Source organism: Actinomadura sp. NPDC000600, assembly GCF_040492135.1.
GTDB lineage: Bacteria > Actinomycetota > Actinomycetes > Streptosporangiales > Streptosporangiaceae > Spirillospora.
On sequence record NZ_JBEUPD010000015.1, the window covers coordinates 1 to 56,760 of the forward strand.

The 56,760-nt window shown below is 73.8% G+C and carries 50 protein-coding genes (1 of these 50 only partly in view); 20 read left to right on the top strand and 30 right to left on the bottom strand.

The features are described 5' to 3' along the window. Nucleotides 1-604: 604 nt before the first annotated feature. From kal to kamD, 3 genes are read right to left on the bottom strand one after another with little or no spacing between them, the layout of a single operon-like run. A complete protein-coding gene (gene kal, locus ABWI07_RS21925; protein WP_149258311.1) occupies nt 605-1,000 on the bottom strand; it encodes a 3-aminobutyryl-CoA ammonia lyase in 396 nt (131 codons plus the stop codon). Further along, a complete protein-coding gene (gene kamE, locus ABWI07_RS21930; protein WP_149258310.1) occupies nt 997-1,836 on the bottom strand; it encodes a lysine 5,6-aminomutase subunit beta in 840 nt (279 codons plus the stop codon). The genes kal and kamE overlap by 4 nt, the downstream gene beginning before the upstream one ends. Continuing rightward, nucleotides 1,833-3,452: a lysine 5,6-aminomutase subunit alpha gene (gene kamD, locus ABWI07_RS21935; protein WP_353819676.1), complete on the bottom strand. Its 1,620-nt coding sequence runs from the start codon at nt 3,450-3,452 to the stop codon at nt 1,833-1,835. Before kamD ends, kamE begins: the two co-directional genes overlap by 4 nt. A 273-nt stretch (nt 3,453-3,725) precedes the next feature. On the opposite strand from kamD, the gene ABWI07_RS21940 reads away from it, so the two are divergent. Together ABWI07_RS21940 and ABWI07_RS21945 are read left to right on the top strand one after the other, a co-directional pair. Then, the gene (locus ABWI07_RS21940) at nt 3,726-4,493 is read left to right on the top strand and encodes a bestrophin-like domain (protein WP_149258308.1); all 768 of its coding nucleotides are present in this window, start codon (nt 3,726-3,728) and stop codon (nt 4,491-4,493) included. Beyond that, nucleotides 4,493-5,167 carry a hypothetical protein gene (locus ABWI07_RS21945; protein ID WP_149258307.1) on the top strand — a complete coding sequence of 225 codons (675 nt, stop codon included), beginning with the start codon at nt 4,493-4,495 and terminating at the stop codon, nt 5,165-5,167. The genes ABWI07_RS21940 and ABWI07_RS21945 overlap by 1 nt, the downstream gene beginning before the upstream one ends. Before the next feature lie 66 nt (nt 5,168-5,233). On the opposite strand, the gene ABWI07_RS21950 is transcribed toward ABWI07_RS21945, so the two are convergent. Both ABWI07_RS21950 and kdd read right to left on the bottom strand, forming a co-directional pair. After that, nucleotides 5,234-6,565 (bottom strand): DUF2252 domain-containing protein, encoded by a 1,332-nt coding sequence (locus tag ABWI07_RS21950; protein ID WP_149258306.1) that lies wholly within the window; start codon nt 6,563-6,565, stop codon nt 5,234-5,236. A 52-nt stretch (nt 6,566-6,617) separates the two neighbouring features. Beyond that, nucleotides 6,618-7,670, bottom strand: coding sequence for an L-erythro-3,5-diaminohexanoate dehydrogenase (gene kdd, locus ABWI07_RS21955; protein ID WP_235036659.1), 1,053 nt, complete (start codon nt 7,668-7,670; stop codon nt 6,618-6,620). A 136-nt stretch (nt 7,671-7,806) separates the two neighbouring features. Here kdd and ABWI07_RS21960 point away from each other — a divergent pair, with 136 nt between their 5' ends. The 12 genes from ABWI07_RS21960 (at nt 7,807) to ABWI07_RS22015 (ending at nt 21,297) form a co-directional block, all read left to right on the top strand. Next, on the top strand, nt 7,807-9,183 hold the full coding sequence (locus tag ABWI07_RS21960; RefSeq protein ID WP_149258305.1) for a KamA family radical SAM protein: 1,377 nt from the start codon (nt 7,807-7,809) through the stop codon (nt 9,181-9,183). 61 nt (nt 9,184-9,244) lie between these two features. After that, the gene (locus ABWI07_RS21965; RefSeq protein WP_353819677.1) at nt 9,245-10,423 is read left to right on the top strand and encodes a cytochrome P450; all 1,179 of its coding nucleotides are present in this window, start codon (nt 9,245-9,247) and stop codon (nt 10,421-10,423) included. 63 nt (nt 10,424-10,486) lie between these two features. Next, nucleotides 10,487-11,554 carry a DUF3616 domain-containing protein gene (locus ABWI07_RS21970; protein ID WP_149258303.1) on the top strand — a complete coding sequence of 356 codons (1,068 nt, stop codon included), beginning with the start codon at nt 10,487-10,489 and terminating at the stop codon, nt 11,552-11,554. A gap of 83 nt (nt 11,555-11,637) precedes the next feature. Next, nucleotides 11,638-12,846, top strand: coding sequence for an acyl-CoA dehydrogenase family protein (locus ABWI07_RS21975; protein WP_149258302.1), 1,209 nt, complete (start codon nt 11,638-11,640; stop codon nt 12,844-12,846). Between the two features lie 191 nt (nt 12,847-13,037). Then, nucleotides 13,038-13,553: an FHA domain-containing protein gene (locus ABWI07_RS21980; RefSeq protein ID WP_308800786.1), complete on the top strand. Its 516-nt coding sequence runs from the start codon at nt 13,038-13,040 to the stop codon at nt 13,551-13,553. Nucleotides 13,554-13,698: 145 nt separating this feature from the next. Then, the gene (locus ABWI07_RS21985; protein WP_149258300.1) at nt 13,699-14,916 is read left to right on the top strand and encodes an ROK family transcriptional regulator; all 1,218 of its coding nucleotides are present in this window, start codon (nt 13,699-13,701) and stop codon (nt 14,914-14,916) included. A gap of 63 nt (nt 14,917-14,979) precedes the next feature. Next, on the top strand, nt 14,980-16,305 hold the full coding sequence (locus ABWI07_RS21990; RefSeq protein WP_149258299.1) for an ABC transporter substrate-binding protein: 1,326 nt from the start codon (nt 14,980-14,982) through the stop codon (nt 16,303-16,305). Nucleotides 16,306-16,307: 2 nt separating this feature from the next. After that, a complete protein-coding gene (locus tag ABWI07_RS21995) occupies nt 16,308-17,282 on the top strand; it encodes a carbohydrate ABC transporter permease (protein ID WP_200841750.1) in 975 nt (324 codons plus the stop codon). Continuing rightward, on the top strand, nt 17,279-18,109 hold the full coding sequence (locus ABWI07_RS22000; protein WP_353819678.1) for a carbohydrate ABC transporter permease: 831 nt from the start codon (nt 17,279-17,281) through the stop codon (nt 18,107-18,109). The genes ABWI07_RS21995 and ABWI07_RS22000 overlap by 4 nt, the downstream gene beginning before the upstream one ends. After that, a complete protein-coding gene (locus tag ABWI07_RS22005; protein WP_353819679.1) occupies nt 18,106-19,362 on the top strand; it encodes a 6-phospho-beta-glucosidase in 1,257 nt (418 codons plus the stop codon). Before ABWI07_RS22000 ends, ABWI07_RS22005 begins: the two co-directional genes overlap by 4 nt. After that, on the top strand, nt 19,362-20,342 hold the full coding sequence (locus ABWI07_RS22010) for an N-acetylglucosamine kinase (RefSeq protein WP_353819680.1): 981 nt from the start codon (nt 19,362-19,364) through the stop codon (nt 20,340-20,342). The genes ABWI07_RS22005 and ABWI07_RS22010 overlap by 1 nt, the downstream gene beginning before the upstream one ends. A 37-nt stretch (nt 20,343-20,379) precedes the next feature. Further along, a complete protein-coding gene (locus ABWI07_RS22015; RefSeq protein WP_353819681.1) occupies nt 20,380-21,297 on the top strand; it encodes a TIGR03619 family F420-dependent LLM class oxidoreductase in 918 nt (305 codons plus the stop codon). Here ABWI07_RS22015 and ABWI07_RS22020 read toward each other — a convergent pair whose 3' ends face one another. Both ABWI07_RS22020 and ABWI07_RS22025 read right to left on the bottom strand, forming a co-directional pair. Next, entirely contained in the window at nt 21,298-21,738 is a 441-nt protein-coding gene (locus tag ABWI07_RS22020; protein WP_149258295.1) for an Lrp/AsnC family transcriptional regulator, read from the bottom strand. Nucleotides 21,739-21,845: 107 nt separating this feature from the next. Then, entirely contained in the window at nt 21,846-22,901 is a 1,056-nt protein-coding gene (locus ABWI07_RS22025; protein WP_353819682.1) for a LacI family DNA-binding transcriptional regulator, read from the bottom strand. Nucleotides 22,902-23,013: 112 nt separating this feature from the next. Here ABWI07_RS22025 and ABWI07_RS22030 point away from each other — a divergent pair, with 112 nt between their 5' ends. Further along, nucleotides 23,014-24,261: an ABC transporter ATP-binding protein gene (locus ABWI07_RS22030; protein ID WP_149258294.1), complete on the top strand. Its 1,248-nt coding sequence runs from the start codon at nt 23,014-23,016 to the stop codon at nt 24,259-24,261. 135 nt (nt 24,262-24,396) lie between these two features. On the opposite strand, the gene ABWI07_RS22035 is transcribed toward ABWI07_RS22030, so the two are convergent. The 5 genes from ABWI07_RS22035 to ABWI07_RS22055 all read right to left on the bottom strand — a co-directional run bounded on the left by ABWI07_RS22035 (nt 24,397) and on the right by ABWI07_RS22055 (nt 30,713). Then, complete coding sequence (locus tag ABWI07_RS22035; RefSeq protein ID WP_149258293.1) at nt 24,397-25,335, bottom strand: carbohydrate ABC transporter permease; 939 nt, start codon at nt 25,333-25,335, stop codon at nt 24,397-24,399. After that, entirely contained in the window at nt 25,332-26,717 is a 1,386-nt protein-coding gene (locus ABWI07_RS22040; protein ID WP_149258292.1) for a carbohydrate ABC transporter permease, read from the bottom strand. Before ABWI07_RS22040 ends, ABWI07_RS22035 begins: the two co-directional genes overlap by 4 nt. Before the next feature lie 24 nt (nt 26,718-26,741). Beyond that, nucleotides 26,742-28,109 (bottom strand): ABC transporter substrate-binding protein, encoded by a 1,368-nt coding sequence (locus ABWI07_RS22045; RefSeq protein WP_149258291.1) that lies wholly within the window; start codon nt 28,107-28,109, stop codon nt 26,742-26,744. Next, nucleotides 28,106-29,335 (bottom strand): ABC transporter ATP-binding protein, encoded by a 1,230-nt coding sequence (locus ABWI07_RS22050; RefSeq protein WP_149258290.1) that lies wholly within the window; start codon nt 29,333-29,335, stop codon nt 28,106-28,108. Before ABWI07_RS22050 ends, ABWI07_RS22045 begins: the two co-directional genes overlap by 4 nt. 256 nt (nt 29,336-29,591) lie before the next feature. Then, nucleotides 29,592-30,713 carry a M24 family metallopeptidase gene (locus tag ABWI07_RS22055; RefSeq protein WP_353819683.1) on the bottom strand — a complete coding sequence of 374 codons (1,122 nt, stop codon included), beginning with the start codon at nt 30,711-30,713 and terminating at the stop codon, nt 29,592-29,594. 86 nt (nt 30,714-30,799) lie between these two features. Here ABWI07_RS22055 and ABWI07_RS22060 point away from each other — a divergent pair, with 86 nt between their 5' ends. From ABWI07_RS22060 to ABWI07_RS22070, 3 genes are all read left to right on the top strand, one after another. Next, the gene (locus ABWI07_RS22060; RefSeq protein ID WP_149258288.1) at nt 30,800-31,720 is read left to right on the top strand and encodes a 5'-3' exonuclease; all 921 of its coding nucleotides are present in this window, start codon (nt 30,800-30,802) and stop codon (nt 31,718-31,720) included. A gap of 208 nt (nt 31,721-31,928) precedes the next feature. Next, nucleotides 31,929-32,654, top strand: a complete 726-nt coding sequence (locus ABWI07_RS22065; RefSeq protein ID WP_149258287.1) for a Crp/Fnr family transcriptional regulator — start codon at nt 31,929-31,931, stop codon at nt 32,652-32,654. 93 nt (nt 32,655-32,747) lie between these two features. Beyond that, entirely contained in the window at nt 32,748-34,166 is a 1,419-nt protein-coding gene (locus tag ABWI07_RS22070) for an RNB domain-containing ribonuclease (protein WP_149258286.1), read from the top strand. Between the two features lie 14 nt (nt 34,167-34,180). Here the strand turns inward: ABWI07_RS22070 and ABWI07_RS22075 are convergent, their stop codons facing one another. The 5 genes from ABWI07_RS22075 to nirB all read right to left on the bottom strand — a co-directional run bounded on the left by ABWI07_RS22075 (nt 34,181) and on the right by nirB (nt 39,788). Next, nucleotides 34,181-34,369 carry a hypothetical protein gene (locus ABWI07_RS22075; RefSeq protein ID WP_149258285.1) on the bottom strand — a complete coding sequence of 63 codons (189 nt, stop codon included), beginning with the start codon at nt 34,367-34,369 and terminating at the stop codon, nt 34,181-34,183. A 219-nt stretch (nt 34,370-34,588) separates the two neighbouring features. Beyond that, nucleotides 34,589-34,906 carry a DUF2470 domain-containing protein gene (locus ABWI07_RS22080; RefSeq protein ID WP_149258284.1) on the bottom strand — a complete coding sequence of 106 codons (318 nt, stop codon included), beginning with the start codon at nt 34,904-34,906 and terminating at the stop codon, nt 34,589-34,591. Next, complete coding sequence (locus ABWI07_RS22085) at nt 34,903-35,793, bottom strand: amidohydrolase family protein (RefSeq protein WP_149258283.1); 891 nt, start codon at nt 35,791-35,793, stop codon at nt 34,903-34,905. The genes ABWI07_RS22080 and ABWI07_RS22085 overlap by 4 nt, the downstream gene beginning before the upstream one ends. Nucleotides 35,794-35,817: 24 nt before the next feature. Next, a complete protein-coding gene (locus ABWI07_RS22090; protein WP_353819684.1) occupies nt 35,818-37,290 on the bottom strand; it encodes an FAD-dependent oxidoreductase in 1,473 nt (490 codons plus the stop codon). Next, nucleotides 37,287-39,788: a nitrite reductase large subunit NirB gene (gene nirB / locus ABWI07_RS22095; RefSeq protein ID WP_353819685.1), complete on the bottom strand. Its 2,502-nt coding sequence runs from the start codon at nt 39,786-39,788 to the stop codon at nt 37,287-37,289. The genes ABWI07_RS22090 and nirB overlap by 4 nt, the downstream gene beginning before the upstream one ends. 226 nt (nt 39,789-40,014) lie before the next feature. On the opposite strand from nirB, the gene ABWI07_RS22100 reads away from it, so the two are divergent. Continuing rightward, the gene (locus ABWI07_RS22100; RefSeq protein ID WP_149258817.1) at nt 40,015-40,821 is read left to right on the top strand and encodes an NAD-dependent protein deacetylase; all 807 of its coding nucleotides are present in this window, start codon (nt 40,015-40,017) and stop codon (nt 40,819-40,821) included. A gap of 34 nt (nt 40,822-40,855) precedes the next feature. Here ABWI07_RS22100 and ABWI07_RS22105 read toward each other — a convergent pair whose 3' ends face one another. From ABWI07_RS22105 to ABWI07_RS22135, 7 genes are all read right to left on the bottom strand, one after another. Beyond that, complete coding sequence (locus tag ABWI07_RS22105) at nt 40,856-41,566, bottom strand: DUF4142 domain-containing protein (RefSeq protein ID WP_353819686.1); 711 nt, start codon at nt 41,564-41,566, stop codon at nt 40,856-40,858. 110 nt (nt 41,567-41,676) lie between these two features. Beyond that, a complete protein-coding gene (locus ABWI07_RS22110; RefSeq protein ID WP_353819687.1) occupies nt 41,677-42,156 on the bottom strand; it encodes a MarR family winged helix-turn-helix transcriptional regulator in 480 nt (159 codons plus the stop codon). Nucleotides 42,157-42,220: 64 nt separating this feature from the next. Next, nucleotides 42,221-45,250, bottom strand: coding sequence for an FAD-binding and (Fe-S)-binding domain-containing protein (locus tag ABWI07_RS22115; RefSeq protein WP_353819688.1), 3,030 nt, complete (start codon nt 45,248-45,250; stop codon nt 42,221-42,223). A gap of 71 nt (nt 45,251-45,321) precedes the next feature. Then, nucleotides 45,322-47,088: a glycoside hydrolase family 15 protein gene (locus ABWI07_RS22120; protein ID WP_149258278.1), complete on the bottom strand. Its 1,767-nt coding sequence runs from the start codon at nt 47,086-47,088 to the stop codon at nt 45,322-45,324. Between the two features lie 67 nt (nt 47,089-47,155). After that, nucleotides 47,156-47,986, bottom strand: coding sequence for an ABC transporter permease subunit (locus tag ABWI07_RS22125; RefSeq protein WP_353819689.1), 831 nt, complete (start codon nt 47,984-47,986; stop codon nt 47,156-47,158). After that, nucleotides 47,983-48,939: an ABC transporter ATP-binding protein gene (locus ABWI07_RS22130; protein WP_149258276.1), complete on the bottom strand. Its 957-nt coding sequence runs from the start codon at nt 48,937-48,939 to the stop codon at nt 47,983-47,985. Before ABWI07_RS22130 ends, ABWI07_RS22125 begins: the two co-directional genes overlap by 4 nt. A 180-nt stretch (nt 48,940-49,119) precedes the next feature. Then, a complete protein-coding gene (locus ABWI07_RS22135; RefSeq protein ID WP_149258275.1) occupies nt 49,120-49,479 on the bottom strand; it encodes a hypothetical protein in 360 nt (119 codons plus the stop codon). A 205-nt stretch (nt 49,480-49,684) separates the two neighbouring features. On the opposite strand from ABWI07_RS22135, the gene ABWI07_RS22140 reads away from it, so the two are divergent. Beyond that, nucleotides 49,685-50,521, top strand: a complete 837-nt coding sequence (locus ABWI07_RS22140) for an oxygenase MpaB family protein (protein WP_353819690.1) — start codon at nt 49,685-49,687, stop codon at nt 50,519-50,521. On the opposite strand, the gene ABWI07_RS22145 is transcribed toward ABWI07_RS22140, so the two are convergent. The 6 genes in view from ABWI07_RS22145 to ABWI07_RS22170 are tightly spaced (at most 48 nt apart) and all read right to left on the bottom strand, a layout consistent with a single transcriptional unit that may run on beyond the window. Continuing rightward, nucleotides 50,518-53,286, bottom strand: a complete 2,769-nt coding sequence (locus tag ABWI07_RS22145; protein WP_149258274.1) for a DEAD/DEAH box helicase — start codon at nt 53,284-53,286, stop codon at nt 50,518-50,520. The genes ABWI07_RS22140 and ABWI07_RS22145 overlap by 4 nt on opposite strands. 38 nt (nt 53,287-53,324) lie before the next feature. Beyond that, on the bottom strand, nt 53,325-54,188 hold the full coding sequence (tatC, locus tag ABWI07_RS22150; RefSeq protein ID WP_308800785.1) for a twin-arginine translocase subunit TatC: 864 nt from the start codon (nt 54,186-54,188) through the stop codon (nt 53,325-53,327). Nucleotides 54,189-54,236: 48 nt separating this feature from the next. Further along, complete coding sequence (gene tatA / locus ABWI07_RS22155) at nt 54,237-54,602, bottom strand: Sec-independent protein translocase subunit TatA (RefSeq protein ID WP_149258272.1); 366 nt, start codon at nt 54,600-54,602, stop codon at nt 54,237-54,239. A 26-nt stretch (nt 54,603-54,628) separates the two neighbouring features. Then, nucleotides 54,629-54,850, bottom strand: coding sequence for a hypothetical protein (locus tag ABWI07_RS22160; protein ID WP_235036653.1), 222 nt, complete (start codon nt 54,848-54,850; stop codon nt 54,629-54,631). 22 nt (nt 54,851-54,872) lie between these two features. Continuing rightward, nucleotides 54,873-55,889, bottom strand: coding sequence for a helix-turn-helix transcriptional regulator (locus ABWI07_RS22165; protein ID WP_353819691.1), 1,017 nt, complete (start codon nt 55,887-55,889; stop codon nt 54,873-54,875). Then, on the bottom strand, nt 55,886-56,760 hold the 3' portion of the coding sequence (locus ABWI07_RS22170) for a helix-turn-helix transcriptional regulator (RefSeq protein WP_149258269.1). It continues 154 nt past the right edge of the window; the window shows 875 of its 1,029 coding nt (coding positions 155-1,029); the start codon falls outside the window, past its right edge — the gene reads right to left on this strand; it ends in the stop codon at nt 55,886-55,888. Before ABWI07_RS22170 ends, ABWI07_RS22165 begins: the two co-directional genes overlap by 4 nt.

Here is a 56,760-nt window from a genome sequence, read left to right on the forward strand (position 1 = left end):
CGGCGCCCCGCCACCGGGCTCGCCGCCCGGGCCGCCGTCCGGCCCCGCGGCCGGCGACCGGTCCGGGAGGGTCTCCTGGGCCACGTCCCACCTCGTTCACTCGGGTCCTTGCCGGAACGCTACCGGCACCGGGCGCCCGCGGCGACCGCGGGCACAGGTCAGAACGAAAGCGGACGGTTCACCGGGTGCCGGACACGGAAGAGGGCCCGCGACATCCATCGGGCCGGAGTCGTCCCACAGGCGGTGAGAACGAGGCTCCGTTTTCTACTGGATGTCCGGGCCCTTCCCGGGTCCAACCCCCCGCGCGATCGGGCGGCTCCGCCCGGCACGGCCCCGGATCACCGCGCTGGCTCGGGCGGGCACGATGCCGACCACTCGCGTGATCCCCGTCCCCGTCGCGGCGCGGCGCCCGGCGGCCCCTCGGGCGGCCGATCGGTGAGTCCCGTGCTGGACTGCAGCAAAACTACCGGCTTCCGCCACCTTGTCAACCGCCGCATGTTCTGCGGCGACTCCATGTTATCCCAGCTCAACACCATGATCAGGGCGTTCGGCGATTTCACCGGACGCCCTTTGCGATCACGGCCTGGATCGGCCGGGGGCGGGATCAGCCTCCCGGCGCGGCTACCACGACCGTGCCGGACGCGGTGACCGCGACGACCGGCTCCGGCAGCACCTCGGCCGACGACTCGCCCTTGTCGGGACGTCCCCGGCACACCACGCGGGCCTCGAAGTCCATCACGCGGCTGCGGGTGCCCGCGCGGGTCAGCACGGCGGTGGTCTCCAGGACGTCCCCGGCCCGGACGGGCGCGCGGAACTGCACGTCGGAGTAGGAGGCGAACAGGCCCTCGTCGCCGTCGGTGCGGATGCACAGCTCCGTGGCCACGTCCCCGAACAGGCCCAGCACGTAGGCGCCGTCGACCAGGTCGCCCGCGTAGTGCGCGTGCGAGTAGGGGATGTAGCGGCGGTGGGTGACGGTCAGTCCCTCGCGGGGGTCGCTCACTCTTCCTCCATCGTCGTGGGCCGGTGCTCGCCGGGAAGCAGGGCGTGCACGAGATAGCTGGCGACCTCGGCGGGCGTGGTGCCCTTGCCGAAGATGCGGTCGACGCCGAGGTCGGCCTCGGTGACGGTGTCGAAGCGGGGGCCGCCGACGACCAGCAGCGGCCGCCCCATGCCCCCCGCCACCGCGGTCGGGTACTCGGCGTGGAACGCGGCGGCCATCTGCTTGGTGTTGTGCAGGTGGGCGTTGCGCTGGGTGACGACCTGGGACACCAGCACCGCGTCGGCGTCCTCGGCCTTGGCGCGCTCGACCAGCTCCTCGACCGTGACCTGGGCGCCCATGTTCACGACCTGGATCTCCCGGTAGTACTCCAGGCCCTTCTCCCCCGCGAAGCCCTTGACGTTGAGGATCGCGTCGATCCCGACGGTGTGGGCGTCGGTGCCGATGCAGGCCCCGACGACCACCAGCCGCCGGTTAAGCGCCTCGCGGATCGCCAGGTTCACCTCCTGGGCGGTCAGCAGCGGGTAGGCGCGCTCCTCCGGGACGGGGATGGAGGCGTAGTCGATGAGGTGCCGCACCTTCCCGTACACGATGAAGAAGGTGAAGTCGGGGCCCATCGGCTTGGCGTGGACGACGCTGGCCGGGTCCAGGCCCATCTTCCCGGCGAGCTGCAGGGCGGCCGCCTCGGCGCGCTTCCCGGCCGGGACGGGCAGGGTGAACGACATCTGCACCATGCCGTCGCCGGTGGTGTCGCCGTAGGGGCGGATCACCTGCCGGGTGTCGGCGGGCTCGGCGGGGGCCTGGGTCCCGGTACCGGTTCCGGGGCTCTCGACCGTCATGCGGGCACCTCCTGGTCGGCGGCGGGGCGGGCGGCGTGCGGGTCCTCGGTGTCGAGGATCTCGATCGCGGGGTTGAAGTACCCGTCGGCGCGCGGGACGACGCCGTCCAGGCCCTTGCCCCCGTCGGGCGGGCGGCGGGTGACGCCGAACGTGCCCTCGGCGATGGCCTCCAGGAGCCCGTCGTCGGCGACGCGCTCCAGCAGCTCCACCGACTCCGACAGCACCTGCTTGGCGCGCTGGACGAGCATCCCGTCCGGGCGGGGCATGAAGTCCTCGGCGAGGTTCCCGCAGGCGTCGCGGACGTAGCGGACGTTCTCCAGCGCCAGGTCGCGGTCCGACAGCCAGGGGGTGTGGATGCCCTCGGTCATCATCCCGATCAGGATGATCGACTGCCCGGTCATCACGCCGGCGAGGTTGAAGAACGCGTCCAGCAGGTAGCCGGCGAAGATGTTGCCGGTCATGTGCTTGGTCGGCGGCATGTACTTCAGCGGCGCGCCGGGGAACAGCTCCCGGACGAGCTGGGCGTGCGCCAGCTCCAGCCGGAACGACTCCGGGATCGCCGGGTTGATCTCGAAGGCGTGGCCGAGGCCGAGCTGGTCGTCGCCGAGCCCCGCCTCGTGCCCGAACCGCTCGTTCAGCAGCTGGCTGACGACCACGGTGTGCGCGGCGTCCACGGCGTCGGCGGTGGTGAGGTAGTTGTCCTCGCCGGTGTTGATGACGATGCCGGCGCGGGCGTGGATCTGCCGCGAGAAGCGCTGGTCGATGAACGTTCGGCGCGGGTTGATGTCGCGGAAGATGATCCCGTACATGCAGTCGTTCAGCATCATGTCCAGGCGCTCGAGCCCGGCGAGCGTCGCGATCTCCGGCATGCACAGCCCGGAGGCGTAGTTCGTCAGCCGCACGTACCGGCCGAGCTCGCGGGACACGTCGTCCAGCGCCGAGCGCATCAGCCGGAAGTTCTCCCGGGTGGCGTAGGTGCCGGCGTAGCCCTCCCGGGTGGCGCCCTCGGGCACGAAGTCCAGCAGCGACTGCCCGGTGGAGCGGATCACCGCCACGACGTCGGCGCCCTCGCGCGCGGCGGCCTGCGCCTGCGGGATGTCCTCGTAGATGTCGCCCGTCGCCACGATCAGGTAGACCAGCGGCCTCGGCGTGCCGGCCCGGTCGGGGGTGGGCAGCTCGGCCAGCAGCCGGTCTCGCTCGGCGCAGCGCCGGTCGACGCGCGCCATGCCGCCGCGGGCCGCCTCGCCCGCGGCCTTGCGGGCGTGCTCGGCGTCGGTGCCCGCCGGCAGCCGGAACGACACCCGTCCGCGGGCGGCGGCCCGTGCCAGGTCGTCGAGGGAGCCGTACGGCCCGGTCAGCAGCGCGTCCCAGACCGGCAGGGCGAGCCCGTGCTCCAGCCCGACCTGGTCGCGGACGGCGTCGGCGAGGTGGTTGACCCAGGGGCGCCCCTCATCGTCGGCGCCGGTCAGGCCCGCCAGCCTCAGCAGCGCCCGCTCGACGGAGACGGTGGTGTGGGAGCGGGCCATGTCGATGATGGGTTCGGCGGCCCGGGCGGCCAGGCGCCGGGCGGTGCGCACCACCTCCGGGTCGAGGTCCAGCTTTCCCTGCGGCGCCATTGCCGTCTCCCCTCACGCAGCCGCCCCTCTCAGGCCGGTCCTAACAATCATCCTTCATACCGAGTTCTCTACGGGAGATCTTCCGGTACGGACACCGTATTCCACAAGAACTACCACCACATCTCCCGCACCTTCCGGTGGCGCACAGCCCCGCCTTCCCTCTGCGGACGACCATCTCACCCCCAGGTGACGGTCGGCGACAAACACCCCATGGCGACTCTAAGTAAAGCTATGCTCACCCCCGGTCATGGACAGGACGATTTCGGGAGGGGCATGATCATCTACTTCGCGGCCGCGGCCTGCGCCGTCGGCGTGGTCATCGTGGCGAGCCGGCTGGTGCGGCGGGCGCGCGGGACCGTGGACGACGGCGCTCCCGACGGCCCCACCTCCTCCCACACCGGCGCCATGCTCTCGGCGCTGTTCCTGCTGGCGTTCGCCATCGCCATCGTCGTGCCGTGGACCACGGCGGACGCCGCCCGCTCCAACACCTACACCGAGAGCCAGGCGATCACCGAGGCCTACTGGGCCGCCGAGCGCCTCCCCGCCGCGGACGCCCGGCGCGTCCAGGACGGGCTCATCACCTATGTCGAACTCGTCCGCGGCCCCGAGTGGCGGCTGATGGAGCACGGGCGCCTCAGCGCCCGGGCCTGGGCCGAACTGGACCGGCTGCGCCACGACGTCATCGCGATCCAGCCCGGCACCGACGAGGCCTCGGACGCCCGCGGCGCCGTCCTCGACCACCTCGGCGAGATCTCGGCCGCGCGCCGGCAGCGCGCCGCCGACGCCCGGACGACGCCGCCCGCCGGCCTGCTCGCCGTCACCGTCCTCACCGGCGCGGTGGTCCTGCTGCTGCCCTTCCTCGTGGGCGCCCGCCCCCGCGGCATGGCGCTGGTGCCGCTGGCGCTGATGGCGGCGCTGCTCGCCGCCGGCACCTACCTCACCGTCGACATCTCGCACGTGTTCACCGGCGCCCTCGCCGTCGGACCGGAGGCGTTCTCCGGTCTGCACGCCGACCTGCAGCGCATCGCGGGAGGCGGCTGATGCGCCGCCGCCCCACCCCGCCCGCCGCGCCCCGGTGGGCCCGCACCCTGCCGACGTGCACGCGGCGGTCCCGGCCCCTGAGGGCCCGCACCCTGCCGGCCTTCGCGCTGCCGGCCCTGGCCCTGCCCGCCGTCATGCTCGGCTTCCCGGCCACCGCGCAGGCCGACCCGCCGCCCACGCCCGGCATCGAGATCGGGGTCGACGTGTGCATCGACATCGAGATCGGCACCGGCTCCGCGGACGGCTGCGGCCTGCCGGACACCTCCGAACCCCCGCCCCCGGAGGAACCGCCTCCCGCCGAGCCTCCGCCGCCGGAAGAACCGCCCTCCGACACTCCGGAGGTCCCGGAACCGCCCCCGCCACCACCCCCGGAGGCACCGGAGCCGCCTCCGCAGCCCGGGCACCCCGCACCGGCTCCACCGCCCGCCGCCGCGCCGAAGCCACGACCCGTGGCGCTCGCCCCGCACGCGCCCAGCCCGTCCCCGCGGACGCGCCCCGAACCGGCGCCGCCCACGCACAAACCGCCCGAAAAGCGCCCACCGGTGCGACTGCACGCGGCGCCGCGCGCACAGAAGGCGCTGCCCAAGCGCCGCAACCCACTGCGCTCCTCGCTCGTACTGGTCGCCATCGCCGTCGTCGTCAGCGCCGGCACCGCCATCGCCTTCGCCCACTGAACCGAGCACCGAACGTCAGAACGCCCCGACCGCGGCGGGTCGGGGCGTTCGGGGGGGCGGACGCGGCTACAGGCCGGGGATCTCGTGGTTGCGGAAGGCGTCCACGAAGTAGGTGTGGTCCTGCCGGACGATCTCGGCGTACTCGGTGCCGAAGGCCACCATCGCCTCGACGAAGTCCGACTCGTCCGGGCCGATCACCGCGTCGATGGCGTCCTCGACCTGGAAACCGACGAGGGTGTGGTCGGAGTCGGTGTCGGACACGCAGTGCACCTTGGCGGTGGCGCGGCCCAGGTCGTCCAGCACCGACAGCATGTCCTCGGGCTCGGTGAGGCCGCTCCAGTCCAGGTCGGCCTCGTAGGGCGACAGCTCCTGCACGACGTAGCCGACGCCGTCGATCTGGGTGTGGCCGAGCCACGGGTCGCTGTTGGCCTGCAGCGCGCGCCGCGAGACGGCCGTGCGGTGGCCGTGGTGCTGGAAGTACTCGCGGATGCGGGGGTCGTCGACGACACGGCTGGCCGCGGCGACGTTGCCCTGCTTCATCGACAGGATGACGTCGTTCTCCAGCGCCTGGGTGTTGCCCTCCACGAGGATGTTGTAGGCCGACAGCCCGGCCGAGCCGATGCCGAACCCGGACGCGCCCACGATGTCCTTGATCACGTAGGTGAGGCTGCCGAAGCGCTTCTCCTTCGGGATGGTCTTCAGGTACTCCTCGTAGGCGGCCTCGACCTTGGCGCGCTCGGCGTCGTCCAGGCGCCGGACGCCGGGGCGGTCGAGGAAGCGCCGATCGGGCCCCGACACGACGGTCATGCCGTCCAGCAGCCCGGTGCGGGTGCCGCCCATCGCGTCGACCAGCACGTCGCGGACGTAGCCGTCGGTGGTGTCGAGCGTCAGCGCGAACTTCTCGTCGCCCTCGTGCGCGGCGAACTTGCGGACCTGGTCGACGTAGGCGCGCACGTAGGCCTCGATGAGCCGGCGGATGTCGGCGTCGGAGATCGCCTTCTGCCACGCCAGCAGCGCCAGGCTGGCCACCAGGCGCTTGACGTCCCAGGTGAAGTGGCCGACGTAGGCCTCGTCGTAGTCGTTGACGTCGAAGACGAAGACGCCGTCGTCGTTCATGTAGGTGCCGAAGTTCTGCGCGTGCAGGTCGCCCTGGATCCACACGCGGGACGTGCGATCGTCGGCCCACGGGTCGTCGTCGTGGGCGATGTCGGCGTAGAACAGGCACGCGCTGCCCCGGTAGAACGCGAACGGGTCCGAGGCCATCTTGCGGAAGCGGCGGCGGAACTCGGCGGGGCTGCGCTCCATCAGGTCCGAGAACGCGTCGACCAGGACGTCGACGATCTGCGCCTGCCGCTCCTTCGGGTCCCGCCCGCGCAGCTCCTCGGTGATGCTCGCCATGCTCTCTCCCTCGATGATCGGACGGTCCCCGCCACGGCCGGGACGTTTCCGGTCATTCTGCCGAATCCGCACCGGTCCGGGAGGTGAACAGCGCACGCACGGCGGGTTCCGACCGCACCAGGTCAAGGGCGGTCTCGGCGTGCCCGGGGACGTAGCCGTTCCCGATGAGCATCGTGACGTCGGCGGCCAGCCCCTCGGCGCCGAGCGCGGCGGCCGGGAACGAGGTCGCCATCGAGAAGAACACCACGGTGCCGCCGGGGGCGGTGGCGAGGATCGCGCCGTGCTCGCAGCCCGGCACGTCGACGCACACGACGGTGACGTCGACCGGCTCGCCGACGGCGGCCGCGACGGCCACCGGGTCGCGGGCGTCGGCGCGCACGACGGCGTCGGCCAGGCCGGACGCAACGAGCCGCTCCTCCTCCTCAGCGGTGGGGACGAGCCCGATCACGCGGGACGCGCCGGCGCGGCGGGCGGCGGCCAGCGACAGGCACCCGCTCTTGCCGGCGGCGCCCAGCACGGCCACGGTGGGGCCGCCGCCGCGGGCCGCGACGACGCGGTGCGTGAGCGCGGGCGCGCCGCACACGTCCATGACGGCGAGAGCCAGCGGCACCGGCATGTCGTCGGGGAGGACGGCGGCGATGGAGCGGCCGAACAGGATCGCGTGGCCGCGCGCCGGGACCTGCTCCGACCGCCCGTCCCACCCGGCGAGCCCGTCGGTGATCGCGAGCGGGGTGAGGGTGAGCGACACCAGGGTGGCGACGCGGTCGCCGGGCTTCAGGCCGAGCGGCGAGTCCGGCCCGGCCTCCTCGACCACCCCGACGAGCATGCCGCCCGACCCGGTCACCGGGTTGTGCATCTTGCCGCGCTCCCCGATGATCCGCAGCACCTCGGCGCGGATCGCGTCCGGGTCGCCGCCGTGCGCGGTGTGCAGCTGGCGGAAGGACGCGGCGTCCAGGTTGAGGCGCTCGACGCCGATCCGCACCTCGTCCGGCCGGATCCGCGGGTCGGGATCCAGCCGGAGCGCGGCCTGCGGCAGCACGCCCGCGGGCTCCAGCACGCGGTGCAGCCCGACCGCCGTCCCGGTCCCGCCTCCGGTCATCGCCATGCCGTCCTTCTCCTAACATCGGGTGGTGTTACGCAAGATATCCAGGGCACCCCTGGTTTCATCGAAAGTCTTCCCGTAACGTCGGCGGCATACAAGACTTTTATGCGATCAATGTGAGGCGAGGAGGCGGTCGACGATGACCACTGCCCTGCACCCGGACGCCCTCCAGTCCGAGGAGGCCGCGCGCCAGCCGTACGCCTACCGGCGCCGGCCGCTGGTGGAGCCCGACTGGCGGCGCCTGCCGGGATGGCGGGACGTCACGGAGGCCGAGTGGGAGTCCGCGCAGTGGCAGCGTGCCCACTGCGTGAAGAACGTGCGGCAACTGCGCCGCGTCATGGGCGACCTGCTGGACGAGCGCTTCTACGCCGACCTGGAGCGCGACCAGGCCGAGCGCGCCACCATGTCGATGCTGCTGCCGCCGCAGATGCTCAACACGATGGACGCCTCCTCGACGGAGGCCTTCTACGCCGACCCCGTGCGCCGCTACATGCTCCCGGTGTTCAGCGACCGGCGCACCGACTGGCCGTCCCACCCGCACGCCTCCCGCGACTCGCTGCACGAGGCCGAGATGTGGGCGGTGGAGGGGCTCACCCACCGCTACCCCACCAAGGTCCTGGCCGAGCTCCTGCCGACCTGCCCGCAGTACTGCGGCCACTGCACCCGCATGGACCTGGTCGGCAACTCCACGCCGACCGTCGACAAGCACAAGTTCACCATCAAGCCGCCGGACCGGCTCGGCGCCATGCTGGACTACCTGCGCCGCTCCCCCGGCGTCCGGGACGTGGTCGTCTCCGGCGGCGACGTCGCCAACATGCCGTGGGCGCGGCTGGAGTCGTTCGTCGACTCGCTGCTGGACATCGAGAACATCCGCGACATCCGGCTGGCCAGCAAGGCGCTCATGGGGCTGCCGCAGCACTGGCTGCAGGACGACGTCCGCGCCGGCATGGAGCGCCTGGCGACCAAGGCGAACGCGCGCGGCGTGCAGATCGCCATCCACACCCACGTCAACGCCGCCCAGTCGGTGACGCCGATGGTCGCCAAGGCCGCCCGCGCGATGCTCGACACCGGCATCCGCGACGTGCGCAACCAGGGCGTGCTGCTGCGCGGCGTCAACGACACGCCCGAGGCGCTGCTCGACCTGTCGTTCGCGCTGCTGGACGAGGCCGGGATCCTGCCGTACTACCTGTACATGTGCGACATGATCCCCAGCAGCGAGCACTGGCGGCTCGCGGTCTGGGAGGCGCAGGAGCTGCAGCACGCGATCATGGGCTACCTGCCCGGCTTCGCCACCCCGCGGATCGTCTGCGACGTCCCCTACGTCGGCAAGCGGTGGGTGCACCAGCTCGCCGAGTACGACCGCGAGCGCGGCATCTCCTACTGGACGAAGAACTACCGCACCGGCCTGGAGCTGTCCGACCCCGACGCGCTGACCCGGCGCTACGAGTACCACGACCCGATCTACACGCTGCCCGAAGAGGGGCAGGCGTGGTGGCGGCAGCGGTCGGAGACCTGAGTCGCAACGGCCGACGCCTTTACATTGTAGATCAGGAATCTGCCGGAATAGTCTGGGACGGGTGAGCCTCGACCTGACCGCCCGCTTCCCGCTCGGCGCCTCGGTGACGGCCGCCGACCTGGAGGACGACCCGCACCCGCACCTGGCCCGGCTGCGCGAGCGCGAACCCGTCACCTGGCTGCCCGCGCTGGGCGGCTGGCTGGTGACCGCCCGCCGCCCGGCGCTGGAGGTCATGCGCGACGCGGACACCTACACCGTGGACGATCCGCGCTTCTCCACCGCCCAGGTCGTCGGGCCGAGCATGCTGTCGCTGGACGGCCCGGCCCACACCCGGCACCGCGACGCGTTCGCACGGCCTTTCCGCCCGGCGCGGACCCGGGAGCGGTTCACCCGGTTCGTGGAGGCCGAGACCGACCGGCTCGTCGGCGCGCTGGCGCCGGCGGGCCGCGCCGAGCTGCGCGGCGAGCTGGCCGGGCCGCTCGCCGTCGCGGTCGTCACCGAGGCCCTCGGCCTGTCCGGGGTGGACGCCGGCACCGTCCGCTCCTGGTACGGCGCGTTCGTCGAGGCCGTGTCCGCCATCACCGCGGGCGGCGCGGCGCCCGAGCGCGCCGGCGAGGCGTACCGGCTGCTGGGCGCGGCGGTCCGGGAGGCGGTCGACGCGGCCCGGCCGGGGTCGCTGCTGGCCGAGGCCGCCGGCCGGGGCCTGCGCGCCCCCGAGGTCGTCGCGAACGCCGCGATCCTGATGTTCGGCGGCATCGACACCACCGAGGGCATGATCGCCAACGCGGCGCTGCACCTGCTCGGGCACCCCGACCAGCTCCGGCTCGTCCGGGACGACCCGGGCCTGCTGCCCGCCGCGATCGAGGAGTCCCTGCGGCTGGAGCCCGCGGCCTCGGTCGTCGACCGGTACGCCACCCGCGACGCCCGGCTCGGCGATGCGGACGTCCGGGCCGGCGACCTCGTGCGGGTCTCGATCGCCGGAGCGGGCCGCGACCCCTCGGTGTTCCCCGACCCCGACCGCTACGACGTGCGGCGCCGCAACGCCGCCGAGCACCTGGCGTTCGCGCACGGACCCCACTTCTGCTTCGGCGCGCACCTGGCCCGGCTGGAGGCCCGCACCGCGCTCACCGCGCTGCTGGACCGCCTGCCCGGGCTCCGGCTCGATCCGTCCCGGCCCGCCCGCCCGCGCGGGCTGGTCTTCCGCAAGCCGCCGCGGCTGGACGTCCGCTGGGAGGCCTGAGGGCCGGTTGTGGACCGTTCCCCCGCGTCGCCACAGGTCGCGGCCCTGTGGGAGCATTCCCCAATGATCGTGGAACGCCGGGTCGAGCTGCGCTTCGACCAGGAGAGCCGTGAGGCCGAGACGCACACCAACCTTTCCGCCGTGCGCCAGGACGGCCGCTGCCTGTGGGTGGCGGGCGACGAGACCGCCACCATCGAGCGGCTCACCGCCGTCACGGACGACGACGGGCGCGTCACCGGCTACGACGGGCAGGTCACGGTCGCGCTCGCCGACCTCGTCCCGCTGCCGGCCGGCCCCGACGAGGAGGCCGACATCGAGGGCCTCGCCCGGGCCGACGGATGGCTGTGGGCGATCGGCTCGCACAGCCTCAAGCGCAAGAAGATCAAGCCGGGCAACGGCGACGCCAAGGCGCGCAAGCGCCTGGCGACCGTCGTGCGGGAGGACAACCGCTACATCCTCGCCCGCATCCCCCTGGTCACCGGCGACGACGGGCTGCCCCGCGCCGTCCGCGACGACGGGGACCGCACCGCGGCCGTGCTCGGCCTGGACAAGGACTCCATCGCCGACCTGCTGGCCGACGACCCGCACCTCGCCCCGTTCCTGCCCATCCCGAGCAAGGACAACGGCCTGGACATCGAGGGCGTCGCCGTGCACGGCGACCGCCTCTACATCGGGCTCCGCGGGCCGGTGCTGCGCGGCTGGGCGGTGCTGGTGGAGATCCGCCCCGCCCCGCACCCCCGGGACCCGAGACGCCTGCAGGCGCTGCCCGTCGGCGACGACGGCGAGCCCTACCGCACCCACTTCCTGGACCTCGGCGGCCTCGGCGTGCGCGACCTGTGCCCGCACGGCGACGACCTGCTCGTCCTCACCGGGCCGAGCATGGACCTGGACGGCCCGGTGCGGCTCGTGCGGTGGCCGGGCGCGGCCCGCGCCGACGCCGGCGAGATCGTCACGGCCGAGGAGCTCGAGGTGCTGGGCGAGCTGCCCCACGGCGACGGCGACGACCACGCCGAGGGCATCGCCGTGCTGGACGAGCCGGGCACCCGCATCCTCGTCGTGTACGACAGCCCCTCCCCCGACCGGCTCACGGCGGACGGCGGCGTCCTCGCCGACGTCGTCCGTCTCGGTTAGCGGACCCGCGATAAGCGTTCGCTTTCAGACTCTGCTTTGATGGGCCCCGTTACGCGGCAGGAGTCGAGAGGGCGGGGCAGAGCATGATCGAGTGGTCCGAGGAAGACCTGATGATCCGGGACGCGGTGCGCGGCTGGATCGACGCGGAGGTCCGCCCGAACCTGGACGCGCTGGAGTCGGGCGAGCTGCCGCCCTACGATCTGCTCCGCAGCCTCTACAAGACGTTCGGGATGGACGAGATGGCCCGCTCGTCCTTCCAGTCCCGGCTGGCCAAGGAGCGCGAGGGCGGCGCCGCCGGCTCCGACGGCGAGCGGGCCGGCGGCGGCAGCGCGGCGATGTCGATGATCCCGGTCATCGAGCTGTGCAAGGTCGCGCCCGGCCTGGTCTCGGCGATGGGCGTCGGGCTCGGCCTCGCCGCCGGGACGATCATGAAGCGCGGCACCCCCGAGCAGAAGGAGCGCTGGGCGCTCCCGCTGCTCACCATGGAGAAGGTCGGCGCCTGGGCGATCACCGAGCCGAACTCCGGGTCCGACGCGTTCGGCGGGATGCAGGCCACCGCGCGCAAGGACGGCGACGAGTACGTCCTCAACGGCAGCAAGACCTTCATCACCAACGGCCCCTACGCCGACACGATCGTCTTCTACTGCAAGCTCGACCAGGGCGAGGACCCCCGCAACCGCGAGATCCTCACCTTCGTCCTCGACCGGGGCATGCCGGGCCTGGAGCAGAGCAAGCCGCTGCGCAAGATGGGGCTGCACTCCTCCCCCACCGGCGAGCTGTTCCTCAACGACGTGCGCGCGGGAGCCGACCGGCTCCTGTCCTCCGGCGCGCAGGGCGGCAAGGAGTCGGCCCGGCAGAACTTCGTCACCGAGCGCGCCGGCGTCGCCGCGATGGCCCTCGGCGTCATCGAGGAGTGCCTGAAGCTCTCGGTCGAGTACGCCAAGACCCGCGAGCTGTGGGGCCAGCGCATCGGCGACTTCCAGCTCATCCAGCTGAAGCTGGCGAAGATGGAGGTCGCGCGCCTCAACGTGCAGAACCTGGTGTTCCGGCACATCGAGATGCAGCGCGCCGGACGCACCCCCACCCTCGCCGAGGCGTCGGCGATGAAGCTGTACGCCGCGCAGGCCGCCAGCGAGGTCGCGCAGGAGGCCGTGCAGCTGTTCGGCGGCAACGGCTACATGAGTGAGTACCGCGTGGAGCAGCTCGCCCGCGACGCCAAGTCCTTCCAGATCTACGCCGGCACCGACGAGATCCAGATCACCCACATCGCCCGCGACCTGCTGTCGCGCTGAGCCCCCCCGGCCGACAAGGCCCGGCGTCCGCACGCCGCCGCCCCGTCCGCGAACTTCCGGGGGCGGGGCGGCGTCGAAAAGGTGGAGGGCGGGTGAGGCCGATCGCCCGTCCTCGGCCCGACGGGCCTTTCTGGACAGCCGACGATGGGGACTGGATACTCACAGCTATGGACGGTCAGCCCTCATTCCCGGTGAGAGCGTCGGACACGGAGCGGGACCGGGTGCTGCGCGTCCTCAGCGACCGCGTGGCCGAGGGCCGGATGTCGGACGAGACGTTCGAGCGGCGCGTCGACCAGGTGCTGCAGGCGCGCAGCAAGGCCGAACTGGCCGACATCGTGCACGACCTGCCGGCCTCCAACCGCGTCATGAACCGGCTGACCGGCCTGATCTCCTCGGTCTCGCAGGCGACCGCGCGGATCGAGGCGGCGTGGCGGGCGCCGCGGCTGCCCCGGTTCATGCTGCCCCCGCGCGAGCTCGGCCGCATCGTCGTCGGCCGCGCCCCCGCCTGCCAGTTCATCCTCACCGACCTCACCGTCTCCCGGTTCCACGCCGAGATCTACCGCGCGGACGAGGGCTGGATGGTCTCCGACCTCGGCTCGATGAACGGGACCCGGGTCAACGGGTACCGGCTGACCGGCCCGGCCCGCGTCCGTCCCGGCGACGAGATCGGCTTCGGCAACTCCGCCTTCATCGTCACCGCGCCCTGATCCCCCTCACCTCGCCGCAATCGGCCTGCGCCTCGATAGCGGGCGGTTCACGGCGGCCGTGACCGGCCCCGGCCCTTGACGTATCCGTTAAGAGTCCTTACTTTTCCTTCAAGTTAGGAAACTTTCCTAATTTGGAGGAGCCGCCGTGTCCGCGCCCGTCCCCGGAACGCCCAGCCTGCTGCGGGCGATCAACGACCGCGCGGCCCTGGAGGCGCTGCTGGCCCGGGGGCCGCTGACCCGCCCGCAGATCTCCGACCTCACCGGCATCTCCAAGCCGACCGCCTCCCAGCTGCTCGCCCGGCTGGAGCAGGCCGGGCTCGTCGTCCGCGACGGCGTCCGCGAGGGCCTGCCCGGCCGCACCGCCGAGCTGTACCGGATCAACGGCGCCGCCGCCCACGTGGCGGGCGCCGACGTCACCCCTGCGCGGATCCGCGCCAGCGTCGCCGACCTCGCCGGGACGGTCGTCGGCGAGCACACGCTGCCGACCCCCGGACGCACCGGCGTGGACGTCGTCGCCCGGATGGCCGCCGCGCTCGACGGGGCCGCCGCCGCGGCCGGGCTCACCCGGGACCGCCTCGACCGGGCCGTCATCGGCATCCAGGGCGCCGTCGACCCCGCCACCGGCCGCCTCGGGTACGCCTCGCACATCCCCGGCTGGCACATCCCCGACCTGGTGGAGACGCTGAGCGGCGGGCTCGGCGTCCGCGTCGCGATCGAGAACGACGTCAACCTCGCCGCGCTCGCCGAGCGGTCCGGCGGGCGGGCCGCGGGCGCGGCGGACTTCGTCCTGCTGTGGGTCGCCGACGGCGTCGGGATGGCCGTCGTGCTGAACGGGACGCTGCACCGGGGCGCGACCGGCGGCGCCGGCGAGATCGGCTACATGCCCGCCGCAGGCGCCCCGCTCATGCGGGACGTGCGCCGCACCCGCACCGGCGGCGTGCACAGCCTCACCGGCGGCGCGGCCGTGCTGAGGCTGATGCGCGAGCACGGCTTCCGCGGCCGGGACGCCGCCGCCGCGCTCGGCCGCGCCGCCGCCGACGTGGAGACCGAGGGCAGGCGCACCGCCACCGGCGCGGGCGCCCGCGCGGAACGCGCCCTCACCGAGCTCGCCACCAGGCTCGGCGCCACGCTCGCCACCGTCGTCGCGGTCGTCGACCCCGCGCTCGTCGTCCTCACCGGCGACGTCCTGCTCGCCGGCGGGGAACCGCTCCGCGCGCGCATCGAACAGCACCTGCACAGCCTCACGATCCCGCGCCCCGAGGTGCGGCTCAGCACCGTCCAGGGCAACCCCGTCCTGGCCGGGGCGCTCCAGCAGGCGCTCCGGGAGACCCGAGACGAGGTCTTCACCACCACCGTCCCCTGACCCACCGGCCCCGACCGCGCCCTCCTCCTACCACGCCGTTCCCCACCCCTAAGGAGAACCGGAGTGCCCCCCACCACAACGCGCCGGCTCGCGGCGGCCACGGCCGCCGCCGGGCTCGGCCTCGCGACCGCGTGCACGGCCGGCGGCGACCCGTCGGGCAAGGGCCCGGCGTCCGACGAGAGGCAGACCATCGAGGTCTGGCACGGCTGGAGCGCCCCGCACGAGGTGAAGGCCTTCCAGGACGCCGTGGCCGGCTTCAACAGGGCCCACCCCAACATCACCGTCAAGCTGGTCAACGGCCAGACCGACGACCGCATCACCAACGCCATCCGCGGCGGGAACCCCCCGGACGTGGTGTCGTCCTTCACCACCGACAGCGTCGGGCAGTGGTGCCGGAGCGGCGCCTGGCAGAACCTCGCGCCCTACATCGCCAAGTCCAGGCTGGACCTGGGCCAGTTCCCGCCGGCGGTGCGCAGCTACACCGAGTACAAGGGCACCCGCTGCGCGATGCCGCTGCTGGCCGACGCCTACGGCCTCTACTACAACAAGAAGCTCATGAAGGGCGAGCAGCCGCCCAGGACGATGGGCGAGCTGACCCGCCTGGCCAAGAAGCTCACCGTCCGCGACCCCGACGGGACCATCAAGGTCGCGGGATTCCTACCGTCCGTCCAGTACTACGAGCACCAGGTCCAGCACCTGGCGCCCCAGTTCGGCGTCACATGGCTGACCCGTGACGGCAGGGCCGACTTCTCCGGCGACCCCGCCTTCCAGGCCTACCTGAAGTGGAACAAGAGCCTCATCGACTGGTACGGCTACGGCAACGTCAAGAAGTTCCTGCGCTCGATGGGCCAGGAGTTCGAGTCGTCCAACCCGTTCCAGAAGGGGAGGACGGCGATGGCCGTGGACGGCGAGTGGCGCACCAGGTTCATCCAGGAGGAGGCGCCGAGGCTCGACTACGGCACGGCGCCCGTCCCCGTCTCCGACGAGCGCGCGAGCGCCTACGGCGGCGGGTTCGTCACCGGAACCGTCATCGGCGTCCCGCGCGGCGCCAGGCACGCCCCGGCCGCATGGGAGTTCGTCCGGTACCTCACCACGGACACCGGCGCTCTGGTCACGTTCGCCAACGCGCTCGGCAACGTGCCCTCCACGATCCCGGCGCTGTCGTCGCCGGGGCTGAGGCTGCCGCCGCAGTTCCGGACGTTCCTCGACGTCTTCCGGAACCCGCACAGCTCCACGACGCCGCCGACCCCGAACGGCAACGACTACGTCGTCCGGTTCGAGAAGTTCGTCCAGGACGAGTGGGAGCCCGGCAAGGTGAAGGACCTCGGCGCGGCGCTGGAGAGGCTCGACGGCGAGGTCGACGACTCCCTCAAGCTCGCCGGAGGCTGACCGTGGCATCCGGATCACTTCGCCTCCCGCTCACCGGAGCGCGGGGCGGGACGGCGGCGCGGGCGCGGCTGCGCCGGCGGCTCCGGGTCCTGGCGTTCCTGTCCCCCTGGCTCGCCGGGTTCGGCCTGTTCTTCGCCTACCCCCTCGCCGCCACCGTCTACTTCTCCTTCACCCGCTACAACCTGTTCACCCTGGAGTACGCGGGGCTGGACAACTACACCTACCTGCTGCACGACCGCGACGCCCGCACGGCGATGCGCAACACGCTGTGGCTGGTCGCCGTGCTCGTCCCGCTGCGGGTGCTGTTCGGCCTCGGCGCCGCCCAGCTGCTCACCAGGATCAAGCGGGGCGCGGGCGTGCTGCGCTCGATCCTCTACCTGCCCTACCTCGTGCCGCCGGTCTCGGCCACGGTCGCGTTCGTGTTCCTGCTGAACCCCGGCACCGGCCCCTTACCGACGGTCTCCGCGCGGCTCGGGATCCCGCTGCCCGACTTCTTCAACGACCCCGGCTGGGCCAAGCCCGGCCTGACCCTGCTCGGGCTGTGGGCGGTCGGCGACGTCATGATCATCATGCTGGCCGCGCTGCTGAACGTGCCCGCGTCGCTGTACGAGGCGGCCGCGATCGACGGCGCCGGCGCCTGGGCCCGGTTCCGGCACATCACGCTGCCGACCGTGTCCCCCGTCCTGGCGTTCTCCGCCGTCACCGGCGTCATCGAGACGCTGCAGTACTTCACGCAGCCGATGGTGGCGGGCAAGGTCGCATCCGGGCGCGCCGACCTGCCCGGCGTCCAGTACTCCCCCGGCTACCCCGACGGCTCCACGCTGACGTTCCCGCAGTGGCTGTACGACCAGGGGTTCCGCCAGTTCAACATGGGCTACGCGTGCGTGCTGGCGCTGGTCATGTTCGCCACCGCGATGGCGTTCACCGTGGTCCTGCTCCGCAGGTTCCGCGCGTTCGCCGGAGAGGAGGCGGGATGACCCGGGGAGGGCGCGCCCGCCGGGCGCTGCTGTGGCTCGCCGTGCACGCGACCGCCGTCGCCATCGGCGTGATGTTCCTGGCACCGCTGGCGTTCATCGCGCTGACCGCCGTGATGACCGACCGGCAGGCGCTCGGCGGCGACCTGTGGCCGCGCGACTGGCGGTTCGGCAACTTCGCCGAGGTGTTCGGCGGCGACATGGTCCGCTGGACCGTCAACAGCACCGTGTACGCGGGGCTGTCGACGCTGTTCATGCTGGTCTCCAGCGTCCCGGTGGCCTACGCGCTGGCCCGCTTCCGGTTCCGCGGGCGGGGCCTCGCGCTCGTCGTGGTGGTCTCGGCGATGATGCTGCCGCCGCAGGTCACCATGGTGCCGCTGTACATCGTCTGGGCCCGCCTCGGGTTGACCGGCACCCTGTGGCCGCTGATCATCCCGCAGCTGTTCGGGGACGCGTTCTCCATCTTCCTGCTCCGCCAGTTCCTGGTGACGATCCCCCGCGAGTACGCCGACGCCGCCCGCGTGGACGGCTGCGGCGAGCTGCGCACGATGCTGCGGGTCGTCCTGCCCATGGCGAAGCCCGCCCTGGCCGCGGTGGCGCTGTTCCAGTTCTTCTACTGCTGGAACGACTACTTCCGGCCGCTGGTCTACGCCGACCCCGACCACTGGACGCTGGCCATCGGCGTCGCCACGTTCCGCGCCGCCCACCACGTCGAGTGGAACCTCACCATGGCCGCGACGCTGCTGACGATCATGCCGGTGCTGGTGGTGTTCTTCCTCGCCCAGCGCGTGTTCGTCCAGGGCGTGACCTTGACGGGGGTGAAGGGGTGAAGCTGACGGTCATCGGAGGCGGGTCCACCTACACACCGGAGCTGGTGGACGGCCTCGCGCGGGCGCACGCGGCGCTGCCGGTGTCGGAGCTGGTGCTGGCCGACCCCGACGCCCGGCGGCTGGAGCTCGTCGGCGGGCTCGCCGCGCGGATGCTCTCCCGCGCCGGCCACCCCGCCCGGGTCGTCACCACCGGCGACCTGGACGAGGCGGTCGCGGACGCGACGGTCGTCCTGCTCCAGCTGCGCGTCGGCGGGCAGGCGGCCCGCCGCCTCGACGAGACGCTGCCGCTGGCCTGCGGCTGCGTCGGGCAGGAGACGACCGGCGCCGGCGGCCTCGCCAAGGCGCTGCGCACCGTCCCGGTCGTGCTGGACATCGCCGCGCGCGTCGCCGCCCGCGCCCCGCGCGCCTGGATCATCGACTTCACCAACCCGGTCGGCATCGTCACCCGCGCCCTGCTGGACGCCGGGCACCGCGCGGTCGGCCTGTGCAACGTCGCGATCGGGTTCCAGCGGCGCGCCGCGGCGCTGCTGGACGTCCCGCCGGACCGGGTGGGCCTCGGCCACGCCGGCCTCAACCACCTCACGTGGGTGCGGTCGGTCCTGCTCGACGGACGCGACGTCCTGCCGGACCTGCTCGACCGGCACCCCGCCGAGCTCGCCGCGGTCTCCGGCCTTCCCGCCCCCTTCCTGCGGGCCCTCGGCGCCGTCCCGTCCTACTACCTGCGCTACTTCTACGAGCACGACCGCGTCGTCCGGGAGCAGCGCGGCGCGCCGTCGCGGGCCGAGGAGGTCGCCGCGCTCGAACGCGACCTCCTGGAGGCCTACGCCGACCCCTCCCTGGACACCAAGCCCGCCCGGCTCGCCGAGCGCGGCGGCGCGTTCTACTCCGAGGCCGCCGTGCGGCTGGCCGCGTCGTTGCTGGGCGGGCGCGGCGACGCCCAGGTCGTCAACGTGCGCAACCACCGCACGCTGCCGTTCCTGGACGACCGCGCGGTCGTCGAGGTCCCGGCGCGGATCACCGCCTCCGGGGCGGTGCCGCTGCCCGTCCCGCCCGTGGAGCCGCTGTTCGCCGGGCTGATCGCGCACGTGGCGGCGTACGAGGAGCTGGCCCTGGACGCCGCCCTGCGCGGCGGCCTCGAACGCGTCACCACCGCGCTGCTCGCGCACCCGCTCGTGGGGCGGATCGAGACGGCCGAGCGCCTCGCCCGCGACCTCGTCGCCGCCAACCGCGCCCACCTGCCGTGGGCCGCCTGATGGGGGCGGGCGTCCTCGTCGCCGTCGACGGCGGCAACAGCAAGACCGACGCGGCCGTCGCCACCACCGCCGGGGAGTTGCTCGCCACCGTGCGCGGCGCGGGCTTCCGCCCGCAGACCGCGGGTCTCGACGCCGCGCTGGACGCGTTGACGGCGGACCTCGGCGGCGCGCTGCGGAAGGCCGGGGCCGCGGCCGGCGACGTCGTCCACCTCGCCGCCTACATGGCCAACGTCGACCTGCCGGGCGAGGAGGAGCGCCTGGAGAAGCTCCTGCTCGCCCGGGGCGCCGCCCCGAGCGTGACCGTCGGAAACGACACGTTCGCGCTGCTGCGCAGCGCCGCCACCGAGGGCTGGGGCGTCGCGGTGGTGTGCGGCGCCGGCATCAACTGCGCGGGTGTCGCCCCCGACGGGCGCACCGCCCGGTTCCCGTCCCTCGGCCCCCACACCGGCGACTGGGGCGGCGGCGCGGAACTGGGCCGCGCGGCCCTGTGGCACGCCGTCCGCGGCGAGGACGGACGGGGACCGGAGACGGTGCTGACCGCCGCGGTCGCCGCCCACTTCGGGGTGCCCCGCGCCGTCGACGTCGGTCTCGCCCTCCACCTCGGCGAGGTCGACCAGGGCCGCCTCACCGGCCTCGCCCCCGTCCTGCTCGACGCCGCCGAGGCCGGTGACGCGGCGGCCCGCGGCACGGTGCTCCGGCTCGCCGAGGAGGTGGCGGTGCTCGGCTCGGTCGCCCTGCGCCGCCTGGACCTGCTGCACTCCCCCGCCGACGTCGTCCTCGGCGGCGGCGTCCTGGCCGCCCGCCGCCCGCTGCTGATGGACGCGGTCGCGGACCGCTACGCCTCCCTCGCCCCCCGCGCGCGCCTGCTCGTCCCCGAGGACCCTCCGCTCCTCGGCGCCGCGCTCCTCGCCCTCGACCACGTCGGCGCCGCGCCGTCCGCGCGTGAGGCCCTGCGCGTCGCCTTCCGCCGCCGCCCTTGACGTTGTAAGGTCGCGCCGGAGCGGGTAGGGGGACGCCGTGGAGATCGGGTTCGCGGTTCCGGGGTCGGGCGCGTGGGCGACCCCGCGCAACCAGGTGGCGGTGGCGCGGCGGGCCGAGGAGCTCGGCTACCGCTCGCTGTGGACGCTCCAGCGGGTCCTCAACCCCGCCGGGTCGCGGGACCTCACCTACCGCAACGTCCCCGACCCCCTGATCACCCTGGCCTACCTCGCCGCCCACACCACCCGCGCCCGCCTGGGCGTCGCGGTCGTGAACCTGCCGTTCTACGCGCCGCCGATCCTGGCCAAGCAGGCCGCCACCCTCGACCACGTCAGCGGCGGGCGCCTGGACCTCGGCCTCGGGATCGGCTGGATGCCCGAGGAGTTCGCCGCGGTCGGCGCCCCGATGGAGCGGCGCGGGGCCCGCGCGGAGGAGTTCATCGGCGCGCTGCGCGCCCTGTGGGCGGGCGGGCCCGGGGACGCGGCGCGGTTCCGCGGCGAGTTCTACGACATCCCGCCGGTGACCATGGACCCGCGGCCGCTCCAGCCGTCCGGTCCGCCGATCCTGCTGGGCGGCGGCGCCGAGCCCGCGCTGCGGCGCGCCGGCCGGATGGCGGAGGGCTGGGTCAGCTCCAGCCGCGCCGACCTCGCCGCGATCGGGCGCTCCATCGACATCGTGCGGGAAGCCGCCGAGGGGGCCGGCCGGGACGCGTCCGCGCTGCGGTTCGTGTGCCGGGGCGCGGTCCGGGTCCGGCCCGCGGGCCGGGAGGGCAGGCGCCCGCTCACCGGCTCCTATGAGGAGATCCGCGGCGACTTCGGGGCGCTCGCGCGGCAGGGCGTCACCGAGCTGTTCGTCGACCTGAACTTCGATCCCGAGATCACCGGGCCGGACGCCGACCCGGAGGCGTCGCTGGAGCGCGCCCAGGAGGCGCTGGAGGCGTTCGCACCCGGGGCCTGACTACAGGGGCGGGCGCCGCGCCTCCCAGGGGGTGCTGAGGACGACCGTGGTGCGCGTCGCGACGTTCGCGGCGGCGCGGATCTTCTGGAGCAGGTCCTCCAGCTCGTTCGGGGAGGCGACCCGGACCTTGAGGATGTAGCTCTCGTCGCCCGCCACCGAGTGGCACGCCTCGATCGCCTGGAGATGCGCCAGCCGCTCGGGGGCGTCGTCGGGGGCGGCCGGGTCGATCGGTTTGATCGACACGAACGCGGTCAGCGGCAGGCCGATCTGCCGGGTGTCGAGCTGCGCGGCGAAGCCGGTGATGACGCCGCGCTTCTGCAGCCGCCGGACGCGCTGGTGCACCGCCGACACCGACAGCCCCGTCTCCTTGGCCAGGTCGGTGAAACTCATCCGCCCGTCGTCGGCCAGCAGCGCCATGATCTGACGATCGATCTCCTCCACGCGGGAAATCTAGCGCGCCGGAGCCGGTGCGCGGGCCCGCATGGGATCACGGATCGGCCTTGCCCGCCGGGGCCGAGGCCCCGGCGGGCCCCGGTGAGGGGCGAAGGTCAGCGGCGCACGGTGCGCAGCGGTCCGCAGCTGCCGCGCACCACCAGCTCCGTCGGCAGCAGGACCGGGCCTCCGCGGCCGCGCCGGGCGGGCTCGCGCAGCAGCAGCTCGCAGGCGCGGTAGCCGATGTCGTGGCCGGGCCTGGCCACGGCGGTGAGCGGCGGGTCGCACAGCTCGGCCCACGCGACGTCGTCCATCATGGCGATGGACACGTCGGCGGGCACCCGCAGGTCCAGCTCGCGGGCGACCAGGACGGCGGCCTCCCCGAGCAGGTGGCCGGCGGCCAGCACGGCGGTGGCGTCCGCGCGGCGCTGCAGCAGCCCGGCGGCGGCGGCGTAGGCGGCGTCGCGGGCGGGCCGGGCGGCCACGATCAGGTCCTCCTCCACGGGCACCCCCAGCTGGGCCAGGGTCTCGCGGAACGCGCGCTCGCGCACCCCCGGCGGGCGGCCCGGCGCCCCGCCGAGGAATCCGATGCGGCGGTGCCCGAGCCCGACGAGGTACTCCGCGAGGGACCGGACGCCGCCCGCGTCATCGGCGAGGACGGACGGGACGTCCGGCAGCCCGGGCAGGACGCGGTCGGCGAACACGACGCTGGAGCACACCCGGGCCGCGGCGCGCCAGTCGGCCTGGTCCCCCGCGGGCAGCGCGATGATCCCGTCGACCCGCTGCTCGACGAGCCGGTCGACGATCTCGGCCTCGCGGGCCGGGTCGCCGTGCGCGGCGTCCACGATGACGTGCTCGCCGAGGGTGCGGGCGCAGGCCAGCACGCCCGCGACCAGCTCGGCGCAGAACGGGTCGGTGACGTCGGGGACGACCAGGCCGATGCCGCCGCTGCGGCGCAGCTTCAGCCCCCGGCCGAGGGCGCTCGGCCGGTAGTCCAGCTCGCGGGCCGCCGCCAGCACCCGCTCGCGGGTCGCGGCGCTCGCCGAGCCCGTCCCGGAGAACACCCGCGAGACGGTGGCGATGCCGACGCCCGCCGCCGCGGCCACGTCCTTGATCGTCGCCGACCGCCGCTCCGCCATGACCGCCCCGCCCCTCTCGCCCGTTTCGATCATCTTCTCACGATGAGTCTCCCCTGGAAACGATTCCATGATGTTTACTCCAGCCATTACGACATATCCCCTGCTCGGCAGGGGAACGGCGGAAACGTTTCCACAAGGGGTTCGGATGGCCAAGATCGTGCTGGACCGGGTCGACAAGGTGTACGGCGGCGGCGTCAAAGCCGTCGACGGGCTCGACCTGGAGATCCGCGACGGGGAGTTCATGGTGCTGGTCGGGCCGTCCGGCTGCGGCAAGTCCACCGCGCTGCGGATGATCGCCGGCCTGGAGGAGATCAGCGGCGGGAAGATCTCCATCGGCGACCAGGTCGTCAACGACCTCGCGCCGAAGGACCGCGACATCGCGATGGTCTTCCAGAACTACGCCCTCTACCCGCACATGACGGTGGAGCAGAACCTCGCGTTCGGCCTCAAGCTGCGCGGCACGCCGAAGGCGGAGATCAAGCAGAAGGTCCGCGACGCCGCCAAGATGCTCGGGCTCGAGCAGTACCTGTCCCGCAAGCCGGCCGCGCTTTCGGGCGGCCAGCGCCAGCGCGTCGCGATGGGCCGCGCCATCGTCCGCCAGCCGCAGGCGTTCCTGATGGACGAGCCGCTGTCCAACCTCGACGCCAAGCTCCGCGTGTCCATGCGCGCCTCCCTCAGCCAGCTGCACGAGCGGCTCGGCGTCACCACCGTGTACGTCACCCACGACCAGGTCGAGGCGATGACGCTGGGGTCGCGGGTGTGCGTGCTGCGCGAGGGCAAGCTGCAGCAGGTCGACACCCCGCAGCGGCTGTTCGACAACCCCGTCAACCTGTTCGTGGCCGGGTTCATCGGCTCGCCGGCGATGAACTTCGTGCTCGCCGACCTCGACACCGGCGACGGCGGGGCGCGGGTCTCCTTCGCCGGCTACACGCTGCCCGTCCCGGCGGCCGTCCTGGACGGCAGGCCGGGCCTGCGCGACTACCTCGGCCGCAAGATCATCCTCGGCGTCCGCCCGTCGGACTTCGAGGACGCCGCGCACGCCCAGACCGGCTGGGCGCCGATGGCGGTGCGCAGCAGCGTCACCGAGGAGCTCGGCAGCGAGATCAACGTGATCTTCACGATCGACGCGCCGCCGGTCGAGCACAAGGACACCGCCGACCTCGCCGAGGACGCCGCCGAGGGCGAGGGCGACATGGCGATCCCGCTGATCGAGAACAAGGCGCTGTGGACGGCCCGCGTCAACTCCCGCTCGCACGTGCGCCCGGGGCAGGACGTGGACCTCGCCGTGGACACGCGCCGCCTGCACTTCTTCGACCCGTCCAGCGGCCTGGCCATCGGGCACCCGGGCGTCGCCGGGGCGCACGGCGCCGCGGACCTGAGCAAGTCCGGCTGACCCTCACAAGCGCGAAGCGCACCAGGGGGTGTGGGGGATCGTTCCCCCACAATGATGCGCCGGAGCAGATCGGTGCCCACGGCCTCGGAGAGGCCGTGGGCACCGTCGCGCGGGGGACCGTCTCGTCCCCGGAGGTCACTTCACCGAGCCCGCGAGGACTCCCTGGACGAAGTAGCGCTGGAAGGCGAAGAAGACCGCCAGCGGGACGACCAGCGACAGGAACGCGCCGGGCGCGAGGATGTCGATGTTGCCGGTGAACTGCCGCATCTGCGACTGCAGCCACTTGGTCATCGGCTGCGACTCGGTGTCGGCGAACACCAGCGCGACCAGCAGGTCGTTCCACACCCACAGGAACTGGAAGATGCCCAGCGAGGCGATCGCCGGACCGCCCAGCGGGAAGATCACCCGGCGGAAGATCGTCCACTCCGAGCCGCCGTCCATCCGCGCCGCCTCCAGCAGGTCCCGGGGGATCGCCGCGAAGAAGTTGCGGAGCAGGAAGATGGCGAACGGCAGCCCGAACGCGACGTGGAACAGCACCACTCCGGTGACCGAGCCGAACATCTGGAACCCGCCGAACTCGATCTTGCCGTAGAGCTTGGCGACCGGGATCAGCGCGACCTGGATCGGCACCACCAGCAGCGCCACGACGAGCAGGAACAGCCAGTCCCGTCCGGGGAACTCCATCCAGGCGAACGCGTAGGCGGCCAGCGAGGCGATCGCGACCACCAGCAGCGTCGCCGGAACGGTGATCAGCACCGTGTTCCAGAACGAGTCGACGAAGTCGCCCTTGTCCAGCAGCGCGCTGTAGGACTCGGTCGTCAGCTGCGCCGGCTTGGCGAACACGTTCCACCAGCCGTCGGCGTTGTTGTCCTCGTTGGAGCGCAGCGAGGCGACCAGCAGGCCGAGGGTCGGCACCAGCCAGAACACCGCGATCAGGACCAGCAGCGCCTGGGCGGCGGTCCCCCCGACCTTCCCTACGACGCGGGCGGCCACACCCCGGCGCGGCGCTCCCGCCGCGCCGTTGCCGCCGCCGGCCCCGGAGGGCGCCGGGGCGTCCTTCTCCGCGGTGCTCATTTGCGCTCCTGCCGCATTCGCCGGACGTTGAACAGCATGGCGGGCAGCACGAGCAGGAACAGCAGCACCGCGATGGCGCTGCCGGAGCCCTGGTCGTTGCCGCCGCCGAACGACTCGGTCCACATCTGCAGGGCCAGCACGCTGGCGTTCGGATCGCCGCCGCCGATGATGTAGACGAGGTCGAAGACCTTCAGGACGTTGATGACGAGCGTCACCAGCACCACCATCAGGACGGGCGCGAGGAGCGGGATCGTCACCCGCCGGAACACCTGCCACTCGGTGGCGCCGTCCACCCGCGCCGCCTCCAGCGCGTCGCGCGGGATGGCGGCGAGCCCCGCGGCGATCAGCACCATCGCGAAGCCCGACCACACCCACAGGTACGACACGATGATCGCCGGGGTGATGAGGGTGTCGCCCAGCCACTCGGCGCCCTGGTAAGCGGTGGTGAAGTTGTCCTTGGGCAGCCGGATCGTGTACGCCCCGTCCGGCACCTTCTTCATCGTGAACGTGCCGTCGGCCTCCGTGGTCGCCTTGGCGACCACCTTGCCGCCCTGGACCGCCTCGACCCGGATCCCCGGCAGGCCGGACTCACCGGAGTTCGGGGCGTTCTGCTGCCCGCCGCCGCCCCGGGTGAAGTCGAACCAGACCGTGCCGGTCAGCTGGCCCGGCTTGGCGGCCGGGGGCTGCGCGGCGGGCTCGGCTGACTTCGGCAGGTACTCGGGCTTGACCCTCAGCAGCGGGACGAGCGCGCTCTGCCCGGCCGAGACGGGCCGCACCGTGACCACGGCGCCGCCCTCCTGTCGGACCGGTGCGCTCCCGCCGCCGCGGGGCGCGGCGCCCGGGTAGGTGGTGTCCTGCCGGAACATGTCGTGGATCGCGACCATCGCCGCGTTCGCCACGCCCTTGTCCGGGTCCTGCTGGTACACCAGCCGGAAGATCACGCCGGAGGCGAGGAAGGAGATCGCCATGGGCATGAACACCACGAGCTTGAACACCGTCGCCCACCGGATCCGCTCGGTGAGGACGGCGAACAGGAGGCCCACGATCGTCACCACGGTCGGCGCCACGACGACCCAGATCGCGGTGTTGCGCACCGCCACGAGGTTGTCGTGCCCCTTGAAGATCCCGGTGTAGTTGTCAACGCCGACGAACGAGCCGCCCGAGGCGTCGAAGAAACTGCGGATCACCGAATAGACGATCGGGTAGACGACCAGGAAGCCGAGCAGCAGCAGCGCCGGCAGCAGGAACATCAGGGCCAGCCACGAGGGCGGGGTCAGCCGCTCGCGCGCCCCGCGGCGGCCCTGGGGGGCGGCCGGAGCGGCGACGGCGGCGGCGCCGCCGGCCGTCGCGGCCGGCGGCACCTCCTCATTCGGAGCCTTCATTCAGGGGTTCCCTACTTGTGGGCCCTACTTGTACGCCTTGGCCGCCTCGGCCTCGAGCTTGGCCTGCGTGCCCTTGACGTCGGTCGGGTTCTGCACGAACTGGCGCAGCGCCTCCCACTCGCCCTTGCCGGGGGTCGCGCCGAACGCGGCGGGCGCCAGGTCGGACATGTCGTAGCGGGCGGCGTCGCCGGACTGCTGGAGCTGGGTGACCAGCTGCTTGGCGATCGGGTCGGAGTAGGCGTCGGGCTTGACGTTCTTGTTCGGCGTCAGGTAGCCGCCGAGCCCGGCCCACACCGTGCCCGCCTCGGGCGAGGCGAGGTACTTCATGAGCTCCTGCGCGCCCTTGCCGTCCTTCAGCGCGACCGCGACGTCGCCGCCGAGGATCGCCGGGGCGGTGTCGCCGGCCTTCGGGAAGGCGAACACCTTGGCGTCCGTGCCGACCTTGGCCTTGGTGGTGGCGATGTTGGCGGCGGCGAAGTCGCCGCCGTACACCATGGCGGCCTTCTGCTGGCCGAACACCTGGGTGACCGACTCGTCGAACTTGGTCTTGGTCGCGGTCGCGACGCCGCCGTTCAGGTAGTCGCCCTTGCCCCAGATCTCGGCGAGCGTCTCCAGCGCCTTGCCCACGCTGGGGTCGGTCCACTTGATCTCGTGCTTGGCGAGCTTGTCGTAGTTCTCCGGCCCGGCCTGCGACAGGTAGACGTTCTCGAACCAGTCGGTCAGCGTCCAGGAGTCCTGCGGCCCCGCGGCGAGCGTGAACGGGGTGGTGCCCGCGTCCTGCAGCGTGCCCGCCGCCTTGGTCAGGTCGGCCCACGCCGCGGGCGGCTGGACGCCGGCCTCGTCGAGCGCCTCCGGCCGGTACCAGAGGATCGACTTGTAGGCGGCCTTGACGATGACGCCGTAGGTCTTGCCGTCGGAGGAGCCGAGCTCCTTCCAGTACGGCGCGAAGTTCTGGCCGACCTGCGTCACCACGTCGTCGGCGAGGGGCTTCAGCGCGCCCTTGCCGGCGTACTGCTGCATCAGGCCCGGCTGCGGCAGGATCGCCACGTCCGGCGGGTTCTTGGCCTCGATGCGCGGGCCGAGGTAGGCGTCGGTGTTCTCACCGGTGGAGGCGTAGTTGACCTTCGCCCCGGTCTTCTTCTCGAACGCCTGCAGGACCTTGCGGAAGTTCGCCTCCTCCGGACCGGTCCACTTGGCCGCGACCTCGATGGTGGTGCCCTTCAGCTCACCCCCGCCCGCGGGCCCGGAGTCGTCGCCCTTGTCGTCGCCGCCGCACGCGGCGGCCGCCGACAGCAGCAGGCCCGCCGCGACGGCGGCTCCCGTCACCCGCCGGCCGAAGCCGGATCGGGGGGTGCGGGGGGAGGTCCCCCCGCCGGCAAAGCTGACCGTCATTCCTCATCCTCCCTGGCCGGAGCGGCGTCGCCTGGTCCCCAGATCGACGCGCCCGTCTCGATATCGAAGAAGTGCAGGCGGCCGGTGTCGACGCGGATCGTCACCGGGTCGCCCACCTTCACGCGGGTGCGCGGGCTGAACCGCGCGACCAGGTCCGTGCGGGGCTTCTCCAGGTGCCCCAGCACGTCGGTCCCCGCGTCGCGCGCGAGCTCCTTGGTGTCCTCGGTGACGACCTGGGACGCCTCGATCGCGAAGTGCACCAGCACGTCCGAGCCCATCGCCTCCACGAGGTCGGCGGTGGAGGTGAGCCCGGACCCCTCGGGCGTCTCCACGAGCTCGGAGTCCTCCATGTCCTCGGGCCGGATGCCGACGACGACGTCGCTCCCGAGGTGGGACGCCAGGGCCGGGCGCTCGGTCAGCACCTCGGCCGGGAGCGTCAGGGTCTGGCCGCCGATCTCCAGGCGCGGGTTCGCCGCGTCGCCGGACAGCGTGCCCTGGATCAGGTTCATGGCCGGTGAGCCGATGAATCCGGCGACGAACAGGTTCGCCGGCCGGTCGTAGAGCTCCTGCGGCGCGGCGACCTGCTGCAGCCGCCCCTTCTTCATCACCGCGACCCGGTCGCCGAGCGTCATCGCCTCGGTCTGGTCGTGGGTGACGTAGATGGTGGTGACGCCGAGGTCGCGCTGGATGCGCGCGATCTCGGCGCGCATCTGGACGCGCAGCTTGGCGTCGAGGTTGGACAGCGGCTCGTCCATCAGGAAGGCCTGCGGCTCGCGGACGATCGCGCGGCCCATCGCGACGCGCTGCCGCTGCCCGCCCGAGAGGTTGCGGGGCTTCTTGTCCAGGTAGTCGGTCAGGCCGAGGGTCCGCGCGGCCTTGTCGACCTTCTCCCGGATCTCGGACTTCGGCAGCTTGCGCAGCGACAGCCCGAAGCCGATGTTGTCGCGCACCGACAGGTGCGGGTAGAGGGCGTAGCTCTGGAACACCATCGCGACGTCGCGGTCCCGGGACGGCACCCGGTTGACGACCCGGCCGCCGATCGTGACCTCGCCCTCGGAGATCTCCTCCAGCCCGGCGACCATCCGCAGCGCGGTCGTCTTGCCGCAGCCCGACGGGCCCACCAGGACGAGGAACTCCCCGTCGGCGATGTGGAGGTTCAGGTCGGTCACGGCCCGCGTGCCGTCGGGATAGACCTTCCCGACGCTGGTCAGGTCGACCTCTGCCACGGCGTCTCCTCTTCGTCACGGCACGTTGATGCGGAGGAATTTCGTTTACCCCCGCGTAACAGTGCAACAAGGAGGTACAGGGCCGGACGCCCGGACCGCAACCGGCAGCGTACGGTCCGGAGCATTTGGTGCAGAGATCGTTACCGGGCCGTTTCCGCCTCAATTTGAGACGACCGAAAATGACACGTGGGCATGAACCAGAACCCGTTCATGCCCACGTGCCCGTCGAGGCGTCCCGGCGCGTCCGGGACCGGTGTCAGTCCAGGACCACCAGCCCGCGCTCGGTGGTGTTCATCGGCTCGTAGCCGTCCTCGGTGCACACGACGATGTCCTCGATGCGGGCGCCGTGCGGCCCCGGGTAAATGCCCGGCTCGATCGAGAACGCCATTCCCGGCTCCAGCGGCTCGCGGTTGCCGGCGACGATGTAGGGCTCCTCGTGCGACTCCAGTCCGATGCCGTGGCCGGTGCGGTGGAAGAAGTGCTCGCCGTGCCCGGCGGCGGCGATGATGTCGCGGCCCGCCGCGTCCACCGCCTCCGGCGTGGCCCCCGGGCGCACGGCCTCGCACGAGGCCCGCTGCGCCTCCAGCAGCACCGCGAAGTACGCCTGGTAGTCGGCGGGCGGCTCGCCCACGCAGTAGTTGCGGGTCGAGTCCGAGCAGTAGCCGCTCGGCATCGTCCCGCCGATGTCGACCACGACGGGCTCGCCGGGCCGGATGACCCGGTCCGACAGCTCGGCGTGCGGGTTCGCGCCGTTCGGACCCGAGCCGACGATGACGAAGTCGACCTGGGCGTGCCCCTCGGCGATGATCGCGTCGGCGATGTCGCGGCCGACCTCGCGCTCGGTCCGGCCGGCCTTCAGGAGGCCGGGGACCAGGCGGTGCACGCGGTCGATCGCCTCCCCCGCCTCCCGCAGCGCGGCGACCTCGGCCGCGCTCTTGCGCATCCGCAGCTCCCGCAGCACGGCCCCGGCCGCGGTCTGCTCGGCGCCGGGCATCGCGCCGCGGAACCGCAGCGCCATCACCGCCCACATCCGGTCGGCCAGACCGACGGTCCCCACGTCCCGCGGGAGGCGGTCGGCCACCAGCGCGTACGGGTCGTCGGTCTCGTCCCACGGCACCAGCTCCAGCCCGAGCGAGCCCGCCGGCGACTCCTGGGCGGCGGGCAGCTCCAGCCTCGGGACGACCAGGAACGGCTCGCCGTCGGCCGGGACCACCAGGCAGGTGAGCCGCTCCAGCTGCTTGGCGTCGTACCCGGTGACGTACCGCAGGTCCGGGCCGGGTGTCAGCAGCACGGCCCCGAGGCCCGCCTTCGCCGTCGCCTCGCGCACCAGGCCGACGCGCTCGCGCGGATACAACTCCGTTGTCACATCCGTCTCCATATGTTCGATCCTCTCCAGTGGCCGGTACCAGGATCCCAGGGGCGTCCGGGCGCCGCCGACCCGGCCCGCGTGGCAGCATGTGGCCCATGAGCGGGCTGATGCTGCTGGACACGCCGTCGTTGTACTTCCGCGCCTTCTTCGGGGTCCCCGAGTCGGTGACGGCGCCGGACGGGACGCCGGTGAACGCCGTGCGCGGGCTGATCGACATGATCGCCCGGCTCGTCCAGGACCGGCGCCCGGACCGGCTCGTCTGCTGCATGGACGCCGACTGGCGGCCGGCGTTCCGGGTGGAGGCGCTGCCCTCCTACAAGGCGCACCGGGTCGCCGAGGACGGCGGCGACCAGACGCCCGACGCGCTGGAGGCCCAGCTCCCGCTCATCGACCGGGTCCTGGACGCCGTCGGGCTGGCCCGCGCGGGCGTTCCCGGCTACGAGGCCGACGACGTGATCGGCACGCTCGCGGTACGGGGCGCGAAGGACGGGCCGGTCGACATCGTGACGGGCGACCGCGACCTGTTCCAGCTCGTCGACGACCGCGGTCCCGTCACCGTCCTGTACACCGCCCGGGGGATCCGGAACCTGCAGGTGATGGGCGAGAAGGAGGTCGCGGCCAAGTACGGCATCCCGGGCCGCGGCTACGGCGACTACGCCACGCTCCGCGGCGACCCGAGCGACGGGCTGCCCGGCGTGCCCGGCGTCGGCGACAAGACCGCCGCCGCGCTCGTCACCCGGTTCGGGTCGGTCGACGGGATCCTCGCGGCGCTGGACGCGGGCACCGACGAGGGCTTCCCGGCGGGCGCGCGCCGCCGGATGGAGGCGGCCCGCGACTACCTGGCCGCCGCCGAGACGGTGGTGCGGGTCGTCACCGACATCGACGCCCCCGAGCTGGCGGGCCTGGACGACCGGCTGCCCGCCGAGCCGCGCGACGCAGAGGCCCTCGTGGAGCTGGCCGACACCTGGAACCTGTCCAGCCCCGTCAACCGCCTGCTGAACGCGCTCTCCCGCTGAACCGCCCCTTTTCCGCTGCAATTTGCGCCGAGAGTGTCGGATGACACAGACGGCGCGGTCTCCGGCGTGCAGCATGCGGAACAGTGAGGGGTTCTCATTGGCACATGCAGGCGACCGGTACCCGCGGCACTTGGGCCTCAACGCCCCACTCCCCCCAATTGCCGTGGGTACCGGTTCATCCGAGCCCCGGACCTGAGACGGACGTGCCGTGAGCGAGCGGACCGGAACCCGCGGCGGCCTCGCCGCCGACCCCGGCGGAGGATTCTGGGACGCCCTGGACGCACCGGAGCGCGCGGCGCTGCGGAACGCCGGGCGGACCCGGAGCTACCAGCCGAGGGCGCCCCTGTGCTACCAGGGCGACGACTCCGACCACATCATCGTCATCGAGTCGGGCTGGGCGAAGGTCACCTGCGCCGGCGAGGACGGCCGCGCGGTCGTGCTCGCCGTGCGCGGGCCCGGCGACCTGGTCTGCGAGAGCGCGGTGCTCGGCCGCCGCGAGCGGTCGGCGACCGTGCAGGCGCTCGACCACGTCCGGGCGCTGATCGTCCCGGCGACCCGGTTCACCGCCTTCCTGGACGCCCATCCGCGCGCGTGGCGGCTGGTCAGCGGCACGTTCGTGCGGCGGCTCGACGACGCGGACCGCAGGCTGCGGGCGCACGTGTCGGCGCAGGGCGCGCGGCGGCTGGCGATCCTGCTGGCGGACCTGGCCGACCTGTCGGCCCGGCACGCCCCGCCGGTCGGCGGCGGGCCGATCGCGATCGCGCCGCCGCTGTCCCAGGAGGAGCTCGGCAGCTGGATGGACGCCTCCCGGGAGACCGTGGCGCGGGCGCTGTCCGCGCTGCGGCGCGAGGGGCTGGTCAGCACCGGCTGGCGCAGGGTCACCGTGGAGGACCCGGCGGGGCTGCGCGCGTTCGCGGACTCCTCCGAGGAGTGAGCGTCCGGCGGCCGGACCGCCGGCGGCCGGACGACGTCTTTACATTGTAGATTCACAGAGAGATCGACGGATTCGTCCCGTACGCTCGGTTGTGTGCCGCGCCGACCGCTGCGACTGCGTACCGCCCAGGCCGACGCCGAGGTCCGCGCGGGGCTCGACCGGATCCGCGCCGAGTTCTCGGTGCCCGGCGCGTTCCCGCCCGCCGCCCTCGCCGAGGCCGCCGCGTCCGCGCCCCCGTCCAACGGCCGCGTCGACCTGCGCGACGTCCCCTTCTTCACCCTCGACCCGCCCGGCTCGCTCGACCTCGACCAGGCGATGCACCTGGAGCGGCGCGGATCGGGGCACCGGGTGCGGTACGCGATCGCGGACGTGGCCGGGTTCGTCCGCCCGGGCGGCGCGCTCGACACCGAGGCCCGCGCCCGGGGCGTGACGCTGTACCTGCCGGACGCGAACGCGCCGCTGCACCCCCGCCCGCTCTCGGAGGGCAGCGCGAGCCTGCTGCCCGGCCGGGAGCGCCCGGCCGTGGCCTGGACGATCGACATCGACGACGCCGGGCGGATCACCGGCGTCGACGTGCGGCGCGCCGTGGTCCGCAGCCGCGCCCGGCTCGACTACGCCACCGCCCGGCGCGACGGCGGCGACCCGCGGATCGCGCTGCTCGGCGAGATCGGCGAGCGGCTCATCGCGGCGGAGGCCGCACGCGGCGGCGTGAGCCTGCCGCTGCCCGAGCAGGAGGTCGTGCACGCGGGCGGCGGCTGGGCGCTGAAGCTGCGCGGCGACCTCGCGACCGAGGCGTGGAACGCGCAGATCTCGCTGCTGACCGGGCGTGCCGCGGCCCGGCTGATGCTGGACGGCGGCGTCGGGCTGCTGCGCACCATGGCGCCCGCGCCCGCCGAGGCCGTCGAGCGGCTGCGGCTGGCCGCCCGCGCGCTCGGCGTGTCCTGGCCGGGGGACGCCTCGTACGGCGACATCGTCCGCGCCCTGGACCCGGCGCTGCCCCGGCACGCGGCGTTCCTGCACGACGCGGCCGGGCTGATGCGCGGCGCCGGCTACACCGCGTTCGACGGGACGCCGCCCGAGCAGGCCGTGCACGCCGCCGTCGCCGCCCCGTACGCGCACGTCACCGCGCCGATCCGGCGGCTGGCCGACCGGTACGCCACGGAGGTGTGCCTGGCCCTGGCGGCCGGCCGCCCCGTCCCGGGCTGGGCGCGGGAGGCGCTGCCGGAGCTGCCCGAGGCGATGCAGCGGGCGCTGCGCCGGGGCGCCGACATCGACCACGCCTGCGTCGACCTGGTCGAGGCGCTCCTCCTGCGCGACCACGTCGGGGACGTGTTCGACGCGGTGGTCGTGGACGTCAACGGCGACCGCACCGGCGGGCGCGTCCAACTGGTGGCGCCGCCCGTGTTCGGCCGCTGCGACGGGGAGGGGCTGCCGCTCGGCGAGCAGGTCAAGGTGCGGCTGGAGGAGGCGGACCCGGCGCGCCGCCGGGTCCGCTTCTCCCGCGCGGAGTGAGTCCCGCGACGCCGTCAGCGGCGGGCGCGGCGGCGCGGCCGCCAGCCCGCCGAGGTGCCGGTGCCGACGCCGCCGAGGTGCAGGGCGAGCAGCAGCAGGCCGAGGACGGTCAGGGTGCCGTTGTTGATGGCGTCCGAGGTGATGTCGGCCAGATCGAACAGCAGGGCAAGGGCGAAGACGATCGCGGCGACGATCGCGAGCATGTCGGCCTCCGTGGGGGTCGGGGGCCCACCGCGGGCCCCTCGGGTGCCTACCGGATCTCCTCCAGCCCGCCCCCGAAACCGTGCACCCTTTCCGGTTGTCCGATATTCGGATTAACACCACAAAACAGCCCGTGCCGGTCACGCCCCGTCGCGGCGCGGCTGCTCACCGGGTTCCCCGGCGGGCGCGGCGCCGGTCCGGCACCCGGCCCGCCGGCCGCCTTACGGGCCGTCCGGAACGTCCCGGCGCTCGGCGAGCGCGGCGCGGGCCCGCTCGGTCATGCGGACGACCTCGCGGCGCACCTGCGGGCGCTCGGTGAGCCGCTCGCCGAACGGGATCCGGACGGTGTGCTCGACCCCGCCGTCCGCGACGGCGAACTCGATGCCCTCCGCGTCCAGGCCGGTCATCCGGGCCGCGGTCGCCCCGGGGCGGCCGCCGAGCGCGCGGCAGATCGTCAGGCAGTCGGCGGCGTGGTCCTCGTTCATGTGGCGCGCGATCTGCCTCACGACGTCGTCGGTGAAGGGGTCCGCGTCGGTCATGGGTGGTCCTTTCGCTTGGGCGCCGGCGGGAGGGCCAGGTCCTTGTAGATCCGGAGGGCGTTGCCGCCGAGGACGAGCCCGAGGGTCTCCTCGTCCAGGTCGAGGGCGGCGCCGACCGCGCGGGCGTTGCGGGCGACGCCGGGCACGCCGGGCCAGTCGGTGCCGAAGACGAACTTGCGGGCCAGGCGCCGCAGGTCGTGCCGGGCGTAGTACTCGGGGAGCCGCCGGGGCGGCAGCCCGGACAGCTCGATCCACACCTCCTCGCGCGACAGCGCGAGGAACGCGGCGGCGTCGTACCACCAGCCGCGGCCGCCGTGGGCGAGGACGAACGTCAGGCCGGGGAACAGCCGCAGCACGTCGTCGACCGGCGCGGGGTCGGCGTACCGGTTGGCCGAGCCGGGGAACGAGCTCGTCCCGCAGTGCACGACGACGGGGACCCCGGCGTCGCGGCACACCTGGTAGGCGGGGTAGAGCTCCGGGTCGGCGACGCTGAACCCGCCGTGCACCGGGTGGAGCTTGAGCGCGGCGGCGCCGAACCCGAGCTGCCGCTCGACCTCGGCGTCGACCGGGTAGTGCAGGTGCGGGTTCACGTTGGCGATCGGCCTGAAGCGCCGCGGGTTGTGCTCCAGGAGCGGCCGCAGGTCCTCGATGGGCTGCGTGCCGGTGGTCCGCGGGCTGTACTCGCACAGCAGCAGGGCGATGTCGACGCCCTCGGCCTCGAAGTAGGCGTCGACCCGCTCGGGGACGAGGGCGCCCTCGTCGTCGTAGAGGTCCTGCCACGGGTGGGACGAGCCGAACTCCTCGGCCCAGCGCCGCCAGGCCGGGCGGAGCGTGGGCAGCCGGGCGGCGTGCACGTGCGCGTCGATCAGCGGGCGTCCGTCGAGCATGCGGCGGAGCCTACCCGCCGCCCCTCACGCGGCGCCGACGGTGTCCTGCTCGTCCAACCAGGCGAGGATGCCCTCCACGGCGGAGCGGCAGCTTCCGCAGCCGGTGCTCGCCCGGGTCTCCCGCGCGACGGCGTCGGCCGTGCGGGCGCCGCGCTGCCAGCAGGCGCGGATCCGGCCCTTGCTGACGTTGTTGCACTGGCAGACGGTCGCCGCGTCCGGCATCCGCAGCGGCGACTCGGCCTCGGCGGCGCCGCCGGCGCCGGGGAACAGCAGGCCGAGGCGCTCGGCGGGCAGCGGCGCGGCCCGGTCGTAGAGCTGGGTGAGCGTCCCGGCGGTGGAGGTCTCCCCGAGCAGGATCGCGCCGATCAGGCGCCCGTCCCTGATCACCGCCTTCTTGTAGGTGCCGCGCGCGGCGTCGGTGAAGCGCACGACCTCCACGTCCTCGTCGTCGTCGCCGAAGTGCGTCTCGCCCATCGACGCCAGCTCGATCCCGGCGGCCTTGAGCCGGGTGATCTGGCGGGCGCCGGTGAACCGCGCCGCGGGCTCGGTGCCGGCGAGCAGGCCCGCGAGCACCGCCGCCTGCTCCCACGCGGGCGCCACCAGCCCGTACACCTCGTCGCGGTGCTCGGAGCACTCGCCGATGGCGCGCACGGACGGGTCGGTGACCGACCGCAGCTCGTCGTCGACGACCACGGCCCGGCCGACCGCCAGGCCCGCCTTCCGGGCTAGCGACACCTCGGGCCGCACGCCGCAGGCCAGGATGACCAGGTCGGTGTCGATGACCTCCGTCCCGCCGCCGGGCAGGCCCAGCTCGACGCCGGTCACCGCGCCGCCGGCGGTCCGCAGCCCCGCCACCTCGGCCTGCAGCCGGGTGCCGATGCCGAGGGCCGCCAGCGTGCGGGCCAGGACCTTCCCGGCGGCGGGGTCGAGCTGGCGCTCCATGAGGTGCCCGGCCAGGTGCAGGACGGTCACCTCCAGCCCGCGCCCCATGAGCCCGCGCGCGGCCTCGATGCCGAGCAGGCCGCCGCCGACGACGACCGCGCGGCGCGCCGACTCGGCCAGCTCGGAGATGCGGCGGCAGTCCTCCAGGGTGCGGAAGACCTGCGCGCCGCGCGGCAGGCCGTCCCGCAGGCCCGGCATCGGCGGGATGAACGCGGTGCTGCCGGTCGCGAGGACGAGCGTCCCGTAGGGGGTGACGGTCCCGTCCGAGGCGTGGACGGTCCGCGCCTCGCGGTCGATGCGGGTGACCTCGACGCCGAGCCGGGCGTCCACGCCGTGGGAGGCGTACCAGGCGGCGTCGACCAGGCTGATGTGGTCGGGCCGCGTCATCCCGGCCAGGACGTTCGACAGCAGGATCCGGTTGTAGGGGCGCTGCGCCTCCGCGCCGAACACCGTCACCGGCGTGGCGGCGTCCCGGGCCCGCAGCTCGTCCACGAACCGCGAGCCGGCCATGCCGTTGCCGACGACGACGATGCCGGCGGTGTCTGCGGGACTCACCGCTTCACCTCCAGGGGCAGGGGTCGGATCTGGTCGCGCTCGGTCCCGAAGGCGATGCTCGGGTCGGGGGTCTGCGGCGCGTTCACGAACGAGACGAACCGGCGGAGCCGCTCGGGGTCGTCGAGGGTGTCGCGCCACTCGTCGGAGTAGGACGCGACGTGGCGGGCCATGGCGGCGTCGAGGTCGGCGCAGATGCCGAGCCGGTCGTCCACGATGACCTCGCGCAGGTAGTCCAGGCCGCCGTCGAGGGACTCCAGCCAGGTCGCGGTGCGCTGCAGCCGGTCGGCGGTGCGGATGTAGAACATCAGGAACCGGTCGATGAGAGTGATCAGCTCGTCGTCGGCGAGGTCGGTGGCGAACAGGTCGGCGTGCCGGGGCCGCATGCCGCCGTTCCCGCCGAGGTAGAGGTTCCAGCCGTTCTCGGTGGCGATGACGCCGAAGTCCTTGCTCTGCGCCTCGGCGCACTCGCGGGCGCAGCCGGACACGGCCGACTTCAGCTTGTGCGGGGCGCGCAGCCCCCGGTACCGCAGCTCCAGGCGGATCGCCATCGCCGCCGAGTCCTGGACGCCGTAGCGGCACCAGGTGGACCCGACGCACGACTTCACCGTGCGCAGCGCCTTGCCGTAGGCGTGGCCGGACTCGAACCCGGCCTCGACGAGCCGCCGCCAGATCTCGGGCAGCTGCTCGACGCGGGCGCCGAACAGGTCGATCCGCTGCCCGCCGGTGATCTTGGTGTAGAGGCCGAAGTCGCGCGCCACCTCCCCGATCACGATGAGCCGCTCGGGGGTGATCTCCCCGCCGGGGACCCGCGGGACCACCGAGTAGGTGCCGTTCTTCTGCAGGTTGGCGAGGAAGTGGTCGTTGGTGTCCTGCAGCGCCGCCTGCTCGCCCTCCAGGATGTGGCCGTTGCCGAGGCTGGCGAGGATGGAGGCGACGACCGGCCTGCAGATGTCGCAGCCGCGGCCCGTCCCGTGCTCCTCGACGAGCTGGGTGAAGCTCGTGACCCGCCCCGCCCGGACGATGTCGAACAGCTCGGCGCGGCTGTAGGCGAAGTGCTCGCAGAGCGCCTTGCTGACCTCGATCCCGGCGGCGGTCAGCTCGGCGTCCAGGATCCGCTTCACCAGCGGGACGCAGCTGCCGCAGCTCGTCCCGGCCCGGGTGCATTCCTTCACGCCCGGCACGTCGGTGAGGGAGTGCTCGGCGATCGCGCAGCGGATGCCCTCGGCGGTGACGTTGTTGCAGGAGCAGATGACCGTCGCGCCGGGCAGGTCGCCGCCCGCGGCCTCGGTCCCGCCGAACAGCATCTGCTCGGGCGCGCCCGGAAGGCTCCCGCCGACGTGGGCGCGCAGCGTCCCGTAGGACTCGGCGTCGCCGACGAGGACGCCGCCGAGCAGGGTCCGCGCGTCGTCGCTGACGACGAGCCTCTTGTAGACGCCGGCGACGGGGTCGGTGTAGGTGACGCCGAGGGCGCCCTGCTCGGGGCCGGCGAACGGGTCGCCGAAGCTGGCGACGTCGACGCCCATCAGCTTGAGCTTGGTCGACATGTCCGCGCCCTCGAACACCGCGGTGCTCGCCTCGGACAGCAGCCGGTCGGCGACCACCTCGGCCATGGAGAAGCAGGGCCCGACCAGCCCGTACACCGCGCCGCCGACGAGGGCGCACTCGCCGATCGCGAAGACGGCGGGGTCCTCGGTGCGGCAGGAGGCGTCCACCACGATCCCGCCGCGCTCCCCCACCGGCAGGCCGCAGCCGCGGGCCAGCTCGTCGCGCGGGCGGATCCCGGCGGAGAACACCACGACCTCCGCGTCGACCACCGTGCCGTCCTCCAGGACGACGCGGCGGACGGATCCGTCCTCCCCCGCCTCCAGGGCGCGCATCGGGGTGCCCGCGTGCACGGCCATGCCGAGCGCCTCGATGTGGCGGCGCAGCATCGCGCCACCGCCCTCGTCCAGCTGGCGGGGCATCAGCCAGGGCGCCACCTCCACGACGCCGCTGCGCAGGCCGAGGCCCTGGATCGCGCGGGCCGCCTCCAGGCCGAGCAGTCCTCCGCCGACGACGGCCCCGGTCTCCTTGCCGCGCGCGTAGGCGCGGATCGCGTCCAGGTCGTCGATCGTGCGGTAGACGAACACCCCCGGCAGGTCCCTGCCCTCGACCGGCGGCACGAACGGCGACGACCCGGTGGCCAGGACGAGCGCGTCGTAGGCGACGGCGCCCCCCGCCGAGGTCGTGACGGTCCGGGCGGCGCGGTCGATCCCGGTGACCCGCTCGCCCGTCCGCACGGTGACCGCGCCGTCGTGCGCCGGGTAGGCGAGGTCGGCGCCCTCCAGATGCGTCGTCAATGCCACCCGGTCGTAGGCGGTCCTGGGCTCCTCGCCGATCACCGTGATCGTCCACGTGCCGGCGGTGTCGCGCTCGCGCACCGCCTCCACCAGGCGGTGCGCGGCCGGCCCGTGGCCGGCGACGACCAGGCGCTTGTCCGGTCTGCTGTCGGCTCCCATGGCCCCGATCGTCGGCGGCCCGTATTTCCCGGAGGCATCGCCGCCGTCATCCCCGCGTTAACTGGGCCTCACAACCGACACGCCCGGTATGTGGGGACGCGGGAACGGGCGCGATCCTCCCCGCCGCCGCTTCGCCCCAGGGGCGCACCGTGCCGCACCCGTCCCGGTCGTGCACCATGGAAGAGTGACGGAGGCTGTGGAGAGCGGGACGCGGACCGGGCTGCGGATGCTGGCCGACCTCGTCTCGGACGGCGACGTGGTGGTGCTGAGCGGGGCTGGCCTGTCGACCGAGTCGGGCATCCCCGACTACCGCGGGGAGACGGGCCGCCGGCGGCGCGCGGCGCCGATGACCTACCAGGCCTTCACCGGGAGCGAGGCGGCGCGCCGCCGCTACTGGGCGCGCAGCCACATCGGCTGGCGGCACATCGCGCGGGCCCGCCCGAACGCGGGGCACCGCGCGGTCGCCGAACTGCAGCGGCGCGGCCTCCTCGCCGGGATCATCACCCAGAACGTCGACGGGCTCCAGCAGGCCGCCGGGGCGCGCGAGGTGATCGAGCTGCACGGCGCGCTGGACCGCGTCCTCTGCCTGGCCTGCGGGGAGCGGTCCGCGCGCGAGCGGCTGGACGAGCGGCTGCGCGAGGCCAACCCCGGCTGGGCGGCCGGCGCCGAGGCGGTCAACCCCGACGGCGACGCCGTCCTGCCCGACGAGGCCGTCGAGGCGTTCCGGATCGTGGGCTGCGAGCGGTGCGGCGGCGCGCTCAAGCCCGACGTGATCTTCTTCGGGGAGAACGTGCCGCCGGCCCGCGTCCGGGCCTGCTACGCGCTGACCGAACGCGCGGGCGCGCTGGTGGTGCTCGGGTCGTCGCTGACCGTGCTGTCGGGCTACCGGTTCGTCCGGCACGCGGCGCGGCACGGCGTGCCGGTGGCCATCGTCAACCGGGGCGCGACCCGCGGCGACCCGCACGCCCTGGTCACCCTGGACGCCCCGCTCGGCGCGACCCTGGACGAGCTGCTCGCCGAGCTGCCCGCCTGACCGGGCCCGCCCCCGCACGGCTCCCCGGTCCGGCCTACTGCCCGCCGCCGAGCAGCGAGGTCGCGGGCGGAGCGGGGCTGTACGGCTGGCCCGGGCTCCCCGCCGGGGGCGCGCCCGTGGCCTGCGGCGGATCGGGCAGCATGTCGCCGGTGACGAAGCCCGTGCCCTCCAGCAGCCGCATGTGGGTGCGCACGAACGTCTCGCACTGCTCGGAGAAGTCCCGCACGAGAGTGTTGCGGGTGCTGCCGCGGACGGCTCCGATCGCCGGGTAGATCTGCCCGTGCGCCATCCGCAGCCGGGCGACGGCGGTCCGGTCGTAGTCGTTGCCGGACTTGCCGGTGATCTCCGACATCCAGCTCTGCTGGTCGGCGGTGGGCTGGTTCGGCAGCGGGACGTTCAGCTTCGCGGCGACGGCCCGGTCCAGCGCGTCGAGGCGCACGTGCTGGCGGGCGATCTCGCCGAGGTTGCGCCGGGTCGCGGCCCGGGAGGCGCGGCGCTCGGCCTCCCGGCCGACGGGGATCTCCCACAGCCCCGCCTGCCGGACCTTCACGATCAGCTCCCGGTCGGCGGGGCCGAGCGGCCCCCACGGGGTGTCGACGGTCGACTGCGCCGCGTCCGCGGCGCCCGCCTGCGGCGCCACGGCGCCGCCGTCGGAGGCCTGGCGGCCGATCGGCGCGCAGGCGCCGAGCAGCAGCGCCGCGGCGAGGCCGCACAGCGCCGCGACGACCGGTCGGGGTTCTCGCATCCGCCGCCGCCTTTCGGTCTGGGGGAAGGGGCGTCGATGCGCAGTACGCGCGTCCGGTCGCGGAGGTTCGACGGGATCTCGACCGGACGCGGACCGGTTCGGCCCGGCGGTCAGGTCCAGCCGAGCTGCGACAGCGAGGTCAGCGGCGGCTCGCCGCCGGCCTCGGTGAAGGCGCGCAGGGCGTCGACGAGGGCGCGCCGCTGCCCGGCCGGCATCCGGGACACCACCGCGGCGATGTCGGCGCGGCGGCGGGCGGTCACGTCGTCGACGATGCCGCGCCCGGCCGGGGTGAGCTGGATGCGGACCTCGCGGCCGCTGTCGGGGCTCGCCTGCCGGTCCACCAGCCCGGCGGCGGCCAGCCGGTCCACCATGCGCAGCGCCGTCGAGGGGTTGACCTCCAGGAGGCCGGCGAGCGTCACGAGCTTGGCCGGCCCCTGCGAGGACAGCACCACCAGGAGACGGAACTGCGGCAGCGTGACGGCGCCCTCCGCGGCCGCCAGGGAGCGCACCGAGACCGCCACCAGCAGCCGGGACGCCGTCAGGAGCGCCGAGGTCACCGCGTCGACGCCGTCGTCGTCCAGCGCGTTCATGACGACTTTCTACAGGGGCAGGTCCCGCGCGCGCCAACGCGGCCCGGAACCGCCCCACCGCCGGTCACGGACCGTCGTCCTCGGGTAGCAGATCGGCGAGGAGTTCGGCGAGATGGCGCGGCCGGGCGCCGGTCCCCGCCTCGATCTGCGTCCGGCAGGAGAACCCGTCGGCCAGGACTTCCGTCCCGGGCGCGGCGTCCCGGACCTCGGGCCAGACGCCCTGCTCGGCTATCGCGGTGGAGACCTCGTAGTGGCCGGCCTCGAAGCCGAAGTTCCCCGCGAGACCGCAGCAGCCGACGTCGAGCGTCCGCACGTCCACCCCGGCGCGCGACAGCACCCGCTGGTCGGCGCCGAAGCCCATCACGGCGTGCTGGTGGCAGTGCGGCTGGGCGATCGCGCCGACCTTCGGCGTGTCGAGCCCGGCGACCACGTCGTGGGACGCGCCGGGCGAGGCGCCGCCGGACTCCTCCTGGTGCTCGTCGAGCAGCTCGGCGAGGGTGCGGGTCTGGTCGCGGAGCCGCTTGACGTCGTCCTCGACCGCGTCGCCCTCCATCAGCTCGGGGGCGTCGGCGCGGAACACCGCCGTGCAGCTCGGCTCCAGCCCGACCACCGGGACGCCGTCGCGCAGCCGGGGCGCGAGCGCCCGGACGGTGCGGCGCAGCACGCGGGAGGCCACGCCGAGCTGCCCCGTGGAGATCCAGGTCAGGCCGCAGCACAGCGGGACCGGCGGGACCTCGACCCGGTGGCCGGTCGCCTCCAGGACCCGGACGGCGGCCTTGCCGATGTGCGGGTGGAAGTTGTTCGTGAAGGTGTCGGGCCACAGCACGACCCGCCTGCCCCCGCCGCGCGGGGGCCGGCGCCTGAACCAGTCGGTGAACCGCTCGCCGGCGAACCGGGGCATCTCGCGGCGCGGGTCGATGCCGCCGGCCCGCTTGGCGATCCCGCCCAGGACGGGGGCGTGCAGCGCCGCGTTGGCGGCGCCCGGCGCGAGCGCCGCGATCCGGGCCCACAGGGGCAGCCAGCCCATCGTGTAGTGCGCGGGCGGACGGATCCGGCCCTTGTAGTGGTGGGCGAGGAACTCGGCCTTGTAGGTGGCCATGTCCACGTTGACCGGGCAGTCGCTGCGGCAGCCCTTGCATGCCAGGCACAGGTCCAGGGCGTCGCGGACGTCCTCGGACCGCCAGCCGTCGGTGATGACGGCGGCGCCGCCCGGCCCCGGCACCGACGGGTTCGGCGTGCCGGCGCCGGGCATCCCGCGCATCATCTCCATCAGGACGCGGGCCCGGCCGCGGGTGGAGTGCTCCTCCTCCCCCGTCACCCGGTAGCTCGGGCACATGACGCCGCCCGACGACGCCCGGCACTTGCCGATCCCGACGCAGCGGGACGCGGCGTGGGCGAAGCGGTGGTGGTCGTCGGGGAAGGAGAAGTAGGTGTCCGGCTCGGCGGGGTCGTAGGCGAGGTGGTCGAGGTCGTCGTCCAGCCGGTACGGGTGGACGATCTTGCCGGGGTTCATCCGGTTCCCCGGGTCGAAGACCGCCTTGAACCGCTCGAACAGCCGGACCACCTCGTCCCCGAACATGATCGGCAGGAGTTCGCCGCGGGCCTGGCCGTCGCCGTGCTCGCCCGACAGCGACCCGCCGTAGTCCGCGACGAGGCGGGCGGCGCGCTCGACGAAACGGCGGTACCGGGAGGCGCCGCGCTCGTCCTCCAGGTCGAACGGGATGCGGGTGTGCACGCACCCCTGCCCGAAGTGCCCGTAGAGGGAGACGGGGCCGTAGCCGAACTCCTCGACGAGGGCGCGGAAGTCGCGCAGGTAGTCGCCGAGCCGGTCGGGCGGGACCGCGGAGTCCTCCCAGCCCTCGTGCGTGTCGGGCTGCCCGGGCGGGTAGGCGGTCGCGCCCAGCCCCGCCTCGCGCACCTTCCAGAGCAGCTCCTCCTCGTGCGGGTCGTGCACGAACGTGCAGCGCGGCGGGTTCGGCCCGTTCTCGATCTCCTCGAGGAGGGCGCGGGCCCTGCCGTCGGCCTCGTCCCTGGTGTCGCCGCCGAAGCGGACCATGAGCCAGCCCGCTCCCTCCGGCATGTCCTCCACCACCCGTGGCGCGGCGAGGTGGTCGCGCTTGGCCAGGTCGAGGAGCTGCTCGTCCATGCCCTCCAGCGCGAGCGGATCCGAAGGCAGGACGCGCGGCACGGCGTCCCCGGCGGCCGCGATGTCGTCGTAGCCGAGGACGGCGAGCGACTCGAACGCCGGGACCGGCACCAGGCGGATCTCCGCGCGCAGGACGGTGACGAGCGTGCCCTCCGAGCCGACGAGGGCGCGGGCCACGTCGAAGCCCTTCTCCGGCAGCAGCGAGTCCAGGTTGTAGCCGGACACCCGGCGCGGGATGTCGGGGTAGCGGGTGCGGATCAGCTCCATGCCGTCGTCGCGCAGCTCGCGCAGCGCCCGGTAGACCTCGGCGCGCCGACCGCCCTCGGCGAGGATCCGCTCGTACTCCTCGTCCGAGGTCTCGCCGACCCACATCCGCAGCCCGTCGTAGGTCAGCACCTCCAGCCGCACGACGGAGTCGACCATCTTCCCGTACGCCTGCGCGGACGCGCCGCACGAGTTGTTGCCGATCATCCCGCCGATCGTGCAGGTGTCGTGGGTGGAGGGCTTCGGGCCGACCATCAGCCGGTGCTCCGACAGCCGCTCGTTCAGATCGTCCAGGCACGCGCCGGGCTCGACGACGGCGCGGCGCGCCTCCGGGTCGACCGAGACCAGCGCGCGGCAGTACTTGGACCAGTCGACGACCACGGCGTTGTTGACGCACTGCCCCGCCAGGCTCGTCCCGCCGCCGCGGGACAGGACCGGGACGTCGTGCTCGGCGCATACCCGGACGGCCTCCGCGCCTGCCTCGACCGTCCGCGGGACCACCACCCCGATGGGCGGCTGCTGGTAGTTGGACGAGTCGTGGGAGTAGGCGGCCCGGGAGCCGGGATCGAACCGGACCTCGCCGTCCACCCGCTCGGTGAGCGCGCGCCGCAGCGCGGCCCGCCCTCGGGACGCCGCGGCCTCCCGCCTCTGCTCCTGCCTGGTGCCCTCCGCCGATACAGCCATGTCGAAGCGACTATCCCGGAAACCGCGCTTCAATCGCGGCGCCCGGATTTCCGGGCCGGCCTCCCCCGGGATCAGTGCGCCAGGCGGTGGGCGGCCTCCAGCAGGAGGGCGTGCACGAACGCCTGGGGCATGTTGCCGCGCAGCTGCCGCTGCTTGACGTCGTACTCCTCGGAGAACAGGCCGCTGGTCGCGCAGCCCGACCGGGTCCGCTCGAAGGTCGCGAGGGCGCGGGCGGTGTGGCCCTGGCGGTCCTCGGCGAGCGCGAGGAAGAAGCCGCAGAGGATGAAGGCGCCCTCGGCCACGCCGAGCGGCCGGTCCCCGACCCGGTAGCGGTAGACGAACCCCTCCTCGACGAGGTCCTCGCGCACCGCCCGCAGCGTCGCGGCGGTGCGGGGGTCGTCGCTCGGGAGCGCGCCCCGCAGCGGGGGGATCAGCAGCGCCGCGTCCACGCGGTCGTCACCGGGCGCGCGCTTCCAGCGGCCCTCGGGGGTGAGCGAGGTGCGGGAGGTCTCGGCGAGGATGGCGTCGGCGAGCGCGGTCCACCGGCCGGCCTCGGCGCGGCCCGCCAGCGTCCGGGCCGCCTGGCGCAGGCCGGCGACGCAGGTCAGGCGCGAATGCGTCCACAGGTCGTCGTGGATCTCCCAGATCCCCGCCTCGGGCCGGGTCCAGCCGCGGGCGACGGCGTCGACCGCGACGCGGGCGGCCTCCACCGCCTCCGGCTCGCGGCGGTCGTGCTCGGCGGCGGCGGACAGCAGCAGCAGCGCCTCCCCCAGCGCGTCGAGCTGGAACTGGTCGCCGGCCCTGTTCCCGACGACCGCCTGGGCGCCGGGGTAGCCGGGCAGGCCGCTGGCGCTCTCGTCCGGCACCTTCCCGCCGCTGACGGTGTAGGCGGGTTTCAGCCGGTCCCCGTCGGCGAGGACTCGGGCGGACACGAACCCCACGGCGTCGCGCAGGAGTCCGGGCGGCCCGCCGTGGACGGCGACGGCCCGCCCCGCGAAGCACTGGTCGCGGATCCAGGCGTAGCGGTAGTCGAAGTTGCGGCCCTCGTTCGAGCGCTCCGGCAGCGCCGTCGTGGCGGCGGCCACCATCCCGCCGCCGGAGGCGGTGAGGCCGGTGAGGACGGAGTAGGCGAGGCGGGCGTCGCGCGGCGCGATGGTGTCGCGGCAGTGCGGCACGGCCTCGTGCCAGTCCCGCTCGGTGGCCTCCCAGAGCGCGGCGGCGTCCAGCGGTCCGCCGCCCCCGCCCGCCGCGACCTCGAGGACCAGGTGGCGGGTCTCGCCCTCCTCCAGGTCGAAGGCGAGGTCGAGCACGGGCCCGCCGTCGCCGCCCGCCCGCACGACGGCCTCCTCCGCGCCGAGCCAGCGCAGCGACGCGCCGCCGCCGCGGGCGGTCCACTCCGCGCCGTCGCGGCGCGGGTCCCGCATCCGGGCGGCGCCCGGGCCGGTGCGCACGTCCAGCAGGGCGCGGACGCGGGACCGGCCCCGCACGGCCCGGCAGCTCCGCAGGACGACCGCCCGGTCGGAGACCGCCGGGCGGGCGAGTGCCTCGCGGCACTCCAGGATGGCGCCGTCGCCGGTCACCCACCGGCTGTGCCAGATGAGCCCGCGGTCGGCGTAGTAGCCGCCCCAGACCCACCGACGGGCCGCGGGCTGGACCACGTAGGCGCCGGGGCCGCCGAGGAGGCCCCCGAAGGCGGGCGGCGAGTCCCAGGCCGGGAAGCACATCCACGCGAAGTCCCCGTCCGGGCCCACGAGGGCGCCGCGCTCCCCGTCGGCTATGAGGGCGTAGTCGCGGAGCGCGTTCGGCCGGGACTCCCTCTCCTCGGGCTGGTCCAGCATGCCCTTCCCGTACCCGGCGACCAGCCGGTACTCCCCCGACGCCGCGGGCCGGGACCGAGAAGCACCGCTAGGCGTCGCGGCGCTTGAGCAGGACGGCGGCCACGGCGAGCAGCACGGCCGTCCAGAGCGCGAACACCCCGTACCCCTGCCAGGGGGTCAGCAGGTCGTTCTGGCCCTGGCGGGCCTGGGCGATGAGATGGCCCGCCTCGGACGGCAGGTAGGCGTGGATGTGGTCGCCGATGCTGCCGGGCAGCAGCTGCGCGAGCGGCGCCAGCACGAGCACGAAGCCGATGACGCCGGTGATGCCGCCGGCGGTGTGCCGCACGATCGCGCCGATCGCCAGGGCGAACAGCCCGAGCATCGCCAGGTAGAGGCCGCCGCCGACGACGGCGCGCAGCACGCCCTCGTCGGCGAGCGAGACCTCGGCCTTGTCGCCGATGAGCGCCGAGCCGATGAAGAACGAGGCGAACGACACCGCGACGCCGAGGACGAGGACGACCGCCGCGAACACCAGGGACTTGGCCCACAGCACGGGCAGCCGCCGCGGCACCGCGAGCAGGCTCGCGCGGATCATGCCGGTGGAGTACTCCGAGGCGATGACCAGCACGCCGAGCACGCAGATGGTCAGCTGGCTGAGGAAGAACCCGCTGCCGAGGATGAAGCCGGTCGGGTCGGCGACGACCTGGGCGCGGTCGGCGGGATCGGTCTTGTCCCACTGCGCGACGGTGAGGCCGACGAACAGCGCGGTGAAGCCGAGGTCGAGGAGGACGAGCAGGATCAGCGTCCAGAGCGTGGACCGGACGGTGCGGATCTTCGTCCACTCGGAGAGCAGCAGCCGCCCGAAGCCCGGCCGGGGGTGCTCGGCGGGGTCGGCGGCGGGCGTGGTGGCCGTGGTCATCGGGTCTCCCCCTCCTGGGCGGGGACGGCGGCCGGCACGGGCGCGCCCGCGCCCGCCGCGCCGTATTCGACGCTGTCGCGGGTCAGCTCCATGAACGCCGACTCCAGCGAGCCGCGGGTCGGGGTGAGCTCGTGCAGGACGATCCCCTCGGCGGCGGCCAGCTCCCCGACGCGGGGCGCCTCCATGTGCGTCACGGTGAGCAGCCCGTCGCCGTCCGGGACGGCGCCGCCCCCTTCGGCGGTGACGAGGGCGGCGAGGCGGGCGGCGTCCGGGCTGCGGACGATCACCGTCTTCTCGGTGCTGCGCTCGATGAACTCCTCGGTGGAGCAGTCCGCGATCAGCCGGCCGCGGCCGATGACGATGAGGTGCTCGGCGGTGACGGCCATCTCGTTCATCAGGTGGCTGGAGACGAACACCGTGCGGCCCTCGGCGGCGAGGTGCTGCATGAGCGTGCGGATCCAGACGATGCCCTCGGGGTCGAGGCCGTTGACGGGCTCGTCCAGGATGAGCACGGACGGGTCGCCGAGCAGCGCGGCGGCGATGCCGAGCCGCTGCCCCATGCCGAGCGAGAAGCCGCCAGCGCGCTTGCGGGCGGCGCCGGTGAGGCCGACGAGCTCGACCACCTCGTCGACGCGCTTCCTGCCGATGCCCTGCGTCTGGGCGAGGCACAGCAGGTGGTTGTAGGCGCTGCGGCCGGTGTGCACGGCCCGCGCCTCCAGCAGCGCGCCGACGACGCGCATCGGGGCGTTCAGGTCGCGGTAGTGGCGGCCGTGGATCCGGGCGTCCCCGCGGTCCGGCCGGTCGAGGCCGAGCAGCAGCCGCATGGTCGTCGACTTCCCGGCGCCGTTCGGGCCGAGGAACCCGGTTACCCGCCCGGGGGCGACCGTGAAGGTCAGGTCGTCCACGGCGGTCTTGTCGCCGTAGCGCTTGGTGAGGTTCTCCGCCTCGATCATGCCTCTCCCGGCTCGCTCTCTCGCGGTTGGTCCGTGATCAGGATCACACTAGCGCCCCGGAACGGGAGCCATCTCCTCCTGGAAGCCGATCCCACCTGGGCCGAGAGGACGAGCGCCAGGGGCGGAGACGACGAGACGCCCTGCCCGGGGACCGGGCAGGGCGTCGGGCCGGGGAGGGCGTCAGGCGGCGACGCCGTCGGCGGCGTTGACGTCCTTGTGGAACCGCTTGTGGATGTAGAGGCGCTCGCCGAGCGTCTCGCAGCGCCACCACAGCCCGCTCGGCGGGCCGATCCGGGTGCCGCGGGGCAGCTCCCGCAGGACCTCGTTGACCGGCGTCATGCGCAGCCGCCCGGACCGGCACACGAGGATGCGCCGGTCGGTCACCACGACGACCCGGTAGGCGTTGCTGAAGATGATGATCCAGTACGAGAGCAGAGCGAAGTACTGGCTGGTGGTCTGGGCGCCGAACACCGCCTGGATGTTCTCGCCCGGCTGCAGGACGTGGGCCGCGTTGGCGCGCATCTTGTCGCGGATGGCCACGGTCGGGGCCTTTCTCGTGTTCCGGTGAAGCGCCTGATTGTGCCACCGGGAACTGGGCCGTACGAGGTTTTTTCACAGCCTTGGTAGTTATTGCAGTCTTCACCGGGGTTCGTCCGGGTCTTTCCGAGGGTGCCGGGGCGTTATTGACCATCTGCCAATAGGTGCGGGAGGATGACCCGGCAGGATCCGACCCCCGGGAGGCGCCGTGACCGCCCCGTCCGAGATCACGACCGACCGGCTCGGAGAGCGCGACGTCCTGCGGAACCTGGCCGCCGAGCCGCTGGTCGGCCTCGCGGCCGGCCGGGCCCTGCTCATGCAGCTCGCCCACCCGGCCGTGGCGCGCGGCGTCGCCGAGCACAGCGACTTCGCCGACCGCCCCCTGGCGCGGCTGTTCGGCACCCTCGACTTCCTGCTCGTCGTCACCTTCGGCACGCCGGAGCAGGTGGCGCGCATCGCGGCGAAGGTCCGCGGCATCCACACGACGGTGCGCGGCGAGGGCTACTCCGGCAACGACCCCGACCTCCAGATGTGGGTCAACGCGACCCTCATCGACTCGGCCCTGCACGTCTACGAGCAGGTCATGCGGGGCGACGACCCCGGTCTGGCCGAGGCGTACTACCGGCAGTCGAGGGTCGTCGCCGAGGTCCTCGGCTGCCCCCTGGAGTCGCAGCCGCCCGACCTCGCCGCCTTCCGCGCCTACATGGCCGACACGCTCGCCGCGCTGGAGGTCGCCGACACCGCCCGCGAGGTCGCCGCCGCCGTCCTGTGGCCCCGCCGCCTGCGGATCCTCTTCCCCGCGCTCGCCGTCTTCCGGCTCGTCACGGCCGCGCTCCTGCCGGACGAGCTGCGCGACGGGTACGGCCTGCCGTGGACTCCGGCCCGCCGGCGAGCGGCCGGCGCGCTGCTGCGGACGGCCGGCCTCACCTACCGCCTGACGCCGGGGTGGCTGAGGCGCCCGCCGGAGCCGCTCCTGGTGCGCCTGGCCGCCTACCGCGTCGACCGGACCCTCTCGGCGCGGCGGGCCCGGCGCCGCACCGCCTAGGCGACCGAGGAGTAGGCGACGACGCCGCGGCGCATGGCGTCCATGGCGCGGCGGGCGGTCTTGCGGATGTGGCTGTTCGGGGGCGCGGCGTCGGTGACCTGCCCGAGCAGGTCGAGCAGCTGCTTGACGGCCCGTACGAAGTCGCCCGCGGTGAGGTCGCTCTCCAGCAGCACCTCGTCGAGGTCGTCGCCCTTGGCCCACCGGTAGGCGGTCCACGCGAAGCCGAGGTCGGGCTCGCGCAGGAACGAGACCCGGTTGTCGTGCTCGACCGACTCCAGCTGGCCCCACAGCCGCACCATCGCGGCCAGCGCGTCCTGCGCGGGACCGGAGGGCGTGCGGGGCGGAGCGGCGTCGTCGGGCTGCCGCGACTCGTAGACGAGGGCGGACACGCACGCCGCCAGCTCGGCCGGGCCGAGCTTCTCCCACAGGCCCTCGCGCAGGCTCTCGGCGGTGAGCAGGTCCAGCTCGTTGTAGATGCGGCCGAGGCGGCGCCCCTCGGCGGTGACGGAGTCGCCCTCGAGGTAGCCGAGCTGCTGCAGGACGGCGCAGACGCGGTCGAACGTGCGGGCGATGACCTGGGAGCGGCCCTCGACGCGGCGCCGGAGCTGCTCGGTCTCGCGCTCCAGGCGGTGGTAGCGCTCGGCCCAGCGGGCGTGCTCCTCGCGCTTGTCGCAGCCGTGCACCGGGTGCCGGCGCAGCTCGGCGCGCAGCCGGGTGATCTCGGCGTCGTCGGTGGCGGGCGAGTCGCCGCGCGTGCGCCTGCGCTCGCGGACGTCGTCCGGGACCTTGTTGCGCAGCGTGGAGGCGAGGTCGCGGCGGTCCTGCGGGTTGCGGGGGCTGAAGGACTTCGGGATGCGGATCCGCTCGACGGGCTCGACGGCGCGCGGGAAGTCCTGGATCGACAGCCGCTGCACGGACCGGTTCACCGTCAGCACGAGCGGCGCGGGCCCGTCGGAGCGGCGGCCGACGCCCGGGTCCAGGACGACGGCGAGGCCCGAGCGCCGCCCGGACGGGACGAGGATGACGTCGCCCGGCCGCAGCCGCTCCAGCGACCGGGCGGCCTCGGCGCGGCGGGCGCCCGCGCGCTCGCGCGACAGCTCCGACTCGCGGTCCGACAGCCGCCGCCGCATCGCGGCGTACTCCATGAAGTCGCCGAGGTGGCACTCGGCCGCCTTGGCGTAGCCCTCGAGGGCCTGCTCGTTCTTGTGCACCTGCCGGGCCAGGCCGACCACGGCGCGGTCGGCCTGGAACTGCGCGAACGACTCCTCGAGGAGCGTGCGGGCGCGCTCGATGCCGACGGCGCCGACGAGGTTGACGGCCATGTTGTAGGACGGCCGGAAGCTGGAGTTCAGCGGGTAGGTGCGGGTGCCCGCCAGCCCGGCCACGGACGCGGGCTCGACGTTCGGGCCCCACACCACGACGGCGTGGCCCTCGACGTCGATGCCGCGCCGCCCGGCGCGCCCGGTGAGCTGGGTGTACTCGCCCGGGGTGAGGTCGACGTGGGCCTCGCCGTTCCACTTGTCCAGCTTCTCGATCACCACGGTGCGGGCCGGCATGTTGATGCCGAGCGCGAGCGTCTCGGTGGCGAACACCGCCTTGATCAGCCCACGGGTGAACAGCTCTTCGACGATCTCCTTGAACGTGGGGAGCATCCCGGCGTGGTGGGCGGCGACGCCGCGCTCCAGGGCGGCCAGGAAGTCGCCGTAGCCGAGGATCCGCAGGTCCTCCGGCGCGATGTCGGCGGTGCGCAGCTCGGCGTGCGCGCGGATCTCCTCGGCCTCCTCCTTGGAGGTCAGCCGGATCCCGGCGTGCAGGCACTGCAGGACGGCGGCGTCGCAGCCGGCCCGGCTGAAGATGAACGTGATCGCCGGGAGGAGCCCGGCGCGCTCCAGCCGCTCGATCACGTCCGGCCGGGCGGGCGGCCGGAACCGCTGCGGGCGCGGCGCGCGGCGGCGGCCGGTGCGGCGCCCCTGGTTGACCTTGGCGCGCCGGACCTCCTCCACGGCCATGCGCGTCAGCTGCGGGTTCAGCCTGGCCTGCCGGTCGCCGCTCTTGCCGGTGTCGACGAACAGGTCGTACAGCCGCGTCCCCACCAGCATGTGCTGGAACAGCGGGACGGGGCGGTGCTCGTCCACGATCACCGCGGTGTCGCCGCGGACCTCGTGCAGCCACTCGCCGAACTCCTCGGCGTTGCTGACGGTCGCCGACAGCGCCACGATCCGCACCGAGTCCGGGACGTGGATGATCACTTCTTCCCAGACGGCGCCGCGGAACCGGTCGGCGAGGTAGTGCACCTCGTCCATCACGACGAACGCCAGCCCGGCGAGGGTCTGCGAGCCCGCGTACAGCATGTTCCGCAGGACCTCGGTCGTCATGACGACTATCGGCGCCTCCCCGTTGACGCTGTTGTCGCCGGTGAGCAGGCCCACCTTCTCCGGGCCGTACCGGCGGACGAGGTCGGCGTACTTCTGGTTCGACAGCGCCTTGATCGGCGTGGTGTAGAAGCACTTGGTGCCGCCGGTCAGGGCGAGGTGGACGGCGAACTCCCCCACCACCGTCTTCCCGGAACCGGTAGGGGCGGCGACGAGCACGCCGCTGCCGTCCTCCAGGGCCTGGCACGCCTCGAGCTGGAACGCGTCGAGCTCGAAGTCGTAGAGCGTCCGGAAGTCCAGCAGGGCCGGGCCGTGCCCCGCGGTCCGCCTGCGATAGGCGGCGTACCGCTGAGCCGGGCTCTCGTCGGCCGACGTGGTGTCGGGGGAGGTCATACCTTCGAGCCTACGGTTTCGACCGGCCCGATACCCAATCAGCGGGCCCGGTCGCCCTTCTCCAGCTCGGCGTCGATCGCCTCGAGGTCGAGGGGCGAGGCCTCGTCGTCGGACAGGCCCGCGTACGGGTCGGGACGGCGGGCGCGCCTGCGGTCGTTGAGGAAGGCGAGCAGCGCGGCGATCTCGAACAGCGCCACGGTCGGCAGCGCGAGCGCGAGCATCGTGAACGGGTCGGCGCTCGGCGTGGCGACCGCCGCGAAGACGAAGATGCCGAAGAGGATCAGCCGCTGGGACCGGCGGATCCGCGACGAGCTCAGCACGCCCGCCATGTTCAGCACGACCACGAACAGCGGCAGCTCGAACGTCAGCCCGAACACCAGCAGCATCGTCAGCACGTAGCTGAGGTAGCTGTCGACCGTGATGAGGGGCTTGACGTCGTCGGCGACGAACCCCAGGAAGATCGCCAGCCCCTTGTCGACGGTCAGGTAGGCCAGGGCCGTGCCGACGAAGAACAGCGGGACCGCGGCGCCGAGGAACACGTACGTCCAGCGCCGCTCGCGCTGGTACAGGCCGGGCGCCACGAACGCCCAGAGCTGGTACAGCCAGAACGGCGCGGAGATGACCCCGCCGATGATGCAGGAGATCTTCAGCTTCAGGAAGAACGAGGAGAAGATCCCGTTGACGAACAAGGAGCACTGGTCCTTGTCGACCACGTGGGACTGGGGCAGCGAGCAGTACGGCTGCTTGAGGAAGTCCCAGACCGGGTCGAACAGGAGCCAGCCGATGACCGCGCCGACCGCGAAGGCCAGCACGGCCTTGATGAGCCGGTTCCGCAACTCACGGAGGTGGTCCATGAGGGGCATGCGGCCGTCGGGGGCGGCGTCGCGGCTGTTCAGCTTCATCGTCGGCATTCGGCTCGGGGGTCGGGGTGGACGGGGGCGCGGGCCGGATCAGCCCTTGCGCGCCTGACCGGGGTCCGACACCGGCACGCCCTGGATCGGCTCGCCCGACCCCAGCGCGCCGCGGGGACGCTGCCCGCCCTCGCCCGCGGCCGCCTCGCGCTCCAGCCGGGCCGCCTCCTCGCGCAGCCGCGCCGCCTTCTCGCGCGCGTCCTCGCCCTGGGAGGCGGGCATGGTCTGCGCGGGGCGGTCGGCGGGCGCGTCGTCATCGTCCTCGCGCAGGCCCTTGGTCTCGGCCTTCAGGATGCGCGCCGACTTGCCCAGCGACCGGGCCAGCTGGGGCAGCTTCGCCGACCCGAAGATCAGGACGACGACCAGCAGGATGATGAGCAGTTCGGGAGTCCCGATGTTCGGCATGGGCAATCCTCTTCAACAGGTGACACTCAGCACGATCGTACGCCGTCCCCGGGCGGTTGTGGCGACCGAGCGTCCTCGAGCCGGGAGAGTTCATCGCGCAGCGCCGACCGTTTCGGTTCCAGCCGCCGCCGGGTGCGTTCCAGTTCACGTCCGAAACGCCGCACGCCGAGCCACACCTTGACCGCGCACCAGGCGAGCACGGCCAGCCCGGCGAAGCCGAGCGACACCGAAACCGAGACCCACGCCACGACCGCCACGCTATCCGATCGCTCAGGCCAGGCCGTACCGGGCCAGCGCGCGCGCCGCGTCCTCCCGCACCCCGGCCGCGACCGCCTCCGGGGCGACGACGCGGCCCTGGTCGCCGAGCCGCAGCGCCAGGCCCCGCACCCAGCGGGCGTCCGGGGTGCGCAGGACGACCCGGAGCCGCCCCTCCCCCAGTTCCTCCACGCTCTCGCACGGGTAGTAGTCGGCGACCCACCGGCCGCGCGGGGACAGCTCCAGGGTGACCGCCTCGTCCTGCGGCGAGGGGCGGAACAGGCCGGCGTCCACGTCGATCGGCTCCGCATCGTCCGGCACCTCGGCGGGTACGTCGAGCACCGACAGGTCGGCGATCCGGTCCAGCTTGAAAAGCCGCACGCCCTCCGCCCGGCGGCACCAGCCCTCAAGGTAGGTGTTGCCCTCCACGACCAGCAGCCGCATCGGGTCGACGTCGCGCTCGGTGTTCTCGTCCCGCGCGGGGACGTAGTAGGTCAGATGGACGCGGCGGCCCGCCGCGATCGCGTCGCGCAGGGCCCCGACCGCGGTGCGGGCCGAGTCGCCCGTCCCGCCCCGGGCGTCCACCTCCACGGCGACCTTGCTGGACACCGCCGCCGCGGCGCCCGCCGCGGTCTCCAGCTTGGCGATCACCCGGCTGAGCGCGTCGCGGTCGTCCAGGTCGGGGATCCCGGCCAGCATCCGCAGCGCCACCAGCAGCGCGCTCGCCTCGTCGACCTTCAGCCGCAGCGGCCGGGCGATCGACTCGGCCTCCGCGACGGTGATCTCGCCGCCCTCGTAGGACAGGTCGATCGGGCAGTAGGGGTCGGGCGCGCGCAGCTCCACGCACCACAGCAGGTTCAGGTCGTCGATCAACTGCTTCTCGGTGACTCCGAACGCGGCGGCCGCCTCGCCGAGCATCACCGAGTCGCGGTTCACCACGTACGGCACGAGCGCCAGCAGGCGCGCGAGCCTGTCCGTGGACGTCGTCGCCGCCGTCTTCGCGGCCGTCTTCGCCGCCGTCCTCGCCGTCATCGGCCGTCCGTCCCCCCGTGCTCTCCCCGCCCGTCCGCCGGATGCGGGCCGGCCGCGGCCAGCACCGACTTCAGGTGCTGGATCACCGCCTCGCGCAGGTCCGGCGGATCGAGCACCACCACGTCGTCGGCGAACCGCGCCAGGTAGGGCGCGAAGCGGTCGACGTCCCGGAAGGTCAGGACCGCCTCGTCCCACTCCCCGTCCCAGCCCGGCTCCTCGACCGGCCGGACGTCGCGGGCCCACCGCCGCGGGCCCTGCGCGGCGCCCCGCCGCAGCCGGACGGCCGCCGGGCGGGGCTCGCCCAGCGGCTCGCTCCAGTCGAACGCGATGCGCCGCACGTCCACCCCGTCGGGCACCGTCACCGACCCGGGCGGGCCGTCCGGGGCCACCTCCCCGACGATGCGGCTCAGCCGGAACACCCGCTGCTCGTCGCGGTCGCGGTCGAACCCGACCACGTACCAGCGGCCCCGCCGGCTCACCACGCCCCACGGGTCGAGGTGCCGGCGCGCCACCGACGTCCGCCCGATGCCCTGGTAGTCGAACGCGACCGGGCGTCCGTCGCGGACCGCCTCCCACAGCGCGGGGAAGGACGGGTCCTGGGTGTTGACCCGCGGCTCGATCCCGGCGGCGGTGGTCACGTCGGTCTCCACTCCGGCCGCGCGCAGCTTCAGCAGCGCACCCGAGGCCGCCTCGGCCATGCTGGCGCGCTGCCACACCCGCGCCGCGAGGCCGAGCACCGCCGCCTCGTCGGGCGTCAGGTGGATGTCGGGCAGCTCGTAGTCCTGCGGGGGGATCCGGTAGCCGATCTCCTCGCCGCCGCCGCCCTGCTGGTCGCTGCCGACCTCCAGCGGGACGCCGAGCTCGCGCAGCT

Coding starts and splice junctions, on each gene's coding strand:
- kamE (WP_149258310.1), bottom strand. CDS start 1,836: ATGACGGTCGAGAGCCCCGGAACCGGTACCGGGACCCAGGCCCCCGCC.
- kamD (WP_353819676.1), bottom strand. CDS start 3,452: ATGGCGCCGCAGGGAAAGCTGGACCTCGACCCGGAGGTGGTGCGCACC.
- ABWI07_RS21940 (WP_149258308.1), top strand. CDS start 3,726: ATGATCATCTACTTCGCGGCCGCGGCCTGCGCCGTCGGCGTGGTCATC.
- ABWI07_RS21945 (WP_149258307.1), top strand. CDS start 4,493: ATGCGCCGCCGCCCCACCCCGCCCGCCGCGCCCCGGTGGGCCCGCACC.
- ABWI07_RS21950 (WP_149258306.1), bottom strand. CDS start 6,565: ATGGCGAGCATCACCGAGGAGCTGCGCGGGCGGGACCCGAAGGAGCGG.
- kdd (WP_235036659.1), bottom strand. CDS start 7,670: ATGGCGATGACCGGAGGCGGGACCGGGACGGCGGTCGGGCTGCACCGC.
- ABWI07_RS21960 (WP_149258305.1), top strand. CDS start 7,807: ATGACCACTGCCCTGCACCCGGACGCCCTCCAGTCCGAGGAGGCCGCG.
- ABWI07_RS21970 (WP_149258303.1), top strand. CDS start 10,487: ATGATCGTGGAACGCCGGGTCGAGCTGCGCTTCGACCAGGAGAGCCGT.
- ABWI07_RS21975 (WP_149258302.1), top strand. CDS start 11,638: ATGATCGAGTGGTCCGAGGAAGACCTGATGATCCGGGACGCGGTGCGC.
- ABWI07_RS22000 (WP_353819678.1), top strand. CDS start 17,279: ATGACCCGGGGAGGGCGCGCCCGCCGGGCGCTGCTGTGGCTCGCCGTG.
- ABWI07_RS22010 (WP_353819680.1), top strand. CDS start 19,362: ATGGGGGCGGGCGTCCTCGTCGCCGTCGACGGCGGCAACAGCAAGACC.
- ABWI07_RS22025 (WP_353819682.1), bottom strand. CDS start 22,901: ATGATCGAAACGGGCGAGAGGGGCGGGGCGGTCATGGCGGAGCGGCGG.
- ABWI07_RS22030 (WP_149258294.1), top strand. CDS start 23,014: ATGGCCAAGATCGTGCTGGACCGGGTCGACAAGGTGTACGGCGGCGGC.
- ABWI07_RS22035 (WP_149258293.1), bottom strand. CDS start 25,335: ATGAGCACCGCGGAGAAGGACGCCCCGGCGCCCTCCGGGGCCGGCGGC.
- ABWI07_RS22040 (WP_149258292.1), bottom strand. CDS start 26,717: ATGAAGGCTCCGAATGAGGAGGTGCCGCCGGCCGCGACGGCCGGCGGC.
- ABWI07_RS22045 (WP_149258291.1), bottom strand. CDS start 28,109: ATGACGGTCAGCTTTGCCGGCGGGGGGACCTCCCCCCGCACCCCCCGA.
- ABWI07_RS22055 (WP_353819683.1), bottom strand. CDS start 30,713: ATGGAGACGGATGTGACAACGGAGTTGTATCCGCGCGAGCGCGTCGGC.
- ABWI07_RS22060 (WP_149258288.1), top strand. CDS start 30,800: ATGAGCGGGCTGATGCTGCTGGACACGCCGTCGTTGTACTTCCGCGCC.
- ABWI07_RS22075 (WP_149258285.1), bottom strand. CDS start 34,369: ATGCTCGCGATCGTCGCCGCGATCGTCTTCGCCCTTGCCCTGCTGTTC.
- ABWI07_RS22080 (WP_149258284.1), bottom strand. CDS start 34,906: ATGACCGACGCGGACCCCTTCACCGACGACGTCGTGAGGCAGATCGCG.
- ABWI07_RS22085 (WP_149258283.1), bottom strand. CDS start 35,793: ATGCTCGACGGACGCCCGCTGATCGACGCGCACGTGCACGCCGCCCGG.
- nirB (WP_353819685.1), bottom strand. CDS start 39,788: ATGGGAGCCGACAGCAGACCGGACAAGCGCCTGGTCGTCGCCGGCCAC.
- ABWI07_RS22100 (WP_149258817.1), top strand. CDS start 40,015: ATGCTGGCCGACCTCGTCTCGGACGGCGACGTGGTGGTGCTGAGCGGG.
- ABWI07_RS22105 (WP_353819686.1), bottom strand. CDS start 41,566: ATGCGAGAACCCCGACCGGTCGTCGCGGCGCTGTGCGGCCTCGCCGCG.
- ABWI07_RS22110 (WP_353819687.1), bottom strand. CDS start 42,156: ATGAACGCGCTGGACGACGACGGCGTCGACGCGGTGACCTCGGCGCTC.
- ABWI07_RS22115 (WP_353819688.1), bottom strand. CDS start 45,250: ATGGCTGTATCGGCGGAGGGCACCAGGCAGGAGCAGAGGCGGGAGGCC.
- ABWI07_RS22120 (WP_149258278.1), bottom strand. CDS start 47,088: ATGCTGGACCAGCCCGAGGAGAGGGAGTCCCGGCCGAACGCGCTCCGC.
- ABWI07_RS22125 (WP_353819689.1), bottom strand. CDS start 47,986: ATGACCACGGCCACCACGCCCGCCGCCGACCCCGCCGAGCACCCCCGG.
- ABWI07_RS22130 (WP_149258276.1), bottom strand. CDS start 48,939: ATGATCGAGGCGGAGAACCTCACCAAGCGCTACGGCGACAAGACCGCC.
- ABWI07_RS22145 (WP_149258274.1), bottom strand. CDS start 53,286: ATGACCTCCCCCGACACCACGTCGGCCGACGAGAGCCCGGCTCAGCGG.
- tatC (WP_308800785.1), bottom strand. CDS start 54,188: ATGAAGCTGAACAGCCGCGACGCCGCCCCCGACGGCCGCATGCCCCTC.
- tatA (WP_149258272.1), bottom strand. CDS start 54,602: ATGCCGAACATCGGGACTCCCGAACTGCTCATCATCCTGCTGGTCGTC.
- ABWI07_RS22165 (WP_353819691.1), bottom strand. CDS start 55,889: ATGACGGCGAGGACGGCGGCGAAGACGGCCGCGAAGACGGCGGCGACG.